The 40,756-nt window shown below is 68.0% G+C and carries 27 protein-coding genes and 8 pseudogenes; 14 read left to right on the forward strand and 21 right to left on the reverse strand.

The window, feature by feature from the left end:
* The first annotated feature begins 180 nt into the window (after positions 1-180).
* Together KUA19_RS41505 and KUA19_RS41510 are read left to right on the forward strand one after the other, a co-directional pair.
* Positions 181-729 carry a 3'-5' exonuclease gene (locus KUA19_RS41505; protein WP_308167950.1) on the forward strand — a complete coding sequence of 183 codons (549 nt, stop codon included), beginning with the start codon at positions 181-183 and terminating at the stop codon, positions 727-729.
* 687 nt (positions 730-1,416) lie between these two features.
* Positions 1,417-2,657: pseudogene (locus KUA19_RS41510) on the forward strand (IS701 family transposase).
* 56 nt (positions 2,658-2,713) lie between these two features.
* Here the strand turns inward: KUA19_RS41510 and KUA19_RS41515 are convergent.
* From KUA19_RS41515 to fxsT, 6 genes and pseudogenes are all read right to left on the reverse strand, one after another.
* A complete protein-coding gene (locus KUA19_RS41515; protein WP_217405448.1) occupies positions 2,714-2,959 on the reverse strand; it encodes a hypothetical protein in 246 nt (81 codons plus the stop codon).
* Between the two features lie 84 nt (positions 2,960-3,043).
* The gene (locus KUA19_RS43660; RefSeq protein WP_254550943.1) at positions 3,044-3,850 is read right to left on the reverse strand and encodes a hypothetical protein; all 807 of its coding nucleotides are present in this window, start codon (positions 3,848-3,850) and stop codon (positions 3,044-3,046) included.
* A 119-nt stretch (positions 3,851-3,969) separates the two neighbouring features.
* Positions 3,970-4,530, reverse strand: a pseudogene (locus KUA19_RS44880) (DEAD/DEAH box helicase); the annotation flags it as partial.
* The gene (locus KUA19_RS45180) at positions 4,527-4,673 is read right to left on the reverse strand and encodes a hypothetical protein (protein ID WP_372452047.1); all 147 of its coding nucleotides are present in this window, start codon (positions 4,671-4,673) and stop codon (positions 4,527-4,529) included. The gene KUA19_RS45180 and the pseudogene KUA19_RS44880, both read right to left, overlap by 4 nt.
* Before the next feature lie 227 nt (positions 4,674-4,900).
* Positions 4,901-5,665 carry a hypothetical protein gene (locus tag KUA19_RS41525; protein WP_217405450.1) on the reverse strand — a complete coding sequence of 255 codons (765 nt, stop codon included), beginning with the start codon at positions 5,663-5,665 and terminating at the stop codon, positions 4,901-4,903.
* A gap of 88 nt (positions 5,666-5,753) precedes the next feature.
* Positions 5,754-9,062, reverse strand: coding sequence for an FxSxx-COOH system tetratricopeptide repeat protein (gene fxsT, locus KUA19_RS41530; protein ID WP_308167949.1), 3,309 nt, complete (start codon positions 9,060-9,062; stop codon positions 5,754-5,756).
* 150 nt (positions 9,063-9,212) lie between these two features.
* Between fxsT and KUA19_RS45185 the strand changes: the two are divergent.
* A pseudogene (locus tag KUA19_RS45185) lies at positions 9,213-9,446 on the forward strand (transposase); the annotation flags it as partial.
* 219 nt (positions 9,447-9,665) lie between these two features.
* Here the strand turns inward: KUA19_RS45185 and KUA19_RS41540 are convergent.
* Together KUA19_RS41540 and KUA19_RS41545 are read right to left on the reverse strand one after the other, a co-directional pair.
* The gene (locus tag KUA19_RS41540; protein ID WP_217405495.1) at positions 9,666-9,866 is read right to left on the reverse strand and encodes a hypothetical protein; all 201 of its coding nucleotides are present in this window, start codon (positions 9,864-9,866) and stop codon (positions 9,666-9,668) included.
* 163 nt (positions 9,867-10,029) lie between these two features.
* A complete protein-coding gene (locus tag KUA19_RS41545) occupies positions 10,030-11,427 on the reverse strand; it encodes a right-handed parallel beta-helix repeat-containing protein (protein WP_217405453.1) in 1,398 nt (465 codons plus the stop codon).
* 261 nt (positions 11,428-11,688) lie between these two features.
* On the opposite strand from KUA19_RS41545, the gene KUA19_RS41550 reads away from it, so the two are divergent.
* Together KUA19_RS41550 and KUA19_RS41555 are read left to right on the forward strand one after the other, a co-directional pair.
* Positions 11,689-12,519, forward strand: coding sequence for an IS5 family transposase (locus KUA19_RS41550; RefSeq protein ID WP_217405455.1), 831 nt, complete (start codon positions 11,689-11,691; stop codon positions 12,517-12,519).
* 15 nt (positions 12,520-12,534) lie between these two features.
* Positions 12,535-12,948 (forward strand): hypothetical protein, encoded by a 414-nt coding sequence (locus KUA19_RS41555; protein ID WP_217405457.1) that lies wholly within the window; start codon positions 12,535-12,537, stop codon positions 12,946-12,948.
* A gap of 157 nt (positions 12,949-13,105) precedes the next feature.
* On the opposite strand, the gene KUA19_RS41560 is transcribed toward KUA19_RS41555, so the two are convergent.
* Positions 13,106-14,623, reverse strand: a complete 1,518-nt coding sequence (locus KUA19_RS41560; RefSeq protein WP_217405459.1) for a toll/interleukin-1 receptor domain-containing protein — start codon at positions 14,621-14,623, stop codon at positions 13,106-13,108.
* Positions 14,624-14,998: 375 nt separating this feature from the next.
* On the opposite strand from KUA19_RS41560, the gene KUA19_RS41565 reads away from it, so the two are divergent.
* The gene (locus KUA19_RS41565) at positions 14,999-16,195 is read left to right on the forward strand and encodes a phage tail sheath family protein (RefSeq protein ID WP_217405461.1); all 1,197 of its coding nucleotides are present in this window, start codon (positions 14,999-15,001) and stop codon (positions 16,193-16,195) included.
* A gap of 2 nt (positions 16,196-16,197) precedes the next feature.
* Here the strand turns inward: KUA19_RS41565 and KUA19_RS41570 are convergent, their stop codons facing one another.
* Positions 16,198-19,779, reverse strand: a complete 3,582-nt coding sequence (locus tag KUA19_RS41570) for a HEAT repeat domain-containing protein (protein WP_217405463.1) — start codon at positions 19,777-19,779, stop codon at positions 16,198-16,200.
* Positions 19,780-20,083: 304 nt separating this feature from the next.
* Complete coding sequence (locus tag KUA19_RS41575; RefSeq protein ID WP_217405465.1) at positions 20,084-20,332, reverse strand: WD40 repeat domain-containing protein; 249 nt, start codon at positions 20,330-20,332, stop codon at positions 20,084-20,086.
* Positions 20,333-20,843: 511 nt separating this feature from the next.
* On the opposite strand from KUA19_RS41575, the pseudogene KUA19_RS45190 reads away from it, so the two are divergent.
* Positions 20,844-21,041 (forward strand): annotated as a pseudogene (locus tag KUA19_RS45190) (GNAT family N-acetyltransferase); the annotation flags it as partial.
* 199 nt (positions 21,042-21,240) lie between these two features.
* Here KUA19_RS45190 and KUA19_RS43680 read toward each other — a convergent pair.
* A complete protein-coding gene (locus KUA19_RS43680) occupies positions 21,241-21,720 on the reverse strand; it encodes a GNAT family N-acetyltransferase (protein ID WP_217405467.1) in 480 nt (159 codons plus the stop codon).
* Positions 21,721-21,800: 80 nt separating this feature from the next.
* Between KUA19_RS43680 and KUA19_RS45195 the strand changes: the two are divergent.
* Positions 21,801-22,442: pseudogene (locus KUA19_RS45195) on the forward strand (DDE-type integrase/transposase/recombinase); the annotation flags it as partial.
* Here the strand turns inward: KUA19_RS45195 and KUA19_RS44885 are convergent.
* On the reverse strand, positions 22,401-23,219 hold the full coding sequence (locus tag KUA19_RS44885) for a transglutaminase-like domain-containing protein (protein WP_217405471.1): 819 nt from the start codon (positions 23,217-23,219) through the stop codon (positions 22,401-22,403). The pseudogene KUA19_RS45195 and the gene KUA19_RS44885 overlap by 42 nt on opposite strands.
* A 24-nt stretch (positions 23,220-23,243) precedes the next feature.
* Positions 23,244-23,600 carry a transglutaminase-like domain-containing protein gene (locus KUA19_RS41600; protein WP_308167951.1) on the reverse strand — a complete coding sequence of 119 codons (357 nt, stop codon included), beginning with the start codon at positions 23,598-23,600 and terminating at the stop codon, positions 23,244-23,246.
* Between the two features lie 484 nt (positions 23,601-24,084).
* Between KUA19_RS41600 and KUA19_RS41605 the strand changes: the two genes are divergently transcribed.
* Positions 24,085-24,558 carry a hypothetical protein gene (locus KUA19_RS41605; protein ID WP_217405475.1) on the forward strand — a complete coding sequence of 158 codons (474 nt, stop codon included), beginning with the start codon at positions 24,085-24,087 and terminating at the stop codon, positions 24,556-24,558.
* A 145-nt stretch (positions 24,559-24,703) separates the two neighbouring features.
* Positions 24,704-25,096, forward strand: coding sequence for a hypothetical protein (locus KUA19_RS41610; RefSeq protein ID WP_217405477.1), 393 nt, complete (start codon positions 24,704-24,706; stop codon positions 25,094-25,096).
* A gap of 109 nt (positions 25,097-25,205) precedes the next feature.
* On the opposite strand, the pseudogene KUA19_RS41615 reads toward KUA19_RS41610, so the two are convergent.
* The 4 genes and pseudogenes from KUA19_RS41615 to KUA19_RS41630 form a co-directional block, all read right to left on the reverse strand.
* Positions 25,206-26,339: pseudogene (locus tag KUA19_RS41615) on the reverse strand (IS630 family transposase).
* A 9-nt stretch (positions 26,340-26,348) separates the two neighbouring features.
* A pseudogene (locus KUA19_RS45200) lies at positions 26,349-26,516 on the reverse strand (PadR family transcriptional regulator); the annotation flags it as partial.
* 150 nt (positions 26,517-26,666) lie between these two features.
* Positions 26,667-29,738, reverse strand: coding sequence for an EAL domain-containing protein (locus KUA19_RS44890; protein WP_217405478.1), 3,072 nt, complete (start codon positions 29,736-29,738; stop codon positions 26,667-26,669).
* A 118-nt stretch (positions 29,739-29,856) separates the two neighbouring features.
* A complete protein-coding gene (locus tag KUA19_RS41630) occupies positions 29,857-30,327 on the reverse strand; it encodes a hypothetical protein (protein WP_217405480.1) in 471 nt (156 codons plus the stop codon).
* Between the two features lie 799 nt (positions 30,328-31,126).
* Here KUA19_RS41630 and KUA19_RS41635 point away from each other — a divergent pair.
* Entirely contained in the window at positions 31,127-31,753 is a 627-nt protein-coding gene (locus KUA19_RS41635; RefSeq protein WP_217405482.1) for a hypothetical protein, read from the forward strand.
* Between the two features lie 574 nt (positions 31,754-32,327).
* On the opposite strand, the gene KUA19_RS41640 is transcribed toward KUA19_RS41635, so the two are convergent.
* Positions 32,328-34,247: a sensor domain-containing diguanylate cyclase gene (locus KUA19_RS41640; RefSeq protein WP_217405484.1), complete on the reverse strand. Its 1,920-nt coding sequence runs from the start codon at positions 34,245-34,247 to the stop codon at positions 32,328-32,330.
* 438 nt (positions 34,248-34,685) lie between these two features.
* Here KUA19_RS41640 and KUA19_RS41645 point away from each other — a divergent pair, with 438 nt between their 5' ends.
* Positions 34,686-35,171, forward strand: a complete 486-nt coding sequence (locus KUA19_RS41645) for a hypothetical protein (protein ID WP_217405485.1) — start codon at positions 34,686-34,688, stop codon at positions 35,169-35,171.
* Between the two features lie 562 nt (positions 35,172-35,733).
* Here the strand turns inward: KUA19_RS41645 and KUA19_RS41650 are convergent.
* A complete protein-coding gene (locus KUA19_RS41650) occupies positions 35,734-36,678 on the reverse strand; it encodes a metal ABC transporter substrate-binding protein (protein ID WP_217405487.1) in 945 nt (314 codons plus the stop codon).
* Between the two features lie 444 nt (positions 36,679-37,122).
* On the opposite strand from KUA19_RS41650, the gene KUA19_RS41655 reads away from it, so the two are divergent.
* Together KUA19_RS41655 and KUA19_RS41660 are read left to right on the forward strand one after the other, a co-directional pair.
* On the forward strand, positions 37,123-38,232 hold the full coding sequence (locus KUA19_RS41655; protein ID WP_217405489.1) for a hypothetical protein: 1,110 nt from the start codon (positions 37,123-37,125) through the stop codon (positions 38,230-38,232).
* 354 nt (positions 38,233-38,586) lie between these two features.
* Positions 38,587-39,242, forward strand: a pseudogene (locus tag KUA19_RS41660) (S8 family serine peptidase); the annotation flags it as partial.
* 590 nt (positions 39,243-39,832) lie between these two features.
* On the opposite strand, the gene KUA19_RS41665 reads toward KUA19_RS41660, so the two are convergent.
* Positions 39,833-40,498 carry a hypothetical protein gene (locus KUA19_RS41665; RefSeq protein WP_217405491.1) on the reverse strand — a complete coding sequence of 222 codons (666 nt, stop codon included), beginning with the start codon at positions 40,496-40,498 and terminating at the stop codon, positions 39,833-39,835.
* Positions 40,499-40,756: the final 258 nt, after the last annotated feature.

Genomic DNA, 40,756 nt, shown 5'->3' on the forward strand with positions numbered 1-40,756 from the left:
AGGACGCAGCGATCGGCGCCTACATCCGATGGCGCAACCACCGCGCCCAACCCAAGACCAACTTCGCCCCGAACTCACGAATTCGCGAGCCGGGTTACACCATCAAGGCCGCGTGACGAGGCACTAGAGCGGTACCAGCGCCACATACGCAGGCATTTCGGCGATGAAGAGGCCAAGCGCATCGAGGTGACCACCTCGCACAAGTACAAGGGTCGAGAGGCAGACTCCGTCATTGTCGCCGGCGCGGATGACAGAAACTATCCGCTCGTCCACCACACCGCCGCACTCTTCGAGGTCTTCGGCGACACCGTCGATCGACTGGTAGATGCAGAGCGACGTCTCTTCTACGTCGCAACGACCCGAGCGCAGGCATCATTGTGCTATCTGGTGACCGCCGAGCAGGCATCGCCGTTCATACCAGCCGCCGTGGCCGACGTCGAGACGGTCGTGTGGACCGATCTGCCGGCAGCCGTGTCCCCGCCGACGTCGATGGTCGTGATCCGGATCTACGACGCCTACGACATCAAGGAGACCCTCAAGGATCCCTACGGCTTCAGGTTCGACAGGGATACGGAGACCTGGTACAAGTACCGTCCGGCTAAGGACTTCGACTTTCCGTCTATCCGCCGACTACTCTCCTTCATCGGTCCACGCCTGATCGAGGTCAGGAACGACTCGAACCAGCTGCTTCATCAGGCGGGAACACGAATCTCACGCGCGGCCATCTGAGCAGGCGCCATGAGCCACCAGATGCTGTATCTCGGTGAGGCAGTGCGTCGCGGCGGGCCTGGGCTGAGCCGCGCGCTTTGGAACCGGCGAGCCACCAACTCGGCTCAGCCATTGGACTCTCGAACTGCGCCGCCAGACCGGTCTCTTACGGAGCGAGATGTCTGCAACGAGGAAGCGGCCAACCGCACCTTCCAGAACCTGGGGGAACAAGCCGCAACCGGCAGGCGATGGTTCTCGATTCGCCGACCGGCTTACCACAAAGAGTTCAACGACTCAGGTGCCAATGGCAACGCTGTGCCATAACCATTTGCGTGGCTTCAGGATCCGCAAGCCGCTGACCGAGCGTGGCTACTGCGAGAAGTTCCGGCAACATCTCGTTGAACTTGAGTTGGCGTACGGCGTCGTCGGTAACGTCCGGTGATGGCACTGGATGGCCCTCGAAAGCGTCGATGGAACGTCGCAGCGAAGAACGATCGACGTCCGAACGCAGCCGCACTGAATGGTTCTCCACTCGCGTGTCGCAGTCGACAGCACTAGTACGGCAGTGCCGGTTCGTGCTCTGAGCTGCCTGGATGCCTGAGGGCGGCCACCGTCTGATCATCGAATGTTGTGGACAAGTCGATAAGCAAGACGGTGGCCGCTGCGCACAGCGTAGGGCCTGCCGCGTCACGGGTGTTCGACGAGGCGATGGCCCAGATCTCCGGCCGGTTCTCGGGGGTCGAGCCGCGGCTGGTGGCCAGGGACTTCGTGCGGGCGCTGATGGCGGCGGTGGACCGGAAGAACTGCTGGCAACTGGCCGAGGCGGCCGGGCATGAGCGGCCCTCGCGGATGCAGCGGCTGCTGCGGATGGCGGTGTGGGACGCCGAGGCCGTGGTCGCCGACATGCGTGACCTGATCACCACCCGGTTGGCGCACCCGGACGCGGTTCTCGTGGTCGACGAGACCGGGTTCTTGAAGAAGGGCGTGTGCTCGGTCGGCGTGCAGCGCCAGTACTGCGGGACCGCCGGACGGGTGGAGAACAGCCAGGTCGCCGTGTTTCTTGCCTACGCCTCTCCGCACGGGCGGGCGCTGGTCGACCGCAAGCTGTACGTGCCGAAGTCGTGGACCGTCGACGCCGAACGCTGCGGCAGGCGGGCATCCCCGCAGACTTGGAGTTCGCAACCAAGCCAGCCCTGGCTGTGCAGATGATCGACGCGGCGGTCGCCAGTGGTGTGCGGGTCGGGTTCGTCACCGCCGACGAGGCATACGGCCGTGATCCGGCGCTGAGACAGCGGCTTCGGGAGCTGGGCATCGGCTATGTCCTGGCCGTTGCCCGCAACCACTACGCGCAGATCACCACGGTGGTCAAAGAGCGCGTCGACGTGACCGAGTCCTGGCTGTCGGAGCTGGCCTGGCAGCGGCGCAGCTGCGGACCCGGCTCCAAAGGTGAGCGGTTCTACGACTGGGCCTGGGTCGGCATCCACGACGACGGACCCGGCCTGCACAGCCTCCTCATCCGCCGCAACAGCGACGGCGACCTCGCGTTCTACCGCTGCTGGACCCCGCGACCAGCACCGCTTGGCACCCTGGTCCGGGTCGCCGGCACCAGATGGACGGTCGAGGAGACCTTCCAGATCGCCAAAGGCCAGGTCGGGCTCGACCAGTACCAGTGCCGCAACTGGACCTCTTGGCACCGGTTCACCGTCTTGGCCGTGGTCGCCCTGGCCGTCCTGACCCTCACCACCGCAGCCCTGGCCACCCCTGCAGCCGCGACGATGCTCGCGCTGACCGTCGCCGAGACCCGCCGCCTGATCACCGCGCTGCACCACCGGCCACCAGACATCCCACACCTGCTGCGCTGGTCCTACTGGCGACGCAGACACCAGGCCACAGCACGAACCAGCCACTACCGCCGCCGCGAGTTACAGCAGCTCAGCCAGCAGACATAACCCGTATGTGGAGTGTGACCTGCAGGTATGGGCCCGCACCGTGAGTGCCAGTGCATTCAGAGGAGCTTGTAGGCCCATTTCACGGTGGCAAATGCGGACTTAGGGCGCACGGTGGTGCCGTCGAGACGCTCGACCACCGGCTGAGGGAGGCCTCGTGGATTCACGTCGTCGAGCCACAACGTTTCGCCCTTGCGCAGAAACAGGGCTCGTTCGAGCGTGATGAACCAACAACTGCCGTTGACCATGATCTCGCTGATCATGAGGGCCTTCGGGGCAACGATTCGGTCACCGAGGAGCTGCATGGCATACATGGTCGCATGCCAATGTTGGCAGGAGGTGCAAGCTGATGAGCGAACGCAACCGGGAACATCATGAGCTACAGCAGGTCAGCGGATAACCGTGACTGCAGTACTAGGCAGGGCTGCGGCGAGATTGGCGTTGCCTCGTCCGCCGGCCCAGGTCCACCACGTACGGTTCTCGCCGTCATCAACGATGACGGTCCCGTCAGCGGCGGCTCTCGCTCCGGTTTCGTCGCGGAGTTTGGTCAATGTCGCCGTGGCACGCTGGGACAGCTCGACTGCAGGGTTCGTGCCTAGAAGGACGGCGCGTTGTGCCTGACTGAGAGGGTTTGAGTGCGGGAGCTCGGTGCCGCTCCAGAGGCTGCGGGCGTTGTGGTCGCTGGGTTCTACGTAGCAGCGCTGGTGTTTCCAGTCGATGTGGTTGACCTGCCATGATCGTCCGCCCAGGGACAGCCGCTTGGGGCCTTCGGTCTTGAGCATGAGCGTGATCGGGTCGGCTCCGCCGATCTCGGTCCGGCCGTGTAGCACTGTGAATTGCGGCGGCGCGGTGAAGACGGCGAGCAGGTCCATGAAGTTGCGGTGCCCGTACTGGCGTTCGGCGGCCGCACCGATGAACAGCATGCCGCCTTCGTCTCGTTCGATGTGCTCCGAATCGATGAGGTGGCGGACGATATCCGGGGCGGTCTCGTCGAACAGCGGCAGGTCACCCCACCAGTCTGCCCAGGTGGTGTCTCCGATGCGCCCTTCCTCCAGGCAGAGCGCAAGGATCTGCTGTGCGGCAATGTGGCGAGGCTTAGGTGGGGCGGTGACGGGTTCGACAAATCCGCTTTGCCACAGGTGAAGTAGCCCGGCAGCGTGAAGTAGGCCATTCTGGCGCGTGGCGAGGAACAGCATGTTGCGCTGGCTGTCGGCTCGGCGGCCGGTCCTGCCGAGCCGCTGCAGGAATGAGGCGACGGTGGTGGGGCGTCGATCTGAATGACGCGGTCGAGGTCTCCGACGTCGATGCCGAGTTCCAGGGTTGAGGTGGAGACGATCACGCAGTCGCGGGCTTCGGCGAACGCCTGCTCGGCTTGCTTGCGCTCGTCTACCGACAGGGATGAGTGCGATACGAAGGTCGCTACACCCTTGCTGCGCAGTTCAAGTGCGAGTTCTTCGAAGCGGCGGCGGGAATCGGCGAAAACCAGTCGTTTCTCGCCGCGGTGCAGCGCCGCGATGACGGTCGCGGCGTTCTGGTGTTTCCGACGTAGTCCAGGCTGACCTCGGCCTCGACCGGTGTTCCGGTGGTGACGCCCGGAGCGATGACCGTTGCCGGGCGCCGACCCGCGGCGGAGCCTTGCAGCCAGTTGAGCAGTTGTGCGGGATTTTCCTACGGCGGCCGAGAGTCCGACCCGTTGGATTGGCCTGCCTGCAAGGCGCGTCAGCCGTTCGAGGACGGCCAGCAGATGCCAGCCTGGATCGTCACCGGCGAAGGCGTGTACCTCGTCGACGACGACGGCCTGGAGGTCGGCGAAGAATTCTCGTGGCGTCACGAGCCGCGACACCAGCAGGGACTCAAGAGATTCGGGCGTGGTCACCAGGTGGTGCGAGCCTCGTCGGCACGGCGGGCGATCGACCGCACGGCGTTGCCGGTCAGGGACGCAAGAAGCGGCTCGTCGATCCAGGATGCAGCTGCCGTCGGGGTCGCGACGACATAGACCCCCCAGCGGTCAGCCTGCATCTCATAGAGATTAATTCGGCAACCGCTGGCTAGCTCCACCTGTGTTGTCCCGGTAGATGCTTGACATCGGCGTCCCAGTAGCTGCTTGACAGTCGGCCGTGATGCCCAGCTGGGCTTACCTACGCTATGTAGCAGGAGGTCTCACTTTGAAAGCGCGGAGTCAGGTGATCTGGTCCGAGCCGCGTCCACGATCCAGCTGCCAGGCGATCTGGTATGGCAACGGCGCCTTATTGGTCGCCCCTGACCCAATGCAGGCGCTTGTGGATGACCGCTTTGCCTCCCCCCTCGGCGGCCCTTCGCTGCCTCATGGCATGAACGTTCTCACGCATGCGGCGTTCGGCCGCCAGGTCCAGCATGGCTACGTAGTACTCGTCCACCGGAAGGCCGTCCAGGTCGCGTGTTCTCACCGGCACGCCCCTCATCGCCCCCTCGGTGTCGACGGGCATCAGCAACTCCAGCACATCAGCCAGCACCATGGCTCGGTGCGCTACGGGAGCATTGCCTAGAAACAGGTCGTATCTGGAGCGCATGAGTTGCTCCAGCTCCGCCAGTGCATCGATGTCGACCAGCCCGGTTGCCGGGTCCACATCAACGAAACCTATGGTCATCTCGCGGTATGCCACCCGCCACCTCGTCGGACCGCTGTAGACCGGTGGCACCTCCGAGACGAGCGGGACGAGCGACCTCGCCAATCTCCACGGCTCTTCCGGCCGGTCGACCGTGAACCCTGCGGGCACGCCGTTGGGGCCCGGGCGGTACGGATCCAGGAAGAGCCTGATGGGCTGTGCGAGCCCGTCAGCATCGACCCGGTATACATCGACGACACCGATCCCACCTGGAGTCGAGCCCAGACGGGTAAAGCTCAGAGTTGACCCACCCGGGCCACGCAGCCGACTCAGATACCGTCGCTCATTGAACGCGTGCAGCAGCGCGCCCCCGCCAACAGTGATCGGCTCCTCTGGCGTGTAGCCGATGCCGCTGAACTCGACCACGTCTGACCATCTCCGTTCCGGCTTCTCCGGCCGCCCCGCGGCAGCCCTGACGTGCACGATCGGGTTCGGTTGAAACGCTCGGCGGCGTTCACGGCATGTCGGAAGGCCCGGCGACGGTATGGTCCTGCTCACGGACCGCAGCGGCTATACCGAGGAACTGCTGCAACACGTTCTTGGTGAATGGGTGCTCCGCGCCAAGGATGCGCAGCGCGTCAAGGGCGTTCTCGCCCCACAGCGTTACCGCCTTGCCTACTTGGCCCGCGGCTGCGTAGACGTTGGCCAGGTTCTGGCGGATGGACAGCGTGTCGGGGTGGTCAGAGCCGAGCACGCGTTGGCAGTCGGCAACCAAGTCCTCGAGAAGCGACACCGCCTTATCCGTGTCGCCCGACTCGTTATAGGCCGTTGCCACGTTGTTGCGAGACTGCAGCGATTCGGGATGGTCAGCCCCCAACACTCGAATCCGGTCGGCGAGAGTGGCCTCGAATAGCGGGACCGCCGCAGCCATGTTCCCGGCCCGCTGATATGCGGTCGCGAGGTTGTTTCGCGCCGTGAATGTCGCCGGACTGTCTGGGCCAAGAACCCGAAGCGCTTCGGACAGGCATACCGTCATCAGTCGGAAGGCCTCGTCCAAGTGCCCGCCCTCCAGATAGGCGTGGGCAAGGTTGTTGCGAGCCCTCAAGGTGCTGGGGTTGTCGTTCCCCAGCACTCGCAGACGTTCGGCGAGACTCGTCTCCAGCAACGAGATGGCCTTGTCCATCTGTCCCGCCGCCTGGTATGCCTGGCCCAAACTGCCGATAGCCTGCAGAGTGTGGGGGTCATCAGGCCCATGAACACGCTGCCGGTCAGCGGCGCTGGCCTCGAGCAGCGCAATGGCCTCGTCGAGTTTCCCCGCCGCCTGGTATGCCAGCGCCAGGTTGTTGCGGGCATTCAGCGTGTTGGGGTGGTCGGGTCCGAGTACCCGCGCCCGGTCGGCGACGGTTGCCACGAACAGCTCAATAGCCTTGTCCAGTTTTCCGAGGGACTGATAGGCGGAGGCAAGCTGGTCGCTAGACCTCAGAGTCTCCGGGTGATCGGCTCCCAGGGTCCGCAACGCGTCGCGATGCGCCGTTTCCAGCACCGCGATAGCTCTGCTCACCTGCCCGGAGGCTCGGTAAGCGCCTGCGAGGTTGTTACGGGACAGAATGGTGACTGGATGGCTGCCACCGAACAGGCGCGCTCGAGCGGCGAGCGTCGCCTCGAACATCGGGATGGCGCGGTTCAGTTTTCCTGCCGACGCGTAGGCGAGAGCAAGGTTGTTGCCTGAAATGAGAGTGTCCGGGGCGTCGGCGCCCAGGACCCGGATCCGGTCGAGCAGCGTCGCCTCGTAGAGTGGAATCGCCTGTTCGAGCTGGCCAGCGGCCTCGTGCGCATACGCCACGTTGTCTCGCGAGCCGAGGGTCGCAGGATCGGCCGGCCCCAGGTTATCTTCGTCGAGGCGCAGCGCCTTCTCATACAGGGGCAGGGCAGCCCTGGGTTGGCCGTGGGTCTGCAAGTATGAACCGCCCCGGTTGAGCAACCACGAAGTGCGGTCACTCTCGCCGAGGTGCGGGCTGTCGTGCCTGGTCGCGGCAAGTACGTGCGGCAGCAATGCGCGCCACACCGGCCAGCCGTCCGGCGAGTCCTCGACCCGTCCGGGCAGATGACTGAAAAGCAGCTCCCGGATCTCCTGTATCGTCATGTGCCGCTCGGAGGTCGCCAGTGGCCGCCGGATGGCTGCGGCGAGCAGCCGGTGCACGATGATGCCATCGGAGCTGCGGCGTGCCAGGCTACGTGCATACAGCGCGCCGACGGCGGCGTTGAATCGCAGCCGGTCGCCAGCCAGTTCCTTCAGCGGCGCGGGAAGCAGGTCGGCATGTCGGGCGAACAGGTCCAGGGGTACCGGCTCCGGTCCGAGAAACGCGCACAGTTGCAGCAGCTGTTCAGCTGCCGGGCTGACGAGGTGCAGACTGGTCTGCGACAGGTGCCAGACCGTGGCGACGGTGTGCTCATAACCGCGCGCGTAGCCCTGGTCGAGGAGTTGTTCGCCCTGGAAGCGCAGCAGGTCGAGATACTCGTGGGGTGGCGTGCCGGTCTCGGCGAGGAACGCCGCGGCCTGCTCGACGGCCAGCGGCAGCCGCCCGAGTTCCTCCACCACCTGGCTGGCGATGTCGTCGCCGATATCGGGCAGCCGGGTGCGTAGCAGCGCGACAGCCTCAGCCGGTGTGAGAACGTCGACGTCGAGCCGAGATCCGAGAGCTTCGAATCCGCTCTGTCGTGACGTGATGATGACATGGCCGGCGCCGGCACGCGGAAGCCACTCGAGCAAGTCGCCGGGCTGGTTGGCATTGTCGTAGACCAGCAGCCAGGCAACATCAGTGTGGGTCAGCGCGGCAACCACTGCGCGGGCAGTTTCGGTCTCATCGGAGTAAGCAGGCACACCGAGGATCGGGGCCATGGCCGCCGTTTGAGCGGGGATGAGCTCGACGCGTTCGGCGTTGATCCAGGCGATGAGGTCGTAGTCGGCACGATGCCGCCGCAGGTACTCGGTCGCGAGCTGCGTCTTACCCACCCCGCCGGTACCCTGCAGCGCTTCGACCGACACCGACCGTCCCCAATACAGGTGCTCCTCAAGGTCCAGCAGCAGTTGTTCACGGCCGACGAAAAAGGGATTCGGCTCGGGCAGGCCGCTGCCGATGATGACCGGCCGGCGCTGCGGCGGCGGAGCCACCGCAGCGATGTCCTCGCGTAGCCGGTCGACGAACTTGCTGACCGGTATGCCGTCTCCGCTCGCGATCGTGGCGTATTGGATGCCTTCAAGCCGCCGGAACGGTTCTCCCGCCAGCAAGATCGGCCGTACCGGCCGACGTTGGTAGCGTGCGCGGCCGACCTCCAGCTGCACCCATTGGGATATTTCGGCGTTCGGAGACATTAGAACTACCAGGGCGGCAGCACCGTCCACCCTGGCGCGAAGTGCCCGCTCCCATCTATCGCCGCTGACCAGGTCGTCGTCCCACCAGACCGGAACTCCGACCGAGGCAAGCGCACGTGCCAGCTCCCTCGCGTGCTGCATGTCCGGCTCCTTATGCGAGTAGGAGACGAACACATATGGGCCATCCGCCGCCTGGGGTGCAACAGACTCAAGCGAATCAGAGTGGCGCAGCGGAAAGCCCGACGGCGCCGAAGTCTGCTGTGGCGCCTCGGACTCCGCGTTCTGGCGTGATGGTAGATCCACATTGTCCCCTCTGGCCGTCAGAAAATTATTCCAGCACCCATAAGGTGATACGTCGATCGATCCGCCAGGTCGCTCTGGGCCGTAGGTCCTGTTGTCGGGGCACCGAACCCAGCGGCGGGACACCCCGCATTGAACACGGCCCCACACCGTGTCACGGGTTGTCGTTGGTGGTCTCGCACAGACGGTACAAGGTATACGCAACTACCGCGGGTTCGTCACTGCCCGATGCCAGACGCCGCGTGGGCAGGATCTGCTCATGGCTGAGCAGCATTGGTTCGATAGAGCAAGTACTCCGAGGAGTTCCGGCGGAAAGCCGCCGCGCTGGTCCTCGACTCCGGCCGCACGATCCGTGACGTGGGCCGTGAGCTGGGCGTCAACCATGACACGCTGCGGAACTGGACGGATAAGCTGCGTCAGGAACGGCAGACCGCAGCGGCTGGCACGGCGGCGGGATCAGCGTTGACGAGCGGCCCGAGTTGCTGCGGCTGCCTCGGCAGGTCGCGCAGCTGGAACTCGAGAAGGAGATCCTGAAAAGCCCCGGTCTTCTTCGCACGCGATACGGAGCGATGAACCGGCACGACGTGTACCGGCTTGTCGCACGGAGAAGATCAGCTATCCCGTCCGCCTGCTGTGCCGGATGCCGACATCGAGGGCCTCTACAACCCCGCGCCAGCGGCACAGGCGTCCGGCTAACCTCAGCCCTGAGAGGGTGGTTCGTAGGGCTCTGTCCGTTTTTAGGTTTGCTTTGGATCAGGAGCCTGCTCCAGAGCTATGAGGACGGCGCTGCTGTGACCGCGCGAACAAGCCCGGCCCAGCCTCGACCAGGATCTGGCGGTTGACAATGCGCTTGAGCTTCGCGCGCATCCCGTCGGTGTCTTTGGCGGTGATGCCGACCCCGATCTCCAGGCACCCGTCCTTGGCGCGCATGCTGCCGACGGCGGTGCCGAACACGGTGAGAATCTTCTGGTAGGCGACGCTGGCGATGGTCGGGTGGATAGGCGGCGGCGCCTCCGTCTCTGCGTTAGCGTGTTGCCAAGACTGGGCACGGCGGGCCGTCGAGTGCCGGGTGGTCGGCGCGTGCAGAATCCGATCACCCGGCATAACTTGACGCGGCTCAGGCGATGGAGTTGTAGACCGGAATCCATCCCAAGCTGGTACCGGTCGACGAGAACACCTCGATCTTGCGCACGACTGCGCCGGGATTCGTTGCCGCGACGCTGTTGCCGACCCCGATCCCGCCGCCCGCGATGAGCTTGCCGGTCGTCTTCACCTGGCCCGGCCCGCTCCGGTGGATGATTACGGTTTCGGTCGGCGCCTGATACGGCACCGCGGCCTCGACGGTGTTCCAGGCCAGCGTCACATCGGTGCAGGCGCCTTCGACATATATCGCGGGAAAGGTGGGGTGGGCCTGGCGTACGTGGTTGCCCATGACGACGACCTCGGATGTCCGCAAGTTTACGGCGATCCCGCTAACGTCGCGCGTCGGCTTTGATGTGCCAGGCGGGTTCTCGATCCGGTTGCCGACGACGCTCACGTCGCGTGCGCCAACGAGATTGATGTGGCCGACACAGTTGGTCACGGTGTTGCCCGTGATAGTGACACCGATCGCCCTGTTGTTGGGCATCGTGTTGCCCAGTGTTCCGTCGACCTCGATGCCGCGTAGCTGGCACCCGATGACGGTATTGCCGGTCACCACGAGGTTGGTGCACCCCTGGGTGTAGACGCCTGCCTGGCCACATTCTGTGATGGTGTTGCCCGAAACGATGGTCCGGTCGGCACCGTCCCAGACACAGATGCCGTCGTAGTAGTCGGATGGTGCCGACCAGACACCGCCTTTGTTGTCCGCCTCGTCGGTCGACAGCCAGTCCATCGCGACATGGTTGTTGACGATCCGGACGTCCTTGCCGTTGGTGGAGATACCGAATCGGGTCCCCTCGGTGGTGCAATTGGTGATCACGATGTCGTCGGACCCCCGGGGGGCGCTGTCGAACACGACGATGCCGTTGAACCGCACGTCACGGACGATGACACCATCGACCACGCCTGCGCTAGAGGTCGAGATTCTCAGCCCGTTGTACTGCTGCGCACGATCGCGGTCGTGGATGGCCAGGCCGAGCACCTTGAACCGAAGGCATCCGGTGATCAGCAGGACGGCTCGAGCCCCCATCGCCGAGGCTGCTCCACCGGCTAGTTCGAGCGTCGCCCCGTAACCGGAGATGGCGAAGTCGGTCAGCCCCGCAACGGTCACCTGATCGCTGATCTTGAAGGTTCGGCCGGCCGGAAAGTAGATGCTCCGGTTCGGCGTGCTAGCGCCAGCGGCGGTGAACGCGGCCTGGATGGCGGCGGTGTCGTCAGCGACACCGTCACCGACAGCTCCGTGGTCGGTGACCGAGATCCAACCATCGGAAACCGGTGCGGCAGCCTCCGCCGGTGAACTCGCCACCACCCCGCCGATCAGCGCCGAGGTGACCACCCCGGCTCGCAACGCTCGGCGTCTGCTGAGGGATTCCATGCCCGTACCGTCCTCCGTTTTGAACATTGGTGTCGGCGGCGCAGCCTACCGTCAAAGGGCGTACTGCGTTGTCCGTGCCCTGACCGGCAACGGAGCATGCCTCGGCGAGGCAACCCGTCAGGACGACATGTCAGGGGGCGACCACCAGGTTCGCCAGATCGCTCGGAAATCGGTTGGTGAGTCCAACGATTCGTCATCGCTCGATGAAGTGATGTTCTAACCCTGGGATATCCGTTGTGGCTGTGCCGCGTTGACCGCGTCGTGAGTGGACGTGTCGCGTACCCGAGTGATCTAACCGACATGCAATGGGCGGTGGTCGGGCCGTTCCTTCAGGCGTGGAGGGCCAGGCGCCCCTCGGTGTCCGGCCGCCAGGGCCGCTATGAGCTGCGGGAGATCGTGAACGCGATCTTCTACCAGAACCGGACCGGTTGCCAGTGGGCCTATCTGCCACACGACCTGCCGCCGAAGTCCGCGACGTACTACCACTTCGCGTTGTGGCGCGACGACGGCACCGACCAGGCGATCCACGACCTGTTGCGCTGCCAGGTGCGAGAGAAGGCCGGCCGGTCGGAGGACCCGACCGCGGTCGTGCTGGACACCCAGTCGGTCCGCGCGGCCAACCACGTTCCAGCCGCCACGACCGGCAAGGACGCGGCCAAACGGGTGCCGGGCCGCAAGCGCGGGCTCGCTGTCGACGTCCTCGGGCTGATCGTCGCCGTGGTAGTCATGGCGGCCTCGGCCACCGACAACACGATCGGCGTGAAACTGCTCGATGAGGTCGTCAAGCACACCCCGACGGTGACCAAGACGTGGGTGGACTCGAGATTCAAGGACGACGTCGCGATCCACGGCGCGCTGCTGGGCATCGACGTCGAACAGGTCAAACGCAGCGACCACCAGCCTGGGTTCGTGCCGGTCAAACGCCGGTGGGTCGTGGAACAAACCAACGGCACGCTGATGCTGCACCGGCGCCTTGTCCGCGACTACGAGAGCAGACCGACGTCGTCGGTGTCGCGCACCTTCTGGGCGTCGGCCGCGAACCTGGTCCGCCGACTGGCCGGAACCACGACGCCGTCCTGGCGTGACGAGTAGAAAGGGGCACGGAGCATGCCGCCGATCTGGGACCTGATCGCCGAGCGTGAGGCCGCCGCGACCGCGGCGGCCGAGGCAATGCGCGAGCAGATCGCCAAGCTCACCGATGAACTCGCCCTCGCCGACAACGAACTGGCCGAACTCGCGATCACCCGCAAGACCCTGATGAGGCTGACCGGTGCGGCCGAAGCGGCGGTGCCCGTCGATGCGACTATCGCCAGCGTCGCCTACCAGAAGATCCTCGCCGTTTTCGCCACCGCCGTCGGTGCCGTGCGAGCCAAGGACGTGTGCCTGGCGCTCGGCGTCGGCGTCACCGCCAAAGATACCGAGGGGATGCGCGCCAAGCTCAAGCGCCTTGTCAACGGACAGATCCTCGTTGAGGCGGAGCCTGGCCTGTTCGCACTCGCCCCGGCGACGCCGTCCGCATAGCCCCGCGAGCTGGACTCCTATCCAAGAGCCATACCCAAAACAGGCAGATCCCTACGAACCACCCTCTGACATCTACGAGAAGATCTACTACGAGTCGTTGACAGACCTCCGGGTGTCCGGCCGATAGGGGTCACTTCACTCCGCATTTGGTGGCGGGCTACACCTGCCAAAGCCGGACCCTCTTGTCACTACCGGCGGTTGCCAGCATGGAGCTGTCCGGGCTGAATACCGCTGACGTCACCCGGCCGGTGTGGCCGCTGAGGGTGGCGATGTGTGCCGGGTTGATGGGGTCGGTGACGTTCCACAGCACTACCGTCTTGTCGTCCCTCGCGGTTGCCAGTGTGGAACCGTCCGGACTGAACACCGTCCACATTGCCCAACCGGTGTGGCCGATGAGGGTCGCGATGTGCACCGGGCGATGGGGGTATATGACGTTCCACAGCCTGATCGTCCCGTCGCGGCTGGTGGTTGCCAACGAGGCGCCGTCGGGGCTGAAAGCCGCTGACATCACCTGGCGAGTGTGGCCGGTAAGGGTGGCGATGAGCCCTGGCTTCCGTGGGTCGGCGGTGTTCCACAGCTGAACCGTCCCGTCGAAGTCGGCGGCAAGCAGTGTTCGACCGTCGAGAGTGAACGTCGGCGAACCCGTGAAGTCCTGGAGGGTGGCGATTTGCGCGGCCATGAGGGGGTCGGTGACATTCCAGAGCCGTGAGGTCTCGTCAACGCTGGAGGTGACTAGGGTTCGTCCATCCGGATGGAATGCCACCGAGCACACACGGCCCGTGTGGCCGCTGAGGGTGGCGAGTCGCACTGGCCTGACGGGGTTGGTGACGTCCCACAACATGACCGTCTTGTCATTGCTCGCAGTTGCCAATGTAGAGCCATCCCGGTTGAACGCCGCCGACGCGACCCAACCCGAATGGCCGATGAGGGTGGCGATGTGCGCTGGGCGCAGAAGGTCGGTGACGTTCCACAGCCTGACAGTCCGGTCGATGGCGGTGGTGACCAGGATGGAACCGTCCGGGCTGAAAGTCGTCGACCCCACGGCATCAGTGTGGTCGTTGAGGGTGACGACATGCGTGGGCCTGAGGGGGTCGGTGACGTTCCACAGCTGGACAGTCCTGTCGGCGCTTGCGGTAACGAGGGCCCGGCCGTCCCTGCTGAACACGGCCGATCGCGCCTCGTCGGTGTGGCGGGCGAAGGTTGACAGCAGCGTGCCGACATCCCGCAGCCGGGGCGGCCGTACCGTGACGTGCTGCCGTCGCGGCGGTCTCGGCGCTGGTGGTAACTGTGGATCTTTCGGCGACGATGCGGTGAGCCGCTGGAGGTAGCCAGCCGAAGGCATGCCGCCGCCGGTGACGTCTTCGAAATGCACATCGTTGAGACGGAAAAAGACATCACCTGCCAAGAGCAGCGGCAAGATCCGCTTACCCAGGCTTTCTGCCCGATTGATCTCTCGCGTCACCCACGTCGATGCCCTCGCGGCTGGTGTCATCACCACGACGAACGCCGCACAGGAGTCGATACGCTCCTCGATCAGGTCAGCCCACCGATCACCACTGACAATGTCTCGGTCGAACCACACATCCACACCCGCAGCCTCGAGGTATGCCGCGAGCCGCTCCACATATTCGGAATCAGTGGCATGGCTGTAGCTGATGAACACGTGACCGCCCACCCGAGCAAGCTACCGGCAGGCGACGATCCGACAGCATCACCCGGATGGCCCTGAGGCGGAACTCGTGGCACACCGGGGATACGCCTTGGGGAGCTCCTTGGCCATATCAATGCCGACTTCGGCGAGCGCGGCAACCACCGAGGGTTGATCTGGCCGGCGAGCGCGCCCAAGCCGGCAGAGCGCGCCTGACACCAGTGCAGACGTGATCACCAGCGTTCGCTTTCCCGCCCTGCAGGACCGCGCTCCTGCGGACCTGTCGCGTCGTCTTCACCTGGCCGAACCTCACCCCAGCCGGCGCACATCGATCGCAGTAGACTCGGTGCGATCCGCGGCGCCGGAGGTCCACGCCTGTCGCAGATGCGAGCGAGGAGAGGCATGCCTAGCTACCTGAGGCCCGACGTGTACATCGAGGAGTTCCCAGGCTCCGGACTCAAACCGTCGACGTGGCGGGTGTCGAAGGTCCTCGACGAGGATGAGGAACTGCCGCGGTGGTCGCCGGAGGACACCCACGTCGCCTTCATCGGCCTTGCCGACAGTGGACCGTTGCACACGCCGGTGGTTGTGAAAAGCTGGAACGAATTCGGGCGCAGCTTCGGCATGCTGGACTCGGCCTTCGCGCTCGGGTATGCGGTGTACGGCTTCTTCGCCAACGGCGGCCGCTCCTGCTTCGTGATGCGGGTCGACGGGGACGCCGAGGACCTGCTGGGTGAGTTCAGCAGCCGCGATCGCGACCGCGGCGTCGAGGTGTTGGCGAAACTCGACGAGGTATCGGTGGTGTGTGCCCCGGACCTGGTCACCTTGCATGAGCGCGGCAGGTTGAGCACCGATGAGCTCAAAGCGTTGCAGCTGGCGCTGATCGCGCACTGCGAGATGATCGGTGACCGGATTGCGCTCATCGACTCCCCGGCCGATCTGGACGCGCAGGGTGTCCGCGACTGGCGTTACCACACGGCTGGCTACGACAGCAGCTACGCCGCCCTCTACTACCCGTGGTTGCGGGTCTTCGACCCCGTGGCGCACCAATTTCGCGACCTTCCGCCCTCCGGCCACGTCGCGGGCGCCTACGCGCGGGTGGACCACCTGCGCGGTGTCCACCATGCCCCGGCCAACGAGATGCTGGAAGGGGCCGTAAGCCCGACCTACCATGTGATGTGGGCCGAATGTGAGTACCTGCACCCTATCGGCGTCAACCCGATCGTGTTCTCCGCCGGGGGTGGGCCCGTCGTCTGGGGTAATCGCACGCTGAGCAGCGATCCTTCCTGGCGTTACATTCACCGCCGGCGCGTGGCCAACTTCCTGGCCCGCAACATCCGCAAGCACACCCGGTGGGCCATCTTCTCGCAGGCCAGCGACCCTACGCTCGGCCCGCGGCTACTGCGCCAGCTCGGCGACCTGCTGGACACCGCCTGGCGCAGCGGCGTGTTGTACGGCGACTCGGCCGATGAGGCGTTCTGGCTCAGCGTCAACGACAGCATCGAGGAGCGGGACCGGAACACGCTCTCTTTCGAGCTGTCCTACCGCCTACATGCCGAAGGCATGTACAGCTTGCGCATCGTCTACTTCTGCGGCTGAGTTCAGTCCACGGCGACGCCGAGGCGACGCAGCCCGAACAGCGCCGCCGGGTTGGCGATGCGGCGCAGCGTGTCGATGGCGTCCTGCCGGCCAGGCGACGCCTTGTCAGCGGCGACGTCGAGCAGGCCCGCCACCGCCGGTGCCCCGATCGACGTGGCGATCCGCGCACCTTGCGCACGTACCGTCGCTGTCGCCGCGGTCAACGCCCGCCACACAGCAGGCAGGCCGTGGATCCCGAAGCGGCCCAGCGCCTCGGCTGCAGCTGCCGCACACCGCGGGTCGCTGTCGCCCAGCATCCGTTCCAGCCGTGCCGCAGCGACCCACGGACCGCCACGCCCGACTATTCCGGACCGGTCGTCGTGGGCCGCAGCGAGGCGGCCCAGGGCGCGCGCGGCCGCCCACCGCACCGCGGGGTCGTCGGCGCCGAGCCGGTCGACCAGGCCTGGCACGGCAGGTCCGCCCATGCCGACCAGGGCCAGCCCGGCAGCGTCACGGGTGATGGTCTCGGCTTGGTCGAACAGCTCCCACAGCGCCGGCAGCGCCGCGGGACCGCTGGCGGCGACGGCCTCGGCACAGCGCCGCCGGATCCACGCCTGCGGCGAGGACAGGGCCACCACGAGATCGGGCCCGGCGCACCTCGACAATGCCGCGGAGGCCATCCGCACTCGTGGACCCCCGGCGGCCAGCGAGGACAGCAGTGCCGGGACCGCCGTGCTGCCCAGGGCGGCCAGTGCGTCGACCACTGCCCATGCCACCGCCTCGTCCTCGTCGCCCAGTGCGTCCATGAGCGACTCGACCCCCTCGGCGGCCCTCAGCCGGCCCAACGCCCCGGCTGCGGCCGCCCGCACATGGGCATCGCCGTCGGTGAGGGCGCGTGTCAGATCAGGCACGGCGGCATGGCCGCCGATGACGGCGAGGATGTCGCACGCGTACCAGCGCACGCCAGGATCAGCAGCGCTCAGCGCCGCGGTGACGCCCGTCAGTGCAGGCGCGCCGAGCTGCGCCAGCACAGACGCGGCGTTGACCCGCCTGGTGCGCTCCCCGCCGTGTAGCGCCTCCAGCAGCGGTTGCAGGCCGTGTTCGCCGATCGCCAGCAGCGCACGGTGAGCTTGGGCGCCCTCGTCGGTATCCGGGCCGGCGGCGTCGAGCAGATGCGGGACCGCATCGGGTCCGAACGTGCCCAGTGCGCCGGCGGCCTGCCAGCGTGCGTCGGTGGGTGCGCTGCCGACAGCCCCCGCCAGCGCCGCCAGCGCGACCGGCCCGCCCAGCGCCGACAGCGCCCCGACGACCGTCGAGCGCACGGCCGAGTCGGCGTCGTGCACGAGGGGGGCCAAGTCGGCGGCGGTCGCCGCGTCGCCGATCTGGCGCAGCGCCCCGACCGCCGCCAGGCGCACCGCAGGCTGGTCGCTGCCCAGCGCTGCGGTCAGCGCTGGCACGCTGCGGGCACCGATACGCGCCAGGACGGTCGCGGCCGCGGCACGGGTGCCGTCGCCGGGGTCGCCCAGCAGCGCGACCAGGTCGGGAATCGCCGGGTCGGCGATGGTCACGAGCCGGTCGACGATGCTCTGCCGCCGGTGGGCCTCGGTCGCGTGCGCGCGCAGCGTGCGGATCAACCGAGTGTGCTCGGGGCGGATGAACTCGACGGTGACCGGGTCGAGCGTGGCCGGCAGCCGGGTCAGCATCTCGTAGACCGGGGTGAGGCGTTCGTGCGGCCACAGGAACGCCTCGGCACGTGCGTTGGCGTCCCACTCGGCCGCCGCGGCACGCACCTTCTCTTCGAGGATCAGGTCGTCGCGGGTCGTGTCGATCCACCGGGCCAGGCGCGGCCAGCTGCGAAACAGCGCCTCGTGGGCGACGTAGACCACCGGGTCGTCGGCCTCGTCACGGCCCTGGACCAGCAGGCGGGCGTTGGTGAGCACGTCGACGAAGCGGCGTGCCGGAGCATCGGCGGCCACGCTCACGGCGCGTGCGCGGCGGCGTGTCGCCCAGCCCCGCTCACCGATGGCGACGAGGTGGTGGAACACGGTGGAGAACCGGGCACGGGCCTGGCCGTCGAGCATGGTGGTGAAGACGTGCTCGGCCCGGGTGCCGATGGCGCCCTGGACGCCGCCAAGCTGGTCGTAGCTGGCGTGGGTGAGCTGGCGGTCGGCGCCGCAGGTCCGGTAGAGCTCGTCGAGGGTGTACGCGAGCAGCGGAAGCGCGTCAGGGTTGTCTGCGGTGTCGATCAAGACCCGGCCCGGCAGCCCTTCGGCGAAGCGCAGGTCGGCACGCTCCGCTGGCAGGGCGATCATGTCGTGGAGGGTGTCGGTGGGTGCAGCCAGCGGGAAGTGTCCAGCCTCCAACAGCCGCGCTAGCCGCGGCAGCGCCAGGCACCGGTGATAGAAATCGGCCCGCAGGGTGATCACAACATGGCACCGGCCGCCGGCCGCAGCGGCATCGAGCAGCTCGATCCACCCGTCGATGTGGGCCTTGTCGACCATCGTGAACAGCTCCTCGAACTGGTCGATGAACATCAGCGACCGGCCGCCGGGCAGCCACTCACCGATCACCGCCGGCTGGGCGGCCAGCTCGCGGGCCAGCGCGGCGGCCTCCGTGCCGCGCATGGGGGCGAGCTTGTCAGCCAGCGAGTCGAACGGGCTGTCGCCGACCTCGCCGGGTGTCAGGCGCAGCCCGAGCCAGCGCCGGGCACCGGTGTCGAAGTGCGGCAGGTTCCAGTCGGCGTCGACCTGCAGCCGCGGGATGAGCCCTGCGCCGACCAGCGAGGACTTGCCCGAGCCGCTGGCGCCCACGACGGCCACGAACGAGCTGCTGGCGACCCGCTCAGCCAAGGCGTCGGTCTCCCGGCCCCTGCCGAAGTAGATCGGCGCGTCGTGCGGCGTGAACGCCCGCAGTCCCGGGAACGGCGACCCCTGCCATCGCGGCGCGCCGGCGGCCGGCGAACTGGGCGCCGCAGGCTGGCCGGCCTCGCCCGTGAGCGCCCGCTGCACGACGGTCTTCAGGTCATGGACGAGTTCATTGCGGAACCCGTCGGGCGAGTCGTAGCTCTTGTAGCCGCGCAGGATCGCCCCGGTGCCCCGGTCGTGCATCTGCTCGAAGAACGCGTTGACCAGCCGCTTCTGGTTCAACAGCTCGTCGACGTCGGCGGTCTCGGCGTCCAGCAGGACCTTCGTGGTGCGGCGGTAGACCAAGACCGCGGGCCGCCCGCCGTCGTCGGCGGCAGCGATGGCGTCGTGATACTCCCATTCGGTCCCGGACAGGTAGGGGCCGCCGTCGGGCTTGCGGTAGTCCGGGAACGGCAGCGGCGTACCCAGCCGGGACCACAGGATCACCACGACGATGTCGCACTCACCCGGCCGGGGCATGCCACGGTTGATGGACGCCTGCGGCGTCTCGGTGGCCAGCAGCGGCGCGCCCGCGCCGGCCTGATCCCACGCGACGACCTCCAGCGTCGCCTGGCCCCGGACGAGCGGGTCGTACTGCAGCTGGTCCACGATCATCCGGGCGATGGACCGCTCGGCCGCCACATCCCCCGGCGAGGACAGGAAGATCCGCAGATGGGTCGGCTGTGGGGGGTGAGCTGACATGGATACACATTGCATCACTCGGCTGGCGGCGTACACCCCGCACCCAACGGCGATGGCGCGCCGAGGAAGACGGCCGGGAACGACTCCTGCACGCCGACTCCTGACACTGCACCCACTATGGGCCAGGTAGCGGATCAGACGACTTCATCCTGGTCCCCTCGATCGCGCCTCAGCGATACGCCAGAACCGACGGCCCTGGCCGTGCTGACCCTCAACCCGCACGGCTGAGCGTACGGGGGATCGGCCTACCCCCACCACGAGATCACACGGCTACGGAGCCTCCGTCGGCCAACGGAGTCAACCATCAGGCAACACGGTGCCGGCGAACTACAACCACGCCGGCGGTGGCTACCTGACGCCCGCCAGGCGACCACACCACCCACTCGACGTTCTGGTCATGACCGGACAGGGTGTGCAGGATCTGGCCAGTGACCGGGTCCCAGATCCTGGCGTTGCGGTCTTCGCCGGCGGTGGCGAGGCGACGACCGTCGGGCGACCACGCCACCGACCAAACGGTGCCGGTGCGGCTGGTGAGCACATCGATGAACCGCACTTGGCTCGGCGGGGGAAGCGCGGGCAGACTTGGCATGACGGCGCCAAGCGATCACCGGGGGAGTTTCAATGGCGATGTCAAGCCGCGGCCGGTGTTGCTATCGCGAGTTGCGGTACTCGCGGCCGTCGCGCAGCAGTGCCCATATGACGTCGACCAGGCGGGCTGATGAACCGGACGCAGCCGAAGCAGCCGCCTCGAACATCGGGCCGACTGTCGGACGGACGATCCCGAATCACAACGGTGTGCCGCCGTCTGGTCACCGTGCTCGCCGCTCTACCACTGGTCGCGGCCGCGCGCCGCCCGGCCGCCGAACCACTCGCCGTAAAGCCTGACACCGCACTCCCGACCGACCGGCCCCCGGTGCGGATCCGGGCAGCGGTCGAGGCCGACGCGGCGGCACTGGCCGGACTCATCGCCGAGATGGGCACCACCTCGCTCCCGACACGGTGCACCAACGCCTGCGTAAGCTGCCGCACGACCACCCCGGGCTGGTGGCCGAGACGCAACGGACGTGATCGGCTGGGTACAGCTTCGCCCCGGCCAAGCGCTCGTCAGCGGAGTCCGCGCTGAACCCGTCGGTCGCGCCATCGCCGAGCGGATGCGCGGAGGCGGCGTCGGCACCGCCCTGGTGGCCGCCGCCGAGGACTGGACGCGCCGGCATGGCATGAACACGCTGTTCCTGCGCTCGGGGGCGGAGCGGACCGCCGCGCACGACTTCTGTCGGGCACGGCTTCCGCCGGATCAATCCGCAGATCGCCTTCGGCGAGGACGTCGTGTTACAACCGGCGGTCATCACCAAACAAACTGGCGCTGCTCACCGTGGGGCTGGCGGCGTTGGCGGCCTCATCAACGAACAGCGCCATTGGCCCTGACTGCAAGATCCTTACTAACGCCCCGAGTCCGCCGGTCTACAGGGCGAACTCGTATGCCAGAAGTTGGCGTCCCTCCCAAAGCTGATCGCATCCTGGCACTCGTTGGAAGCCCAGACGTGTGTAGAGGAGTTGTGCGGCAAGCATCGGTGCCTGGGTGGCCAGAACAGCGCGGTGACACCCGGCGTGGCGAGCGCGGTCGAGGCATGCGGTCATCAGCGCCGTGGCGATACCGCACCGGCGCGCGTTCGGTGCGATTGCCAGCAAACGGATCTCGGCATCGTCGCGGTCGGCAAGGTGGACCAGCGGACTCGGCGGCCGGCACATGACCACATGTCCGAGCAGGCCGCGGTCGTCGGCTGCCACCAGCGTCCACGTGTGCGGGGCAAGACTGCGTCCGGCCACATCCATGAGATGACTGCGATGCTGCGCCGGGGTGTGCCCCTCGCTCATGAAGGTGTCGTCCAATAGCTTCTGGGCTGCGATAAAGTCCGACGCGTCAATGGGACGGATGATCACGGTTTGTATCGTACAAGGTCGAAGGTGATCGACTCCGAGGTTCGGAATCGACGTGTCCGGCGAGGGTTGTCGACGAGACCTACATCAAGGTCGGCGGCGTGTGGCGGTACGTGTACCGGGCGGTCGACCAGCACGGACAGCCGCGGACACTACGAACTCGCCACCGACGTCCCGCCCACCCGGCGAGTCGCCGCAGCATTCGCCGAACTCGCCAAGGCGATCTGACCCGAGGCCATAACCACGTCCACCATGCACGGCGATCCGAGAATGCAACAGCGCCGGTTGATCCACCGATACGTGGCTACCACCACGACCCGCTCGGCAGGCGACGAGGAGGCGCTGGTCTACCAGTTCGACGGGACCATAGCGCCCGACCGAGGCATGCCCGGAACGGAAGATCCGCAGAACCGCGTCGCCTCGCCCTGGCTGACGAGCTGCGCGCGGAAAGTCCTAATCGAGAGAGCGTGGTGAGCCCGGCCGCCGAGCCACCTCTCGGGTTGGTAACGGCTGGCCGCCGAAGGCATGCCGTCCGTGGCGCCAGCGTTTGCTTGCAGTGTTCAGCCACGAAGAGGCCCCGGCCCGGGCGTCGTCCGGAACGAGTTCGTCAGCGATCAGGTAACCATGATCAAGCTCGGATCAAGAACCAAGCCCATTCACGCCATACCGTCGGCTGTCGCCGATCAGAGCAGGCGGACCGGGGAGCGGTGGTCGTCGGCGGGTAGGTCGCCGTCGAGGACTATGGCCGTGATCTCCATCCGGTCCAGATCGGCGTGCCCGGACAGGATCGTGGCGAATGCGGTGTCGGCGGCGTCGCGCCCGGTGCTCACCCGGACCAGCGACGACCGTGGGGCCAAACGGGTCGCGTCCCAGACCTGCCACTCGCCGCCAGTCGCGGTCTCGACCACGGCGTGGAAGTCCATCGGGCTCAGACCGGGGGCGTACACCCCCACCACCCGAGCCGGCACCTCGACCGCCCGGCACAGCGTCGCCACGAGGTGGGCGTAGTCGCGGCACACCCCGCGCCCGTCGAGCAGGGTGTCCGCGGCGTCGGTGGTCGGCCCGCTGGCCGTCGGCGTGTACTGCAGATGCTCGAAGACGTAGTCGCAGATCGCCTGCACCCTCCGCTCCGGATCGGCGTAGCCGCCGAACTTCCGTTGGGCGAAGCCGGTCATCCGGTCGGCCGGGCAGTATCGGCTCGGCAGCAGCGCGGTCAGAAGCTCCCACTCGGTCGGCCGTTCGGACTCACCAGGCCGGTCGGCGACCACCGCCCAGTACGAGATCGACAGCTCGCCCGGCGCCGCCGCGAACAGGTGCCGCCGATTGCCGTCGGGGCCGAGGACCACCCGCACGTCGACCACCTGGTCGTTGCCGACGACCGACAACTCGTCGTCCACCGTCCGTCCGGGACGCAGCCCGACCCCGACCCCGAGCGCGAACTCGGCCCGCTCCGCCACCGTGAACGTCAACGCGCACGCAACCTCGGATCGCCTGACCTCCACCATGTGCTCCATCGTGGCCCGCCTTTACCGTAGAGGGATGTCAAGGGCGACAACGCCGACGCGCCGGTCGCCAGTGAGCCGGCCGCTGGGAGCCCCGATGTAGCTTCCCGACGTCGGGGCCACATCGGTGTTGTCGCGCCCGACCGCCACAGTGACATACCCGCTGTGTGTACGGCGACCGTGGCACGGGTCCAGGGCCAGCGCCGTCGCAGCCCCGTCCTGCGCGGCGATCACCTCCACCCAGGCGAGCCTGCCACCCTGCCCCAGCAGGTGTCCCGATACGTACCGGGCCGGCAGCCCGACCAGCCGACACAGGGTGATCATGATGTGAGCGTAGTCCTGGCACACCCCGATGCCGCCAGCCAGCCAGGGCCTGCGCAGCCGTGGTCAGGACACTGGTCGTCCCGAAACCGTAGGACAAGGCCGCGTAGACGGCGGCGCAGATCCGCTCGGCGACCTCCCCGGTTCTCCGCCCCCGCGGACCAAGTCCGCGGCCGACTGACGCAGCCGGTCGTCGGAGACGTCAGCGGAGTGGGAGTATGCAGGGCGCGGAGCGTCGACTTGGCACCGCGGTCCACCGGCGTACCCGGCCACCTCCTCAGCCAGCACGCGGCGCATTCGACCGGTTCATGCTGGGGGCCTGCGGGGTGCTGAGCCGCAACGCCCCGCGGGGCGTTGCCGATCGCGTCGAGAAGGCGAGTAGTGGCCAGACCAGCGGCGAGATGGCCCAGCCGATGGCTGGGGCGACCTCTATGGCGATTACCGGTGCGGGCAGGGGCAGGTGTCGCTACGCGCCCAGGTCGGTGGGGTTCCCAGTCGCAGGCTCGGGGGTGCGTCCACGATCATGGGCCGCTAGCCTGTCGCCATGTCCCCGTATCTGGTCGCCGCGCTGCACGCCAACGGTCGGCTGCCTTCCGAGAGACTGCCATGGATCGCGGCCGGCTGGTTGGTTGAGGGTCACGATGGACCCGCCCTGCGCGAACTCGCCGGCCTGGGTGCGGGCGAGCACCGGGAAGCAGGTGCCGTGCTGCCGGAGGCATTGGCGGAGACCGGCTTGATCCCGCTCACCGAGGAGCAGGCCGCCCGAGCCTTCCTCGACCACCTGTACACCTGCGTGCTCGACGGCACGCTGGACGAGGGCGACCTCTGCTGGCAGGTGTCCAACCTGCGCCAGGTGGCCGACGCGATACGAGGCGTCTGGCCGTTCGACGAGCTGGCGGCACTTGAATACGAGTTCGCAATCTGCTACGGCTCCCCCACCGACCTGCAGGAACAGCGCGTGCGCGAGCTCTGCCAGGAGCACCGGAACCGGTATTTCGCGGGCGAGCAGTTGGTCTAGTGCTCTGACCGGGAGGGTTCGCCGGGTTGGTTGCCGGTCTCCGGGCTCGCAGGTGCTGCGGTGCTGTTCGTTCACGCGCTTCGGTGCCAACGCCTACCCTGGGTGGCTGACCACCGGGCCGCTTGGTGTGTTACGCAGGGACGAGATGAGTGACATCTACATTCGGGTGATCCCCGATGATCCGCAGTGGCAGCCCACGGCCGAGGCGGCCGAACGAACGGTGGAGTACGCTGCCGGGCTCTTCGCTGGGCCGGGCGACCACGTCGAATTGGTCAAGCCGGTGTTCTACGACCGCATCATGCTCATCGACGCGGGCCAGTACATGGAAGACGTCTTCTGCCCCCGATGCGACGCCGCGCTCGGCCTGGACTGGTTCTGGGATATGCTGCGCGAGGAAAGCGGCGGGCTGACGGTTGACCCGACCATCGGCGACCTGGACGTCACGCTCCCGTGCTGCGGCTGCCTGCTGACACCGCCCGAGCTGGGATTCGAGGCACCGATCGGATTCGCCCGGTTCGAGGTGAGCGCCATGAACTAGGCCCGAATCGTCGGGGAACTCAACGACGAGGAACTCGTCACGGCAGGCAAAATTCTGGGGCATCCGGTGACACAGATCCACACCGGCTACTGAGCTGGCCTCGCCTTTGTCATGCCGCAGCGGGTAGTTGTCGTCCGCCCCAGCGGATGCCCTTCTCGCTGCGGACGCGTGGTCGTTCGCAGCGTTGGGCTGCCAGTACGTCGGGGTGGCGGGTGTTGGCGTTGCGCCAGCGCAGGTAGCCGTGCAGAGCCCGGGTCTGGGTGGTGTGGCTGCGGTGGTGGGAGTTCGCGATGGTGAACTGCCGCAGCGGGCCGAAGTGGGCCTCGATCGGGTTGGCCCAGGATGCGTAGGTCGGGGTGAAGCACAGCTCGACCCGGTGCTTGCGTGCCCAGGCCCGGATCTGTGTGCCCTTGTGCGGGGACAGGTTGTCCAAGATCACATAGATCAGGGCGCCGTCGGGGCGGGCGGCGCGGTTCGTCTTCAGCGCGGCCAGGTGTTGGCAGCACCCTTGCGGCGGCGGTTGATGCCCCACAGTCTGTCGTCGCCGACGGAGTAGCAGCCGTGGAAGTACCGGACACCGTGGGTGCGGTGGTAGGTGGCCGGAAGCCGCAGCGGGTGTCCCTGTACGGCCCAGCCCGAACCGGCGGTGGGTCGGATCCCGAGCGGCCCGAACTCGTCGAAGGCGAAGACCCGCTGCGGGAAGCGGTCCAGGACCTCCTCGATCCGGTCGAGCTTCGCGTCGCGGTCGGGGTCCGGGGACTCCTCCCACGTCTTGGTCTGCTGGAACGCGACGCCGCGGCGGGCGAGCAGGCACCGTAGGGCTTCGCGGCCGATGCGGATCACCCGCCCGTGGAGCCTGCGCAGATAGGCGACGAGCTTACGTAGCGACCATCGAGTGAAGGGCTGGCCGAGCTTGACCGGTCGGGTGGCGGCCGTCGCGACGATGAAGTTCTCGTCGTCAGGACTGAGCAGGCGGGGACGGCCTCCCGCCCACTGAGGGTCCAGGCACGCCAGGCCGATCTCGTTGAACCGGTGGATCACGTCACGGACGGTGTCCTCGTCGGCCTGGACGAGCTGAGCGATCACCGGGACCCGGTTCCCGCCCGGCCGATGCGAGGAGCATCATCGCGCGCTGGTAACGCACCGAGCCGGCGCTGCCCCGGCGCACGATCTGCTGCAGCCGCTGACCCTCTTGGTCGGTCAATCTGCGCACGCGGACAGGTTCGGCCCCCCTTGCCTCCAGCCATCGGATCGGATGGCCCTGCTGCTCCAGCCTGGCCAAGGCGCCATACAGCGTGCCGGGGCCGAGGGTGATGCCGGCGATCTGCTCGATGTCCTTGATCAGCGCGTAGCCGTGCTTGGGGCCGTCGCTGAGGCTGACCAGGATGAGGACACTGGGCTCGGCGAACCGTGCCTCCACCGGTCACGTCCATTACGTGAACCGATATAACGTGTCACGTAATAGTAGCGGCGGCAGCATGCCCAGGGAAGACCCGGCCCGCGCACACCGACGTCCTGGACGCCCTCGCCGCGCGCGCCGAGGCGATGCGGGCACGGCCGTGACCGCGGCTTACGCAGTGGGCAGTTGGCCGAGGGCGCCGGGGTCAACCTGCGGACCGTCGGCGGATATCCGGGCGGCGACCTGGTCACGGGTGAGGGGTTTGGCGTAGAGGTATCCCTGGCCGTATCGGCAGCCGAAGTGCTGCAGGAGGTCGCGCTCGGCGGTGGTTTCGATGCCCTCGGCGACGACGTCGAGGTTGAGCGTCTCGGCGAGGGTGATGATGACGTCGACCAGGGCGGCTTGGCGTGTGGATGTGGTGATGGTGCTGGTGAAGGATCGGTCGATTTTGAGGATGTCGACGGGGACCTGTCGCAGGTAGCTGAGCGCGGAGTAGCCGGTGCCGAAGTCGTCGATGGCGATGCGGATCCCGTGCTGGCGCAGTTCGGCCAGTGTCTGCCAGGTGTTGTCGTCGTCGTGTAGGAGCAGGCTTTCGGTGATTTCGAGCATCAGCCGGTGTGGGGGCAGTCCGGCGGCGGCGAGGGCGGTGCGGACGGTGTCGGTGAATCCTGGGTCCTGGAATTGCCGGACCGACACGTTGACGCTGACATATGGCGCCGGTTGGTGCGTGTGCGGCGGCGGCCAGGCGGCGGCGGTGTCGATCGCGGTGGCCAGGACGCGGCGTCCGAGTGCGACGATGAGGCCGCTGTCCTCGGCGAGGTCGATGAACTGCTGTGGCATGAGCCTGCCGCGGTCGGGGTGGTCCCACCGGATGAGGGCTTCGCATCCGGCGATGACGCCGGTGGCCAGTTCGACGATCGGCTGATACTCGATGGTCAGGCCGCTACCCTCGTCGAGGGCGTGGGCGAGGTCGGTTCGCAGGGCGAGCCGGTCGAGCATGAGGCCGTGCTGGCTGGGGTCGAATCGGCGCCATTGGCGTTTTCCGGCGGTTTTGGCCGCGTACTGGGCCTGGTCGGCCTGGCGGAGCAGTTCGGCCGCGTCGGCGGTTTCGTGGTTGACGGCGATGCCGATGGAGGCGGCGCCGGGCAGCATGCGGCCATTGACGAGGAACGGGCGGGACATGGCGGTGACGACGTCGTCGGCGATTTTTTCGACGGCCTCGACCGCGGGAGCGTTCCCGATGAGGACCGCGAATTCGTCGCCGCCCAGGCGTGCGGCGAGCATGCCCGGTCGCAGGGTCGCGGTGAGGCGCCCGGCGGCGGCCTTTAGCAGGGCGTCGCCGGTTTCGTGGCCGTAGCTGTCGTTGACCATCTTGAAGTCGTCGAGGTCGACGTACAGGACGCCGACCGTCGTTCCGGTCGGCGCCGCGTCGACCAGCGCGGTGCGCAGACGGTCGTTGAACAGTGCCCGGTTGGCCAGTCCTGTGAGCGGGTCGTGGAAGGCGAGTTCGGTGAGTTCGGCTTCGAGTTTGCGTGGGGCGGTGACGTCGCGCAGGGTCAGCACCCAGCCGCGGATGGTCGGGTCGTCGCGCAGGTCCTGCCATGATGCCTCCACGGTCACCGGCGCCTGCCCGGTCGCGTCGACGGTCCAGTCCTCGGTAGCAGAGGCGGGTGGGGCGGGTTTGGTGCGGTCGAGCGGCGTGGCGAGGTTTCGGACGCTGCGGCCGGCCAGGGCGTCGGTGCCGAAGACACTGACCGCCGATGGGCTGGCGTAGCGGATCGTGTCGCGGTCGGGCTCGAGGATGAGGATGACGTCGGTGGTGTTGCGGACCAGTGTTTGGAAGTACTCCTCGCTGTGCCGGCGGTCGAGGTCGGTGATGGTGTTGATGCGGTCGACCGCGAGCGCTGCCTGCGCGGTGAGTATCTCCAGCGAGGTCTGGATGCGGGTGAGCCACCGCTCGGCGGCACCCACGACGAGGGCGCCGTCCGCGGTGGGCATGGCGGGATGCCCCGGGAGCCTGATCGGGCAGACGAGCGCGACAGCGAACCTGTCCATCTGAGGGCGGACCTCTGGTGGTAGGTCACGGACATAGACCGGGTGGGCCGTGTGATCGGGCAACCCGGACACCGCCGAAGGCCGGTCGGCGCGCGGCAGGTCGACGACGGCGGTGTGCGGGACGCCTGAGGGCAGAAGTTCGCCAGGGCTGTCGCGAAGCAGCCCCATCACGGTGCCGGCGTCATGTGCGGCGAACATGGCGGCGTTGATGTCCAGGACGACCCGGCCGAGGGCCATGCTGTGCCGGTAGTCGTCGATCAGGCGCGTGAGCCGGAGCAGGACCAGGACCAGGGTGATCGCGAGAAATAAGAGCGCGACGAGGTTGTTCTTGGTGACCCCGCGGGCGACGTCGACCAACAGCACGGTGAGCGGCACGGCGATGAAGGACGTCAGCAGCACCTGGTAACCGCGGCCGATCTCGCGTTGCTTGACCGACGCCGGTTCGGTGAGCAGCACCATGGACGGGTGCAGCGCGGCCAGCCCCCAACCGAGGTAGAACAGGACCCAACCGGCTGCTCCGGCGGTCGACAGGTGCGGGACGGGGTGCCTGCGGGCCAGGATCAGCGCCATGTCGCTCCAGATCAATCCGCCAGCGGCCAGGCAGAGCAACCGGACCGCTTGTACCCGCCAGGCCACCAGGGCGAGGCTGACCGAGATGGCGGCGATGACGAGATCACACAGCGGGAACGCCGTGGAGAGGAATCGCTCGGCCATGCCGTCTCCGATGCGGCCCCACTGCGGCGCGATGATGAACATCCATACGAGCAGGCCGAGCCCGCTCGCCACGATCATCGCGTCGAGGACCATGATGCGGTCGCGGCCGACCACGCTAACCCAGGCCAGCCCGGCCGTCGCGGCCGTGATGGCCGGGAACGCGGCCACGAACAGGAAGGTGGCCCGACCGTCCGTGAAGGCGGGTGTCCCGCCGGCACCGACCTCCGCATAATGCACGACGTTGCCTACGCTGAACAGGGCCAGCGCGGCGGCGGCCAGGAGCCAGGGCCAGCAGCGACGTGGCCGGTTGGCGCGCACGCCGGTGATGACGGCCGCGAACGCTCCCGCCCCGAGCACGGCCCACCAGGCCAGCTGATGTGCAGGCCACAGCCACAGCCCGACACCCGCCAGCACGCCTACCGCCGCGTATGCCCAGAACCGCACCGACACGGTGAAGTATGACTGGACGCACACGCCAATAGTGCGAAAAGGCTGAGTATTGGCCGAAATCACCCAATGCTCGGTGGCTCAAACCGTGGCGTTGCCGCTGTCGCACGCTCGGTCCCCGGGATCCAGCGCCAGCGGCCAGGCCTCAGCCGGTGATCTTCGAGGCGATCCCGGTGAGGATCGCGACCAGTTGGTCCTGGCTCAGCGGCGGGTCGACCTGCCCGGGTGACTCCGCACCGCCGGGTCGTCGCTGCGGACCGCGTTCGCCACCTCGATGATCATTCAGCGGCGTCCGGAGGCGTTGCATCGGCACTGAAACGGCCACGGGCGGTCGACCAGATCGGCGGGCCGTCAGACCAGCAGAATGGTGCGCAGCTCGTGCAGGGCCCGCCGGTCCAATGCCCAGCGCGTCGGTGAGGTATCCGTCGAACGTGCCGTGGGCGGCTCGCACCTGTTCGAACCCGGCGGTGAGGTACTTCGGGGTGTACGTCGAGCAGGGCTTGGTAGGCGGCTGGCTGCTCTTGTTGCCCGTGTGCGTGTGGTCGTCGTCTCCGGGGTAGCCAGGGCCGAGGATCTCGGTGAAGCCGCGTACCGGGCCGCACGCCACATCTCGCACAGGTAACGCCCCGCGAAGATCGTCACCACCGATGTCTGCGACTGGCGTGAGGTGGTGAACGAGCCACGGCAGTAGATGGGGACCGCGCCATCCTCGTTCGCGCCACGGTCGAAACACTCGTCTACGCTGAGGGTGCCGGGCGTGCCCAGCAGCCCCGCGCTCGCCGGCAGAGGCTGAACCATGAACTGTGCAGCCAGCCACATTCCTAGCCCGACCCAGGCCGCCATGGTGGCGAAAACCAGTACGTCTCGAAGGTGATGGCGCCGGAAGTCGGGTGTCGGGGGCAACGTAAGACCCATCGACGTGAGACCGTGCAATGGGTGCCAGCGCCACAGTTCCCGACACGCCATCGCCGGTATCCGGACGGTCGCCGAGCCGACTTCCCTGGCGGGCTGCCTCAGTGAGCGTTTCGGAGATGGCCCGATCCGTTTGCCAATGCGAGGGACATCCGTTCTTCGATCGATCGGGCTTCCATTCGCCCGACGAGACACAGCCGCTTCCCGGTGTCGCGTGCGGGGAGAGGGCCGGCCCCGATCCCTCACACATATCGGCTCAGCCACTCATCAGGACGGCTGCGGTAGGCACTGTCCCGCGATCACTGTCCTTTTTGCTATCGAGCGCGATTCGTCGTGAGCGTGTCGGCATAGCGCGCCTTCGCCTTTCGGGTGACTGCGGTTGTCAAGCCCATATCTACCCTGATGCACTCTATTAATCGCCTTTGCTGGCTATGGCCGGGTCCTGTCTGATTGCGCGTAGCCCACGTGGCGATGACCTCGACGACCACGAACAGGAGGACTCTGTGAAGCAGCGGCTGTTCATGCCTGCGCTCCGAGTGGCCCGAACGGGCGGCCTAGCAGTGACGCTCGTTGCGGTGCTCGGCCTGACTTCGGCTGCCGCGTCTGCGGCATATCCGAGCCGTGCGGCCCCAACCTCGACTATGGCGAATGGTCGGGTCACTGTATCCGCCGCCAGCCTGGTCACCGTGGTATGTCCGGGAAGTGACGACGTCACCTTCAGCCCCGGGCTGCGCAACTTCTCCCAGACCGTGTCATTCTCGGAAACGTTGGAAGGACACGCATGTACCGGGCTGGGGAAGATCCCCGGTGACAACTCGTTCGCCACCTCCTTCTCCGGCACGACGCAGCTGTCGTGCACGACGCTGCACGCATCGGGCATGTTCACCCTGGTGTTCACCTGGTCGCCGTCCGGACGCACGTCTACATGGAGTGCAGCACTGGGCGAAGTGGCCTATGTGAACGGGCAGGTCGTCGCGACGGCGACCGGACCGATCACTGCCGGTGACTACACCGGGTCGACGCTGACGTCTGTGTCGGTCTACCCGACAGCGCAGCTCGCGGCCTGCTTGTCCGCTCCGGGTCTGACCCACCTCCACGGCACCGTGACGTGGACGGTCGCCGGGTTGTGAGAACGCCGTGCCCGCGTGGCCGTTGCGGACGGCCGGGCGGCACGGCGCGGCGCGGCGCGTGGTGACAGTGACGCCTCAGGTCCAGCACACGTTCGTCGTCGCACATGATGTCGTCGTCCACGCCGGCGAAGCCGGGGCAGCATCGATTGCACCTCAGCGACGGCGTCAGCCAACGGTGGGCTGCGCGTCACGCAGACCCGACGGCGACCCACCGTGGACTACCGCTTCCGGGACCTGCTCGACCCTGAGAAGTAGGTGCTCCTTCCTCCGGGACCGGCCAGACGCGGCCGGGGCAGGAACGCTGGCATGTTCGCTCGGCACGGCTGACGGCGGGCGGACGGTTCCTGGGACACGGTGCCCGGGGCGTCGCGGCGATCAGGGCGAGCGTAGTGCGTCGGTGGGGCGAGCCGGGTGGGCTGCCGGGTACGGGCCCGTGATCGCGCCCATGGCCATCGCCGCGCCGAACCCGGCACTGTGTCGAGCAGCGGCATCACCGCCTCGGGGCTCATCAAGGTAGCCGAGCAGGTTCCGCGCCCGCGGCCGGCTGGCCGCAGAGGCCCACGGGTCGGCAGCGTCAGAGTTGGTTGTCTCCGGCCTGGGCTGGTGTGCCGGTGGAGTCGTCGCCGTGCACGCGGATGTCGGCGTGCTGGCGTTTGGCTTGGTACATGGCGGCGTCGGCATTGCGTAGCAGGGTGTCGAGGGGTTCCCTGGTGCCGAACGCGACGCCGATGCTGACGCGCGGCGCCAGCGGATGCCCGTCGATGGTCAGCGGCTGAGCGAGCGCGGCATGGATGCGTCGGGCGGTGTCGACGGCGCCCGAGGCGGTGGTGCCGGCAAGGAGTACGACGAATTCGTCGCCACCGAGGCGGGCGACGGTGTCGGTGGGGCGTACGCTGCCGCGCAGCCGTTCGGCGACGGCCACCAGGAGCCGGTCGCCGGCGTGGTGGCCGAGCTGGTCGTTGACGGTTTTGAAGTCGTCGAGGTCGAGCAGCAGGACCGCCCGCAGCCCGGGGGTTTGGTCGTTCCCGGCGAGGAGCCGGTGTGCCCGGTCTTCGAGCAGGGCACGGTTGGGCAAGCCGGTGAGGTGGTCGTGGGTGGCTTCGTGGCGCAGCTGCTGTTCGAGCAGTCTGGTCTCGGTCACGTCGCGTACGTTGATGACGATGCCGCTGACGCTGGAGTCGTCGAGTCGGTTGGTGGCCACGGCTTCCAGCCACCGTTGGCGGCCGCGGGTGTCGTGCACCTGCAACCGGTGTCGCACGCTGGTGTCGGGTTCGTCGCGGGCGTCGGCGAGCAGTTGTGCGACGTCGGCGGCTTCGGCGGGCTGCAGTACGTCGGCCAGGGGTGTGCCGGTTGCCTGTTCGGGTGGGGTGCCCAGCAGGGCGCTCAGCGATGGGCTGGCGTAGCGGACGGTGCCGGTGGCGTCGACGAGCAGGGTGATGTCGGAGGCGTGCTGGACCAGGGACCGGAAGCGCCGTTCGTGCTGGCGCAGCTGCAGGATGCTGGCGTCGAGGCGGTCTACCAGGCGGGCGTTGTCGGCGAACGCGAGGTTCTGGCGGGCGATGACCAGCGCGGTGACGGTGGCCGTGCCGGCGACCATGCCCCAGGCGCGCAGGGTCAGCCCGTCGGTCCACAGCTCCAACACCAGCAGGAGTTGGGTGGCCGCGACGGCCAGGTACGGCAGGCGGCTGTAGCGGGGCCGGCTGCGGGTGGTCAGGCCGCTGGGCCGGGTCCGCATCTGCAGGTACTGCACCCGGGCCGCGATCGGGAGCAGGAACGCCGAGGTCAGCTGCCCGGCCTGCAGCAACTGGACGTCGGCGATGCGCATGCGCAGCAGGTTGAACAGGTACCAGGCGCCGACCAGCAACCCGGCTCCGAGCAGCACGCCGGCGGGCGGGGTGAACGGCGCGGAACCTGAGAGCAGCAGCTTCACCGCCGCGTAGGCGACGACCAGCATTACGGCACAGCCGAGCGCCGTGAGCGCGAGTTGCGCGGGGTTGTCCGGGGATGACCCGGCCGGCAGCCACATGTACCAGGCCGCCACAAGGAACGCGCACATGACGGTGGCCACGTCCAGACGCAGCCGCGTGCGCTCAGACGGGGGCACCTGCAGCGGATAGGCGAGCAATGCCCAGCCTCCCAGCAGGATGCCCGGGAGCAGGACCAGAGACATGGCGAGCATGCCCGCCGGGTCGCCCCGGGTCTCGGCACCGGTGACAAGGCCGACCAGGTTACCGGCCGCCAGGAACACACCGGCCGCGGCGAGGGTGCGCCAGAACCTGCGGGCCGCTGGTGCGATCTGTGGGCGGGCCGCGACCTGCCAGCACAGCACCACGAACGCCACCCGCAGCACCGGCTTAGCGGCCGCCGCTACCGTGATGGCGACTGGCGGCCGGGCGGCCAGCACCGCCACGAGGCACGCCAGCGCCGCGGCGGCGAGCACGGCCAGGACCGGATCGGCTCCGCGGCCGTGCCGTACCGGATCGGTTCCGACCATCCGCAGCCCCAACGACACTGACAGATCCAGGTTGCCGCCGTCTCTCAGCGGCCTCGCTCGCCGCTGGTCACGCCTCATCTGGCCGACAGCGGCGGGCCTTGTCGACCCAGGCTACTACCCGTGGCCGCCCGCAACTCGCATCCGCGATCGGCGTCGCGTCGTGGTCAGCGGCCGTATACCCGCCCGGCAGGCTGCCCCGTCCCCGCCGTCGCAGGGTCGATTCGGGGCGTACGCGGCGAGCGGGCTGGCCGGAAACCGGGCAGGACGTCGCTTGGGCTGCCGTAGGCGGGCGCGGGGCCAGGCCCAGCACGCGCGTGTCGCACGTGATGTCATCACTTGGCGCGAAGACGGGCAGCGTTGCTTGTGCGCCAGGGCTGCGGCCGCTATAAAGGTTGACATCTGTCGATCATTAGCTGATGTTGCACCTCGGAGGTGCCCATGCGAATTCGTGTGCTGATCACGCTCGTCCCCCTGGCGTTGGTTGCCCTGGCGGCTGGCAACGCCGCAGCGGCCGCGTCGCCGCCGACCTACCCGGTCATGCCCAACCAGTACTTCAACGGCGTGGTCAACGGCAAGACCGCCGCAGCCACCATCAAGACGGCCTGCCCAGGTCCGGCGACGGGCCAGACAGGGCACCCCGTAAGCGGCCAACTCCTGTCGGTCTCCCGGGTCTCGGACCCGAGTTCCACGACCAATCTCGGCTTCACGGGCAGCACCGGCAACTCCATCGCCGCAGCGCCGGTGAGCAGCAGCGTCGCGAACGCCCCGGTGACCCTCACGGAGTACTTCCACGGGTATGCGATACCCACCGCGTGGACGGTGCCGTGCGAGGGCGACGGCCTGATCGCGTTCACGCCACTGCCGGGCAGCTCAACGGCACGGACCACGTACGTCACGGTGCACTTCACCAACATCGCGCAGTAGCAGCCGACCCCACGGCTGACACGCAAGCGCGGCTCCCGTGGAATCAGAGATTGCCGGGGTGACGCTCGCGCGGCCGGGCCCGTTGTCGGCCGGGTCCGCGCAGCGTCGCCTTCCGCGCTGTTCTTGCGTGCGTGGTGCCAGCGGCACAGGCTCGCAAGGTTCCTCGGTACCCCAGCCCCGCACCGCCAAACCCCGGATCCAGCGGCACGGCTGGTGGCCGATTCGCGTGGACCTGCTCGGCGGCCGCGCCAGCGGCGCCTGTGGCCCACCCCGGGGCGGATCTTCGCGGTGGCCCCGCAGCACACCTTCCACGTCCTCGCCGAGGCGATCGACGACGCGTTCGCCCGCTGGGACCGCAACCACTTGCACGAGTTCGCCATTCCCCGACTCGGGCACCCTGCACAGCCCCGGCCGGTACACTCTCACCCGCACCGCCGCCCGCCGCCCGGCCTGCAGCTGGGCAATCCCGAACGTCGATCGACCTCCTACACTCCGGTCGTAGTTTGCGCGGGACCGGCGGTGAGGTCACCTTGGACGGGTATGTTGCGCTGAGGTCAGATGGTCAGCCCGTACAGCCGAGCGCGGTCACCAGGCGGGTGAGGTTGGCCCGCATCACCGACAGGTAGTCGTCGGGCGAGCCCACCTGCAGGCCCTCGATCGGGTCGAGGACCTCGGCCTTGGCGCCGACCTCCTGCGCGATCGTCTGTGCCAGCTTCGGGCTGACCAGCGTCTCGAAGAACACCGTCGTCGCACCGAGCTGCTGAGCCTGCGCCGTGACCTCGGCCAGCTTGCGCGGCCCGGGTTCGTCCTCCGGTGACAGGCCCGTGATCGCGACCTGCTTCAACCGGTACCGCTCGGCCAGGTACCCGAACGCCGCATGGCTGACCACGATCTCGCGGCGCTGGCACGTGGCCAGCCGGTCGCGGTACTGCCTGTCCAGGGCCAGCAGTCGGCCGTGCAGGTCGGCGGCCCGCGCGATGTACTGCGGGGCGTGCCCGGAGTCGAGGGAGGCCAGCCGCTCGGCGAGCCGGTCCGAGATTGCCGCGAGTCGGACTGGGTCGAGCCACACGTGCGGGTCCTTGCCGCCCATCTCCTGCTCGTGCCCGGCCTGGTCGTGCTCGTCGGTCTCGACGGCGTCGTGCAGTGGCTCGACGGTGGCGACGTCGAACGCCTTGCCTGCGGCGTTCTGCTTGACCGACTCGTCGACCGACGGCTGGAAGCCTTTCAGGTACACGACCAGGTCTGCTTCGGCGATGTGGGCCACCTGGGCCGGGGTCAGCTCGAGGTCGTGCGGTTCGGCACCGGGAGGGGCCAGGTTGGCCACGCTCACCGCGTCGCCGCCGACCTGCTGCGAGACGTACTGCAGCGGGTAGAACGCGGCGACCACCTTGACCTGTTCGGAGCCCGCGGTTGCGGGCGTGGCGCCGCCGCTGCACGCGGAGGCGAGTACGACGGCGGCGGCCGCGGCGAACGCGGCACCTTTACGACGAGGAGTGCTCATGCTCATGCCCACACCCTCGCCGTAAAGAAAATGATTGTCAAAATCGCATAGACGCATGCGGTTGCCGGTCCTGCCACGTAGACACAGGTCACGGGCCCGACTGGGCTCGCCTTTGGTGACCCACCGGCCGGTGATGACAGTCCTGTCACCGATATGGCCTCGGCGAAGCCACGCCCATATCCTGGCGACGGCCGACGGTCCTGCGGGCGGCCGACCGCAGGACCCGCTGGGCGGAACGCCTCTTCCCGGGCACGACGAGCCGGCCTGTCCATGCGTACACCGGCCGACCCGGCGTCCCCGCGGCAGCGCGCCGCTCGGCGGCGCCAACCCCGCGCCGGTGGGCACCGCGTGAGGTCCGGCGCAGTTGGCTTGCCGATTGCCGCGATAGCGGGTAGCTCCTGGGAGGGGTGTCATGGGTGTGGTTCGTGGCCTTGGCGCATTATGAGCGGCATGACGACGCAGTCCGATCCTGGCCGGCGTGGCGTGCTGGCACGTTCCGGCCGCCTCGCGGGCCTGGCTGTGGCGCTGGTTGCGGCCGCGTCCATGCTGATCCTGCGCCCGCTGGCGCCCCCCGCGCCCGCCCGGACCGAGTTGCCGCTGGCTGAGGCTTATCCGAGTCTCCGTCCGGCCGACGTGCCCGCCACGCTCGCCGACGGCGCGGCGTACCGTCCGCTGTTCTTCCTCGATGCGGGCGGCTCGGTTGGAACCGCGCTATCGGACGACGGCAGGAGCATCAGGTTGGTGCTCAGGCAGGCCGGTGTCGAACGTGTCCTGCGGCTGCTGCCCAAGGAGCAGGAGCCCGACTTCGGCGGGTTCACCACCGACGGCACGCGGCTGGTGTGGCTGGAGCTGACCGCGGGCGCAGACGGGCAGGGCGACAGCCGTATCTGGATCGCCGACCTGGCCACCGCCGCGAGCCGTACTCTCGCCACCGACACCGGCGCGGTCCTGCTCTTCGACGCCGAGCACGACATGGTGCTGCACGACGACGCCGTGAGCTGGATCGCCAACGCCGACTCAGCGACGGCACGCACCGAGGTCCGCACCGTCGCACTGACCGGCGGCGACGTCGCGGTCCGCACCGTCGACGGCGCCTGGAGCCTTGCCGCGTGGCCCTGGCTGGTCGGCGCCGACCCCGTCGGCCTGGAGCCGATGCAGTTGTCGAACATGGACACCGGCGAGCACCGGACGGTGTCTGCCGCGGCCAACGAGCTGATCAGCTGCTCGGCGACGTGGTGCCGGGCGATCGCCGTCGGCAGCACCGACGCGTCCACGGTCATCGACGTGCTGCGCCCGGACGGTTCGGATCGGTTCGGCACGGTGACGGGCGCCGTGAACTCGGCGGTCTATGACGTTGCGGTCCTGGACCGGTACGAGATCTATACACGTACCGGAATGGCCAACACCGAGCTTCTCGTTTACGACCTGACTGTCCGTCGTGCCGTGGTGATCGGGCAGGGCGTGGGAGGGGTGTTCACCCGCAACGGCATGCTGTGGTGGTCCACCGGCGACAACGAGGCCCAGCGGTGGCATGTGTTGGACCTGCGCGCCCTCACCTGAGCCCGATCGGGCAGCGGCCCAGCACGCCGGTGGTCACGCCCCAGACCCGCACGTGCACGGTGACGGTCCCGTAATCGATCTTGTGTGGGTCGGTTAGGGGGCCCTACGCTGGCGCAGGCGGGTAGACCGTGCCGGGCCGATCTGGACGCCCAGCGTGATCTGCGTGCCACTGCGAGTCCTTCTTCCTTGAAACACAGCGGAACCGGTCGTCCTCTTCAGGAGACCGGTCCCGGTGTGTCGACGGCTTCGGTCGCAGTCTGGGGCACGAGCGCCGGACACGTCTTCAGCCCTGTACGGGCCGCGTGACCGCCGATCGTAGGCGCCCCGCAGTCGTCGTTGCCGCTGTGGGTGGCCATCGACTGGGTCACCGCCGACCACGCCCCCGGCCAGCCCGCTGTGGCGAACATGAGCCTCGGCGGCGGCATCGACACGACCCTGGACACCGCGGTGTCCAACTCGACCGCCGACGGCGTCACCTACGCCATCGCCGCCGGAAACGACAACGGCGCCGACGCCTGCAACACCTCACCGGCCCGCGTCGGCTCGGCCATCACCGTCGGCGCCACCACCAGCACCGACGCCCGTGCGTCGTTTTCCAACATCGGCACCTGCCTGGATATCTTCGTCCCCGGCCAGAGCATCACCTCGGCGTGGAACACCAGCGACACCGCCACCAACACCATCAGCGGCACGTCGATGGCCACCCCCCGCACGTCACCGGTGCCGCGGCCCTGGTCGTGGCGCAGAACCCGTCGTTCACCCCGCAGCGAGTACGCGACTACCTCGTCAACAACGCCACCACCGGCGTCGTCACCAGCCCCGGCACCGGCTCGCCCGACCGGCTGCTGTACGTCGTCAACAACCTGAACAAGGCCAGCGGCTACAGCCAGAAGAGCTTCAACCTGTCGGCCTTCGCCGGGCAGACCGTCACCCTCAAGTTCACCGGCGTCGAGGACTCCTCGCTGCAGACGTCCTTCGTCGTCGACGACACGGCATTGACCGTCTCCTGACACCCCAAGGCTGGTGGCCGAGCGGACCTACGGCGGCCACCAGCCGCGACGGCGATGACATGGTCCGTCGCCGACGTATGCCGATCGACTCCCTGCGCCTGACTCATGTGCCGAAGGGCTGGCTGGAACCCGGGTTCCTGATTGAGATCACGCTGGCCGGCCTGGTCGACACCGAGGCCCAGATGCTCTCCGGCTCGCGGGCCGCCGCGGTTGCCGCCCACACACAGCCGGCGGTTCGCAGGCGCTGCGTGCCAAGAAGCGGCAGTCTCGTCGGCGCCCGCCCCGGCCGTTGGTGTCGCATGTCGAGGTCCACCAGGGCCGGCCCTGCGGAGAACGCAAAGACCGGCCCGCTGCGGTTCCGGCAACAGGCGTTGCCGGTGGCGCCAGAGCATGCCTGCCGTCCACATCGGTCGACACGTCCAACCACCGCTGCCAGGGTAAGGCGGTTCCCACAGCCGCAACCACATCGATGACAGGACTGTCATCCGCGCCGGACCGGCCCGAGGCGACGGCGAGCCGCAGCCGCTGTAGGCGCGGAGGGCGCTTTCCTCGCGGCGACGCCCCGTGGTTGCGACACCGTCGGTGACCGGTCAGCTGCCGGTTCCCTCGGCCTGGCCGTCGCCGGTCATCTCTCCTCCGGTGCCGGTCGGGCTGAGGTAGACGTGCTGGTGGCCGTTGCCTGCGTCGATGTTGATCTGGTCGAGCTGGGTGGCGGCCACCGACCATGCCGCAGCGGCCAGATCGCGCTGCCGTTCGGCGAGTTTCAGCACCGGCTGCCGCGAGGACGCGGGCAGGGCGCGGGCTGCGGCGGCGGTGTCGGCCGCGAGCGCCAGTTGCTGGACCGCGCCGCGCAGCGCACCGCGGGCGATGTTGGTGGCGGTCATCCCGGACACGGTCTTGGAGTACCACGCCACCTCGGTGGCGAGCGTCTGCCGCCACGCCGCGAGTTGCTCGTCGGTCGTCTGCGCCGTCGCGGTGAGGCCGTCGACGATGGGCTGGATGGCGGTCACGGTGGCGCGCGCCCGGGTGGTCAGTTCGCTGATCTGCGCCACGTCGCGGCGGGCTTCCTGCTCGCGCAGCGACGCGACGGTCGTCTCGGCGGCGCTGGGTGCGGTGATCTGCACGCCGATGAACGCCCCCACGACGGCGGCGACGGCCAGTGCACTCAGCATGCGCAGCACCTGAGCGGTGGTCAGGCTGCTGCTCTGCCGGGCGGACGGGTTGTTGTGCGGCGGTTTGCCGGTCTTACGCGACATCGTGCGCTCCTCACAAGGGTATGGAAGAGTCCGCGATCGTCGCCGCACGATCGGCCGACCCGACGTTACGACCCGCACCGGCATCCGTCCATAGGCGGCGGCACGTGGCAGGTGGCCTGGTGATGCGGTCCTACTCGTACTGCTCCTTCGGTGCCGCGATCGGCCGCCACGTCGCCACATTGAGAAACGGGATGTCCTCGCCGTTGACCGGGTCGGCCAGCGTCTGCGAGGTGTAGGTCCCGGTCACCTCCAGCCATG

It is taken from the genome of Catellatospora tritici (genome assembly GCF_019083965.1).
Taxonomy (GTDB): Bacteria; Actinomycetota; Actinomycetes; order Mycobacteriales; family Micromonosporaceae; genus Catellatospora; species Catellatospora tritici.

Coding starts and splice junctions, on each gene's coding strand:
- KUA19_RS41610 (WP_217405477.1), top strand. CDS start 24,704: ATGAGTGACATCTACATTCGGGTGATCCCCGATGATCCGCAGTGGCAG.
- KUA19_RS41605 (WP_217405475.1), top strand. CDS start 24,085: ATGTCCCCGTATCTGGTCGCCGCGCTGCACGCCAACGGTCGGCTGCCT.
- KUA19_RS41570 (WP_217405463.1), bottom strand. CDS start 19,779: ATGTCAGCTCACCCCCCACAGCCGACCCATCTGCGGATCTTCCTGTCC.
- KUA19_RS41650 (WP_217405487.1), bottom strand. CDS start 36,678: ATGAGCATGAGCACTCCTCGTCGTAAAGGTGCCGCGTTCGCCGCGGCC.
- KUA19_RS41515 (WP_217405448.1), bottom strand. CDS start 2,959: ATGCAGCTCCTCGGTGACCGAATCGTTGCCCCGAAGGCCCTCATGATC.
- KUA19_RS41655 (WP_217405489.1), top strand. CDS start 37,123: ATGACGACGCAGTCCGATCCTGGCCGGCGTGGCGTGCTGGCACGTTCC.
- KUA19_RS41555 (WP_217405457.1), top strand. CDS start 12,535: ATGCCGCCGATCTGGGACCTGATCGCCGAGCGTGAGGCCGCCGCGACC.
- KUA19_RS41565 (WP_217405461.1), top strand. CDS start 14,999: ATGCCTAGCTACCTGAGGCCCGACGTGTACATCGAGGAGTTCCCAGGC.
- KUA19_RS41545 (WP_217405453.1), bottom strand. CDS start 11,427: ATGGAATCCCTCAGCAGACGCCGAGCGTTGCGAGCCGGGGTGGTCACC.
- KUA19_RS45180 (WP_372452047.1), bottom strand. CDS start 4,673: ATGCAGGCTGACCGCTGGGGGGTCTATGTCGTCGCGACCCCGACGGCA.
- KUA19_RS41665 (WP_217405491.1), bottom strand. CDS start 40,498: ATGTCGCGTAAGACCGGCAAACCGCCGCACAACAACCCGTCCGCCCGG.
- KUA19_RS43660 (WP_254550943.1), bottom strand. CDS start 3,850: ATGCTGTTCCTCGCCACGCGCCAGAATGGCCTACTTCACGCTGCCGGG.
- KUA19_RS41640 (WP_217405484.1), bottom strand. CDS start 34,247: ATGGTCGGAACCGATCCGGTACGGCACGGCCGCGGAGCCGATCCGGTC.
- KUA19_RS41645 (WP_217405485.1), top strand. CDS start 34,686: ATGCGAATTCGTGTGCTGATCACGCTCGTCCCCCTGGCGTTGGTTGCC.